The sequence below is a fragment of the Pseudomonas graminis genome, from assembly GCF_001705435.1.
Classification (GTDB): Bacteria; Pseudomonadota; Gammaproteobacteria; order Pseudomonadales; family Pseudomonadaceae; genus Aquipseudomonas; species Aquipseudomonas graminis_B.
The window spans coordinates 1-56320 of record NZ_MDEN01000059.1 but is presented as its reverse complement, the minus strand read 5'-3'; the positions used below and the strand labels follow the sequence as shown (position 1 = coordinate 56320).

General features: G+C 60.2%; 51 protein-coding genes and 2 pseudogenes (1 of these 53 cut by a window edge). 20 read left to right on the top strand and 33 right to left on the bottom strand.

The annotated features are described in order from the left end of the window. On the top strand, nt 1–838 hold the 3' portion of the coding sequence (locus tag BBI10_RS08450; protein ID WP_065987967.1) for a SulP family inorganic anion transporter. 692 nt of this gene lie to the left of the window's left edge; the window shows 838 of its 1530 coding nt (coding positions 693–1530); the start codon falls outside the window, past its left edge; the stop codon is at nt 836–838. A gap of 24 nt (nt 839–862) precedes the next feature. Here the strand turns inward: BBI10_RS08450 and BBI10_RS08445 are convergent, their stop codons facing one another. Beyond that, on the bottom strand, nt 863–1513 hold the full coding sequence (locus tag BBI10_RS08445) for a hypothetical protein (RefSeq protein WP_065987966.1): 651 nt from the start codon (nt 1511–1513) through the stop codon (nt 863–865). A 150-nt stretch (nt 1514–1663) separates the two neighbouring features. On the opposite strand from BBI10_RS08445, the gene BBI10_RS08440 reads away from it, so the two are divergent. Further along, entirely contained in the window at nt 1664–2296 is a 633-nt protein-coding gene (locus tag BBI10_RS08440) for an SCO family protein (RefSeq protein ID WP_065987964.1), read from the top strand. Nucleotides 2297–2339: 43 nt separating this feature from the next. Here BBI10_RS08440 and BBI10_RS08435 read toward each other — a convergent pair whose 3' ends face one another. The 3 genes from BBI10_RS08435 to BBI10_RS08425 all read right to left on the bottom strand — a co-directional run bounded on the left by BBI10_RS08435 (nt 2340) and on the right by BBI10_RS08425 (nt 4860). Then, nucleotides 2340–3113: a MetQ/NlpA family ABC transporter substrate-binding protein gene (locus BBI10_RS08435; RefSeq protein ID WP_065987962.1), complete on the bottom strand. Its 774-nt coding sequence runs from the start codon at nt 3111–3113 to the stop codon at nt 2340–2342. Between the two features lie 65 nt (nt 3114–3178). Beyond that, nucleotides 3179–3853 (bottom strand): methionine ABC transporter permease, encoded by a 675-nt coding sequence (locus tag BBI10_RS08430; RefSeq protein WP_065987960.1) that lies wholly within the window; start codon nt 3851–3853, stop codon nt 3179–3181. Beyond that, a complete protein-coding gene (locus tag BBI10_RS08425) occupies nt 3853–4860 on the bottom strand; it encodes a methionine ABC transporter ATP-binding protein (protein WP_065987959.1) in 1008 nt (335 codons plus the stop codon). Before BBI10_RS08425 ends, BBI10_RS08430 begins: the two co-directional genes overlap by 1 nt. A 382-nt stretch (nt 4861–5242) precedes the next feature. Between BBI10_RS08425 and katE the strand changes: the two genes are divergently transcribed. Further along, nucleotides 5243–7402: a catalase HPII gene (gene katE, locus BBI10_RS08420; RefSeq protein ID WP_065987958.1), complete on the top strand. Its 2160-nt coding sequence runs from the start codon at nt 5243–5245 to the stop codon at nt 7400–7402. Nucleotides 7403–7474: 72 nt separating this feature from the next. On the opposite strand, the gene BBI10_RS08415 is transcribed toward katE, so the two are convergent. From BBI10_RS08415 to BBI10_RS08400, 4 genes are all read right to left on the bottom strand, one after another. Beyond that, nucleotides 7475–8188, bottom strand: a complete 714-nt coding sequence (locus BBI10_RS08415) for a PA5502 family lipoprotein (protein WP_065987956.1) — start codon at nt 8186–8188, stop codon at nt 7475–7477. 157 nt (nt 8189–8345) lie between these two features. Then, complete coding sequence (gene znuB / locus BBI10_RS08410; RefSeq protein WP_065987954.1) at nt 8346–9128, bottom strand: zinc ABC transporter permease subunit ZnuB; 783 nt, start codon at nt 9126–9128, stop codon at nt 8346–8348. Next, nucleotides 9121–9915: a zinc ABC transporter ATP-binding protein ZnuC gene (gene znuC, locus BBI10_RS08405; protein ID WP_065987952.1), complete on the bottom strand. Its 795-nt coding sequence runs from the start codon at nt 9913–9915 to the stop codon at nt 9121–9123. The genes znuB and znuC overlap by 8 nt, the downstream gene beginning before the upstream one ends. Beyond that, nucleotides 9915–10397, bottom strand: a complete 483-nt coding sequence (locus BBI10_RS08400; protein ID WP_065987950.1) for a Fur family transcriptional regulator — start codon at nt 10395–10397, stop codon at nt 9915–9917. Before BBI10_RS08400 ends, znuC begins: the two co-directional genes overlap by 1 nt. Nucleotides 10398–10454: 57 nt before the next feature. Here BBI10_RS08400 and znuA point away from each other — a divergent pair, with 57 nt between their 5' ends. After that, nucleotides 10455–11384: a zinc ABC transporter substrate-binding protein ZnuA gene (gene znuA, locus BBI10_RS08395; protein ID WP_065987948.1), complete on the top strand. Its 930-nt coding sequence runs from the start codon at nt 10455–10457 to the stop codon at nt 11382–11384. Between the two features lie 93 nt (nt 11385–11477). On the opposite strand, the gene BBI10_RS08390 is transcribed toward znuA, so the two are convergent. Further along, nucleotides 11478–12428, bottom strand: coding sequence for a homoserine kinase (locus tag BBI10_RS08390; RefSeq protein ID WP_065987946.1), 951 nt, complete (start codon nt 12426–12428; stop codon nt 11478–11480). A 34-nt stretch (nt 12429–12462) separates the two neighbouring features. After that, nucleotides 12463–12753 carry a DUF2782 domain-containing protein gene (locus BBI10_RS08385; RefSeq protein WP_065987944.1) on the bottom strand — a complete coding sequence of 97 codons (291 nt, stop codon included), beginning with the start codon at nt 12751–12753 and terminating at the stop codon, nt 12463–12465. Nucleotides 12754–12827: 74 nt separating this feature from the next. On the opposite strand from BBI10_RS08385, the gene polA reads away from it, so the two are divergent. Further along, entirely contained in the window at nt 12828–15593 is a 2766-nt protein-coding gene (gene polA, locus BBI10_RS08380) for a DNA polymerase I (protein WP_065987942.1), read from the top strand. Between the two features lie 239 nt (nt 15594–15832). Here polA and yihA read toward each other — a convergent pair whose 3' ends face one another. After that, nucleotides 15833–16468: a ribosome biogenesis GTP-binding protein YihA/YsxC gene (gene yihA / locus BBI10_RS08375; protein WP_065987940.1), complete on the bottom strand. Its 636-nt coding sequence runs from the start codon at nt 16466–16468 to the stop codon at nt 15833–15835. Nucleotides 16469–16696: 228 nt separating this feature from the next. Between yihA and BBI10_RS08370 the strand changes: the two genes are divergently transcribed. From BBI10_RS08370 to BBI10_RS08345, 6 genes are all read left to right on the top strand, one after another. Continuing rightward, on the top strand, nt 16697–17314 hold the full coding sequence (locus BBI10_RS08370) for a c-type cytochrome (protein ID WP_065987939.1): 618 nt from the start codon (nt 16697–16699) through the stop codon (nt 17312–17314). Between the two features lie 191 nt (nt 17315–17505). Then, nucleotides 17506–18147 carry a thiol:disulfide interchange protein DsbA/DsbL gene (locus tag BBI10_RS08365; protein ID WP_037017094.1) on the top strand — a complete coding sequence of 214 codons (642 nt, stop codon included), beginning with the start codon at nt 17506–17508 and terminating at the stop codon, nt 18145–18147. A 9-nt stretch (nt 18148–18156) separates the two neighbouring features. Next, nucleotides 18157–19038: an endonuclease/exonuclease/phosphatase family protein gene (locus BBI10_RS08360; protein ID WP_065987938.1), complete on the top strand. Its 882-nt coding sequence runs from the start codon at nt 18157–18159 to the stop codon at nt 19036–19038. After that, nucleotides 19035–21125 (top strand): GGDEF domain-containing protein, encoded by a 2091-nt coding sequence (locus tag BBI10_RS08355; RefSeq protein ID WP_065987937.1) that lies wholly within the window; start codon nt 19035–19037, stop codon nt 21123–21125. Before BBI10_RS08360 ends, BBI10_RS08355 begins: the two co-directional genes overlap by 4 nt. Nucleotides 21126–21225: 100 nt before the next feature. After that, the gene (locus BBI10_RS08350) at nt 21226–22002 is read left to right on the top strand and encodes an N-acetylmuramoyl-L-alanine amidase (protein ID WP_065987935.1); all 777 of its coding nucleotides are present in this window, start codon (nt 21226–21228) and stop codon (nt 22000–22002) included. Between the two features lie 91 nt (nt 22003–22093). After that, entirely contained in the window at nt 22094–23713 is a 1620-nt protein-coding gene (locus BBI10_RS08345) for an EAL domain-containing protein (protein ID WP_065987933.1), read from the top strand. Nucleotides 23714–23728: 15 nt separating this feature from the next. On the opposite strand, the pseudogene BBI10_RS28545 reads toward BBI10_RS08345, so the two are convergent. The 3 genes and pseudogenes from BBI10_RS28545 to algB all read right to left on the bottom strand — a co-directional run. After that, nucleotides 23729–24037, bottom strand: a pseudogene (locus BBI10_RS28545) (sensor histidine kinase); the annotation flags it as partial. 77 nt (nt 24038–24114) lie between these two features. Continuing rightward, a pseudogene (locus BBI10_RS08340) lies at nt 24115–25516 on the bottom strand (KinB sensor domain-containing domain); the annotation flags it as partial. Nucleotides 25517–25526: 10 nt separating this feature from the next. After that, on the bottom strand, nt 25527–26873 hold the full coding sequence (gene algB / locus BBI10_RS08335) for a sigma-54-dependent response regulator transcription factor AlgB (RefSeq protein ID WP_065987926.1): 1347 nt from the start codon (nt 26871–26873) through the stop codon (nt 25527–25529). Between the two features lie 255 nt (nt 26874–27128). On the opposite strand from algB, the gene BBI10_RS08330 reads away from it, so the two are divergent. The 6 genes from BBI10_RS08330 to BBI10_RS08305 all read left to right on the top strand — a co-directional run bounded on the left by BBI10_RS08330 (nt 27129) and on the right by BBI10_RS08305 (nt 32629). Then, nucleotides 27129–27983 carry a BON domain-containing protein gene (locus BBI10_RS08330; RefSeq protein ID WP_065987925.1) on the top strand — a complete coding sequence of 285 codons (855 nt, stop codon included), beginning with the start codon at nt 27129–27131 and terminating at the stop codon, nt 27981–27983. A gap of 272 nt (nt 27984–28255) precedes the next feature. After that, the gene (locus BBI10_RS08325) at nt 28256–28540 is read left to right on the top strand and encodes a hypothetical protein (RefSeq protein ID WP_065987923.1); all 285 of its coding nucleotides are present in this window, start codon (nt 28256–28258) and stop codon (nt 28538–28540) included. An 88-nt stretch (nt 28541–28628) separates the two neighbouring features. Then, entirely contained in the window at nt 28629–28793 is a 165-nt protein-coding gene (locus BBI10_RS08320; RefSeq protein ID WP_002555679.1) for a DUF1328 domain-containing protein, read from the top strand. Between the two features lie 2 nt (nt 28794–28795). Continuing rightward, the gene (locus tag BBI10_RS08315) at nt 28796–29263 is read left to right on the top strand and encodes an inhibitor of vertebrate lysozyme family protein (RefSeq protein WP_065987921.1); all 468 of its coding nucleotides are present in this window, start codon (nt 28796–28798) and stop codon (nt 29261–29263) included. A gap of 698 nt (nt 29264–29961) precedes the next feature. Continuing rightward, nucleotides 29962–31293, top strand: a complete 1332-nt coding sequence (gene gltP, locus BBI10_RS08310) for a glutamate/aspartate:proton symporter GltP (RefSeq protein WP_065987919.1) — start codon at nt 29962–29964, stop codon at nt 31291–31293. A 97-nt stretch (nt 31294–31390) separates the two neighbouring features. Next, the gene (locus BBI10_RS08305; RefSeq protein WP_065987917.1) at nt 31391–32629 is read left to right on the top strand and encodes a nucleoside recognition domain-containing protein; all 1239 of its coding nucleotides are present in this window, start codon (nt 31391–31393) and stop codon (nt 32627–32629) included. Here the strand turns inward: BBI10_RS08305 and BBI10_RS08300 are convergent. The 9 genes from BBI10_RS08300 to BBI10_RS08260 form a co-directional block, all read right to left on the bottom strand. Continuing rightward, on the bottom strand, nt 32602–33240 hold the full coding sequence (locus BBI10_RS08300; RefSeq protein WP_065987915.1) for an ABC-type transport auxiliary lipoprotein family protein: 639 nt from the start codon (nt 33238–33240) through the stop codon (nt 32602–32604). The genes BBI10_RS08305 and BBI10_RS08300 overlap by 28 nt on opposite strands. Next, nucleotides 33237–34175, bottom strand: a complete 939-nt coding sequence (locus tag BBI10_RS08295; protein ID WP_065987913.1) for an MlaD family protein — start codon at nt 34173–34175, stop codon at nt 33237–33239. The genes BBI10_RS08300 and BBI10_RS08295 overlap by 4 nt, the downstream gene beginning before the upstream one ends. Next, nucleotides 34175–34981, bottom strand: coding sequence for an ABC transporter ATP-binding protein (locus tag BBI10_RS08290; RefSeq protein ID WP_065987911.1), 807 nt, complete (start codon nt 34979–34981; stop codon nt 34175–34177). The genes BBI10_RS08295 and BBI10_RS08290 overlap by 1 nt, the downstream gene beginning before the upstream one ends. Then, complete coding sequence (locus BBI10_RS08285) at nt 34978–36147, bottom strand: ABC transporter permease (protein WP_410929779.1); 1170 nt, start codon at nt 36145–36147, stop codon at nt 34978–34980. Before BBI10_RS08285 ends, BBI10_RS08290 begins: the two co-directional genes overlap by 4 nt. A 10-nt stretch (nt 36148–36157) precedes the next feature. Beyond that, complete coding sequence (locus BBI10_RS08280) at nt 36158–37333, bottom strand: DUF5924 family protein (RefSeq protein ID WP_065987909.1); 1176 nt, start codon at nt 37331–37333, stop codon at nt 36158–36160. A 104-nt stretch (nt 37334–37437) separates the two neighbouring features. Beyond that, a complete protein-coding gene (locus BBI10_RS08275; RefSeq protein ID WP_065987907.1) occupies nt 37438–38820 on the bottom strand; it encodes a M16 family metallopeptidase in 1383 nt (460 codons plus the stop codon). A gap of 67 nt (nt 38821–38887) precedes the next feature. Next, a complete protein-coding gene (locus BBI10_RS08270) occupies nt 38888–40531 on the bottom strand; it encodes a Na/Pi cotransporter family protein (protein WP_065987902.1) in 1644 nt (547 codons plus the stop codon). A gap of 260 nt (nt 40532–40791) precedes the next feature. Beyond that, complete coding sequence (locus BBI10_RS08265; RefSeq protein ID WP_065987900.1) at nt 40792–41559, bottom strand: TerC family protein; 768 nt, start codon at nt 41557–41559, stop codon at nt 40792–40794. A 66-nt stretch (nt 41560–41625) separates the two neighbouring features. After that, nucleotides 41626–42933, bottom strand: coding sequence for a CitMHS family transporter (locus BBI10_RS08260; protein ID WP_065987898.1), 1308 nt, complete (start codon nt 42931–42933; stop codon nt 41626–41628). 321 nt (nt 42934–43254) lie between these two features. On the opposite strand from BBI10_RS08260, the gene BBI10_RS08255 reads away from it, so the two are divergent. Then, complete coding sequence (locus BBI10_RS08255; protein ID WP_065987897.1) at nt 43255–43656, top strand: GFA family protein; 402 nt, start codon at nt 43255–43257, stop codon at nt 43654–43656. A 30-nt stretch (nt 43657–43686) separates the two neighbouring features. Here BBI10_RS08255 and BBI10_RS08250 read toward each other — a convergent pair whose 3' ends face one another. From BBI10_RS08250 to BBI10_RS08205, 10 genes are all read right to left on the bottom strand, one after another. Next, a complete protein-coding gene (locus BBI10_RS08250) occupies nt 43687–45648 on the bottom strand; it encodes a DUF4105 domain-containing protein (RefSeq protein ID WP_065987896.1) in 1962 nt (653 codons plus the stop codon). After that, nucleotides 45645–45965, bottom strand: coding sequence for a DUF2388 domain-containing protein (locus BBI10_RS08245; protein WP_065987895.1), 321 nt, complete (start codon nt 45963–45965; stop codon nt 45645–45647). Before BBI10_RS08245 ends, BBI10_RS08250 begins: the two co-directional genes overlap by 4 nt. 37 nt (nt 45966–46002) lie before the next feature. Then, entirely contained in the window at nt 46003–46308 is a 306-nt protein-coding gene (locus tag BBI10_RS08240; protein ID WP_065987894.1) for a DUF2388 domain-containing protein, read from the bottom strand. A gap of 116 nt (nt 46309–46424) precedes the next feature. Then, on the bottom strand, nt 46425–46742 hold the full coding sequence (locus tag BBI10_RS08235; RefSeq protein ID WP_065988269.1) for a DUF2388 domain-containing protein: 318 nt from the start codon (nt 46740–46742) through the stop codon (nt 46425–46427). 364 nt (nt 46743–47106) lie between these two features. Further along, entirely contained in the window at nt 47107–47322 is a 216-nt protein-coding gene (locus BBI10_RS08230) for a DUF1127 domain-containing protein (protein WP_065987893.1), read from the bottom strand. 319 nt (nt 47323–47641) lie between these two features. Then, nucleotides 47642–49135, bottom strand: coding sequence for an acetyl-CoA hydrolase/transferase family protein (locus BBI10_RS08225; protein ID WP_065987892.1), 1494 nt, complete (start codon nt 49133–49135; stop codon nt 47642–47644). Between the two features lie 186 nt (nt 49136–49321). After that, nucleotides 49322–50767, bottom strand: coding sequence for an NAD(P)(+) transhydrogenase (Re/Si-specific) subunit beta (locus BBI10_RS08220; RefSeq protein ID WP_065987891.1), 1446 nt, complete (start codon nt 50765–50767; stop codon nt 49322–49324). After that, nucleotides 50767–51087 carry an NAD(P) transhydrogenase subunit alpha gene (locus tag BBI10_RS08215; RefSeq protein WP_065987890.1) on the bottom strand — a complete coding sequence of 107 codons (321 nt, stop codon included), beginning with the start codon at nt 51085–51087 and terminating at the stop codon, nt 50767–50769. The genes BBI10_RS08220 and BBI10_RS08215 overlap by 1 nt, the downstream gene beginning before the upstream one ends. A gap of 11 nt (nt 51088–51098) precedes the next feature. Then, nucleotides 51099–52220, bottom strand: a complete 1122-nt coding sequence (locus BBI10_RS08210) for a Re/Si-specific NAD(P)(+) transhydrogenase subunit alpha (protein ID WP_065987889.1) — start codon at nt 52218–52220, stop codon at nt 51099–51101. A gap of 425 nt (nt 52221–52645) precedes the next feature. Further along, nucleotides 52646–53542, bottom strand: a complete 897-nt coding sequence (locus tag BBI10_RS08205) for a LysR family transcriptional regulator (protein ID WP_065987888.1) — start codon at nt 53540–53542, stop codon at nt 52646–52648. A 173-nt stretch (nt 53543–53715) separates the two neighbouring features. Here BBI10_RS08205 and BBI10_RS08200 point away from each other — a divergent pair, with 173 nt between their 5' ends. Together BBI10_RS08200 and BBI10_RS08195 are read left to right on the top strand one after the other, a co-directional pair. After that, nucleotides 53716–54897 (top strand): acyl-CoA dehydrogenase, encoded by a 1182-nt coding sequence (locus BBI10_RS08200; protein ID WP_065987887.1) that lies wholly within the window; start codon nt 53716–53718, stop codon nt 54895–54897. A gap of 10 nt (nt 54898–54907) precedes the next feature. After that, nucleotides 54908–56128 (top strand): CaiB/BaiF CoA transferase family protein, encoded by a 1221-nt coding sequence (locus BBI10_RS08195; protein ID WP_065987886.1) that lies wholly within the window; start codon nt 54908–54910, stop codon nt 56126–56128. Nucleotides 56129–56320: the final 192 nt, after the last annotated feature.

The following is a 56320-nucleotide window of genomic DNA, read 5'->3' as shown; positions in this document are numbered from 1 at the left end:
CCCCGCAGACCTGCTGAACCTGGCTGACCCTGCCATCCTGATCGCGGCGATTGCCGTGGCTTTCATTGCCAGCGCTGAAACCCTGTTGTCGGCAGCGGCGGTGGATCGGATGCATGACGGCCAGCGGTCGGACTTCGACAAAGAGCTCAGCGCCCAGGGTGTGGGTAACATGTTGTGCGGTCTGGTCGGTGCGCTGCCGATGACGGGCGTGATCGTGCGCAGTTCGGCCAACGTCCAGGCCGGTGCCAAGACGCGGCTGTCGGCAATGTTCCACGGTTTGTGGCTGCTGGCGTTCGTGCTGTTGCTGTCCAGTGTGCTGCAAAGCATTCCTGTGGCGAGCCTGGCAGGCGTGCTGGTCTACACCGGCGTGAAGCTGGTGAATGTTCAAGCACTCAAAGGGCTGGGGCGCTATGGCCGCATGCCAATGTTCATCTATGGCGCGACCGCCAGCGCGATTGTCCTGACCGACCTGCTGACGGGTGTGTTGATCGGCTTTGGCCTGACCCTGGTGAAGCTGGCGCTGAATGCATCGCGCTTGAAAATCAACCTCGTCGATCTGCCAGCCGAGGGGGAGATGGAGCTGCGCCTGAATGGTTCGGCCACGTTCCTCAAGGTGCCGGCCCTGACCCAGACGCTGGAAACCGTGCCCCCTGGCACCACGTTGCATGTGCCGCTGGGCAACCTGACCTACATCGACCATTCCTGCCTGGAGCTGCTGGAAGAGTGGGGCCGCGCCAACGCGGCGCAGGGTTCGCGTTTACTGCTGGAGCAACGGCTGCTCAAGCGTCGCGTGGAGGGAAGGATCCGCACGTCGATTGGAGGAACAGCGCTGCATTAAGGTCCGCGTGAGGGGCGTGCGGGATCAGTCTTTCCCGCACTCCATCTCCAGCCCCACGCCCAACTGGCGTGACAGGCTGGGCCAGCGTTTCCATGCTGCTTCGGTGTCCGGGCTGGCGAGGCGCTCGCGGTAGGCTTCCACCGACTCCAGGGAGAAGCTGTCGTCGTCGAGCATCTCGTCGATGGCGTGATGCACCACTTCGTCCAGCTGATTGGCGAAGGCCTCGCCGATCAGCTGGTGGGCGATGACGCTGGCCACGGTGGTATTCATGGGTATCAGCGGCTGGCCGAAGTGCTTGATGTACAGATCGTTCACTTCTTCCACCAGCCGGTGGGCCAGGTAAGCTTCGTCCAGCAACCCATCCAGCCCTTCGTGGCCCGCCATGATGGCCGGCGGCGCCGTGAAGAATTGCTCGGCGATTTTCAGGACCGGTCTGATCTGGCTTTCGATTCCGGCCTGCAACGCGACGTCATGGGCAGCGTCCAGCAAGTCCGGAACCTGACCAATGTAGGCAATGACAAAGCGCGTCAGTACGCCTCGCGCGTCTACGTCAGGCAGGTGAATGGACGGGTGGAGATGAGGAAGTTGCGACTCCAACTGGCGCGAAAGCTGACCGGATTGGGCTTCGTGTTCCTGAGCTCGGGTGATCTGCTCGCGCAATGCGGCGGTGTTCATGGATGCTCCATAGGCAGTGAAACCAGGCGGTCATTATAGGGAAGTCCATACCTTAGCTTGCCCACAAATGGTCCTAAGACGTAATTGTCATAACAGGTTCATGGTTATGTGCATAATCGCGCGCTCGTGGACTATCAATGTGCTGAACTCATGACCCGAACCCAACAAACCGTTTTCATCCTTGCCGCCATCGTGGCGCTGGTGCTGGGTCTGACCGTCTTCCGGGTGTTGTCCGGCACGGATCAGGGCGATCAGACCGCGCTTAACGACGCGGGCATCATCCTTCTCCCGCAGAGCCGCACTGTGCCTGATTTCTCGTTTACCGATCAGGACGGTCAACCCTTTCCATTGAGCCAGTTGAAGGGTCAATGGACGGTGCTGTTCTTCGGCTACACCTTCTGCCCGGACATCTGCCCGACCACCCTCGCCCAGCTTCGTCAGATCAAAAGCGAGCTGCCCCCTGAGACCGTCGACAAGCTGCGCATCGTGCTGGTCAGCGTTGATCCTGATCGCGACACGCCGCAACAGCTCAAGCAATACCTGGGTTATTTCGACAAGGGGTTCGTCGGCTTGAGGGCGCCGGTCGATACGCTGAAGAACCTGGCGGATGCGGTGAGCATCCCGTACATCCCGGCGGACACCAGTAAGCCGGGCTATACGGTCGACCACAGCGGCAACCTCGCCCTCCTTGGCCCTGACGGCACCCAGCGCGGGTTTATCCGCGCGCCGCTGAACAGCCAGAAGCTGGTAGCGCAGTTGCCGGGGCTGGTTGAGAGGAAGTAAGGACTGATCTCGGCGTTGCGCCGAGATCATGGGCGTGTGGCGATCAGAACGCCGGAACCACGGCGCCTTTGTACTTCTCAACGATGAACGCTTTGGTTTCTGGGCTGTGCAGCGCGGCGACCAGTTTCTGGATGGCCGGGGCATCCTTGTTGTCCTCGCGGGTCACCAGGATGTTCGCGTAAGGCGACTCCGCCCCTTCGATGATCAGCGCATCCTTGGTCGGATCAAGCTTGGCCGTCAGGGCGTAGTTGGTGTTGATCAGCGCCAGGTCCACCTGCGTCAGTACGCGTGGCAGGGTCGCCGCTTCCAGCTCGCGGAACTTCAGGTTCTTCGGGTTCTGCTGCACGTCGCTTGGCTTGGCGGTGATGCTGGTCGGATCCTTCAGGGTGATCAGACCGGCCTTGACCAGCAGCAACAGGGCACGGCCCTCGTTTGTGGCGTCATTCGGGATGGCCACGTTGGCGCCATCCGGCAGCTCGGCCAGACTCTTGAGCTTGTCCGAGTAAGCGCCAAACGGCTCGATGTGAACCTTGGCCACACTCACCAGATGAGTGCCCTTGCCCTTGTTGAACTCATCCAGATACGGCTGGTGCTGGAAGAAGTTGGCGTCCATGCGGTTCTGGTCGACCTGCACGTTTGGCTGAATGTAATCGTTGAAGACCTTCACGTTCAGCGTCACGCCCTCTTTCGCCAGCATCGGCTTCACGAACTCGAGAATCTCGGCATGGGGCACGGCGGAGGCCGCAACGGTCAAGGTCTCATCGGCATGGGCAGACAGCGCCGCCACGGCAGCGAATACAGCCAACAACTTCTTCATTTCTACTACTCCTGAAATGCACGCGCAGTCGCATGCATCTGCCGGTCAGTGACCGGCGAATTCGGTTAACGGTGTGAAAAATGCGCGACCAGTCTGTCGCCGACGGTTTGCAGGATCTGCACCAGCACCAGCAGCAATACGACCGTTACAAACATCACATCGTTCTGGAAGCGTTGGTAACCATAGCGAATCGCCAGATCGCCCAGGCCGCCGGCACCGACCGCACCGGCCATGGCCGTGAACGACACCAGCGCAATTGCGGTCACGGTGATTGCCGCGAGAATGCCAGGGCGTGCTTCAGGCAACAGTGCCTTGATCACGATCTGCCGGGTCGTCGCGCCCATGGCCTGAGTGGCCTCGATGATCCCGCGGTCCACTTCCCGCAGCGCGGTTTCCACCAGGCGCGCGAAGAATGGCGTGGCGCCTGCGATCAACGGTGGCAGCGTGCCAAGAATGCCCAGCGAAGTGCCGGTGATGATTTCCGTCAGCGGCATCATCACGATCAGCAGGATGATGAACGGCAACGCCCGCAGCATGTTCACGATCAAGCCGACGGTGGTGTAGACCGGCTTGTTCTCAAGCAACTGACGCGGCGAGGTCAGGAACATCAGCACGCCCAGCGGCAAGCCCAGCAGAACAGTGAAGGCGAGCGAGACGCCGAGCATGATCAGGGTGTCGCCGGTCGCCAGCCAGATTTCGTACCAGTCGACGTTGGAAAACAGGTTGAGAAAAGTGTCCATCAGCGCAGGACCTCCATATGAACGTCGGCTGCGGTGAAGCGGGCAAACGCGGCGTCCATGTCACCACCGGTGATGGCCAGCGTCAGTTGCCCGTAAGGCGTATCTTTGATGCGGTCGATACGACCGGCCAGAATGCTGTAGTCCACGCCGGTTTCCCGCGCGACCGTGCCCAGCAATGGCGCGTAGGTCGCTTCGCCCTGAAACGTCAGGCGCACGATGCGGCCCTGAACATGGGCGAAATCACTGTTCACCTGGTTTTCGTCGACCTCTTCGTCTTCCTGCACAAAGCGGCGAGTGGTCGGGTGCTTGGGGTGCAGAAACACATCGGCCACGGCGCCCTGTTCGACGATCACGCCCGCATCCATGACCGCCACCTGATCGCAGACGCGACGGATCACGTCCATTTCGTGGGTGATCAGCACGATGGTCAGCTTCAGTTCGCGATTGATCTCGGCCAACAGCTGCAACACCGAGGCCGTGGTTTGCGGGTCGAGGGCGCTGGTGGCCTCGTCGCACAGCAGAATCTTCGGCTTGGTCGCCAGCGCGCGTGCGATGCCAACGCGTTGCTTCTGACCGCCGGACAATTGTGCCGGGTATTTCCTGGCGTGATCGGAAAGACCCACGCGAGCGAGCAGCTCGGCCACGCGCTGATCGATCTGCGCGCGGGACATGTCCCCGGCCAGCGTCAGTGGCATGGCGACGTTGTCGGCCACTGTCTTGGACGACAGCAGATTGAAGTGCTGAAAAATCATGCCGACCTGACGGCGGAAGCCGCGCAGACCCTCGGCGTCCAGCGCGGTGACATCGACGTCATCGACCAGGATCTGGCCGCCACTCGGCGCTTCAAGGCGGTTGATCAGGCGCAGCATGGTGCTTTTGCCGGCGCCGGAGTGGCCAATCAGGCCAAACACCTGGCCATTTTCGATGCGCAGGCTGGTGGGGTGCAGCGCGGGAATTTCCCGGTCGGCGACCCGATAGGTTTTGTGGACGTTCTGGAACTCGATCACGGAGCGAACCTTGTGGGGCGCGTTGAAAAATCAGCGTGGAGACTTATGCCTTCATCACGCTGCTGAGCGATGCCATTTCGGCTTCGGCTGGGTAAACCGGGCGCGCATTTTAGCCTGTCGAATCCGGATTGGGCCCAGCCTTCTTATCATTTATTTCACACTGCACCTGCCGAACGGTCATATGCACAGCCGACTGTCGGGCTGACGAAGGAAATCGATGAATCCGAAAAACAAACGGAACGGCTGATTTCATCGTCAGTCACTTACTTAGCGCCTGAATAATGCCTGACCTCGTGTCAGGCGTTGCCGCCTGCGAGCTCCTGCTGCCTCCACACCATGGAACGCCGAACAGGGAGCCGTCCGAACCGAGGAGTTTTGTCTGATGAGTAAGAACACCAATCCACCTGTTAGCGCCACCGCCAACAGTGAACTGGCTGGCACTGATACGCTGGATCGTGGCAATACCAACGCCAAGATCGAAAGCCTTGAAACCTTCCGCTCCGACGCCACCGGCGAGGCTTTGCGTACCAATCAGGGCGTAAAGATCTCCGACAACCAAAACACGCTGAAAGTCGGCTCGCGCGGCCCGTCGCTGCTTGAAGACTTCATCATGCGCGAGAAGATTACCCACTTCGACCACGAACGCATCCCGGAGCGTATCGTCCACGCACGCGGCACGGCGGCTCACGGTTACTTCCAGACCTACGAGAACCATTCGGCGCTGTCCAAGGCCGAATTCCTTCGTGACCCGGGCAAGAAAACCCCGGTCTTCACGCGCTTTTCCACGGTCCAGGGCCCACGCGGCTCTGGTGACACGGTCCGTGACGTACGCGGCTTCGCGGTCAAGTTCTACACCGGCGAAGGTAACTACGACCTGGTCGGTAACAACATGCCGGTGTTCTTCATTCAAGACGCCATCAAGTTCCCCGATTTCGTACACGCGGTGAAGCCAGAGCCTCACAACGAAATCCCTACGGGCGGCTCGGCCCACGACACCTTCTGGGACTTCGTTTCCCTGGTGCCGGAATCCGCGCACATGGTGCTGTGGACCATGTCCGACCGTGCGATTCCGAAAAGCCTGCGCTCCATGCAGGGTTTCGGCATTCACACGTTCCGCATGATCAACACCGAGGGCAAATCCTCGTTCGTCAAATTCCACTGGAAGCCTAAGTACGGTACGTGCTCTCTGGTGTGGGACGAAGCGCAGAAGCTTGCGGGCAAGGACACCGATTTCCACCGCCGCGACCTGTGGGAGTCCATCGAGATGGGCGACTACCCGGAATGGGAACTGGGCGTTCAGATCGTTGCCGAGGAAGACGAGCACAAGTTCGACTTTGACATTCTGGACCCGACCAAAATCATTCCGGAAGAGCTGGTGCCGGTAACACCGCTGGGCAAGATGGTGCTCGACCGCAACCCGGACAACTACTTCGCCGAGACCGAGCAGGTTGCGTTCTGCCCAGGCCACGTCGTGCCGGGTATCGACTTCTCCAATGATCCGCTGCTGCAAGGTCGGCTGTTTTCCTACACCGATACGCAGATCAGCCGACTGGGTGGGCCGAACTTCCACGAGATCCCGATCAACCGTCCGGTCTCGCCGAACCACAACAACCAGCGTGATGCTCAGCATCGCACTACCATCGACAAGGGTCGCGCTTCCTACGAGCCGAACTCGATCGACGGCGGCTGGCCGAAAGAAACCCCTGCAGGTCCGGAGGATGGCGGTTTCGAGACGTATCCAGAACGCATCGAAGCGCACAAAGTGCGTGAGCGCAGCCCGTCGTTTGGCGATCACTTCACCCAAGCCACGCTGTTCTTCAACAGCATGAGCGAGCACGAGAAAGAGCACATCATCGCGGCGTACAGCTTCGAGTTGGGCAAGGTGGAGCGTGAGCACATTCGCGCCCGTCAGGTGAACGAGATTCTCGCGAATATCGACCTCACACTGGCTGCGCGTGTGGCTGAAAATCTTGGCTTGCCGGCGCCGAAAGCCGCTACCGTCAAGGCGCAAGGCAACGGCAAGTTGAGCGTCGACAGCTCGCCTCTGCTGAGCCAGGCGAACCTGCTGCCTGCTGACATTGCTTCGCGCAAAGTCGCTATCCTCGTCGCGAACGGTGTTGACGACAAAGCTGTAGCGACGATGAAATCGGCGCTGGAAGCCAAAGGCGCACACGCCAAGGTGCTGGGTCCTACCTCCGCGCCGGTCAAAACCGCGAGTGGCGCGTCCCTGGCAGTGGATGCTTCGATGGAAGGTTTGCCATCGGTCGCGTTCGACGCTGTGTTCATCCCGGGCGGCGAAGCTTCGATCAAGGCCCTGAGCGGCGACGGCGTGGCACTGCACTACGTGCTTGAGGCGTACAAGCACCTCAAAGCCATCGCCTACGCGGGCGACGCGCAGAAATTGATCGACCTGCTGCGACTGGAAGCCGATGCCGGCTTGCTGACCGTTTCGGACGAAGCCTCCTTCAAGGCGTTCTTCGATGCGATCCAGCAGCACCGCGTCTGGGCTCGTGAGCCGAAAGCGAAAGCGATTCCTGCGTAATCTGCAGGGCTGGCAGTAACAAAAAAGGCGTTGCCCGCGAGGGCAACGCCTTTTCTTTTGATCAAAAATCGATCAGAGCTGAGCAGGCTTCAACACGATCTTCGCAGGTTCGGTCCGCTCGATTTCACGCTGCATCTGCAACTCGAAATCCGGGTTGATCTTCGTCACTCGCTTGGTCAGCAACGTTGCCAGCCAAGGGTAGTCGTCCGTGCGCGGCACCTGCACCGTGACGTCGCAGTTGAAGGCAGTCACGTCCTCAGCGATGTCACTCAACTGACGGCGCAGTTGCTTCATGTCCCCCAGCTTCAACTCGATGGTCGTGCTCTCGGCGCTCGGATCAATCACTTTCGCCTTGCGCCTGGCCTCCGCAGCCCGCAGATCAGCCTCGGCCTTTTCCAGCTCGGCCTTACGCGCGTGGGCGATGGCACCGTTGACGCCACTGGTCAGCGCCGGGGCCTTGGGCATCAGCGCGCGAGCTCGGCTAAGCGCGGTCGCGGCGGCATTCATGTCGCCTTTTTGCAGCACGATCTGACTGCGGCTCAAATAGGCCTCAGCCAATTGACGCTGGTACTGCTCGAGTCGGGGATCGTCCGGAGATTTGCTTTGCAGCGCCGCCAATTGATCTTCGGCGGTTGCCAACTCGCTGCTGGCGATGTTCTGTTCCAGCTGCTGATAGGCATCGGGCGCAGCCACAGATGCGGGCTGCTCGACGGGCTTGCTCTGGCAAGCACCCAACAGGATGGAAAATGCAGCAAGCAGCAGATAACGGGATGCGAACGGCTTCATTCCTGCGATTCTCTATTTGCGCAAAAAACGAGCAAGTCTACACACAACTGACTTGCACCGAAAATAACTGATCACTATCGGTGGCCGCGCAAGGAGTCATTGCACATTGCCGCCATTGGATTATTGCGGAGTATGACTCTGCCTGCTACCCAAGGTTCTACCGCTTGGGCAAAAGGAAGCTGAGCAGAAACAGCGCCGCCGCCGAGACCACGATAGACGGGCCTGCCGGGGTGTCCTTGAACCAGGACAGCGCCAGACCCGCGCACACCGCAATCACGCCAATGATGCTCGCACCCACAGCCATTTGCTCCGGCGAACGGGCGTGACGTTGTGCCGCAGCGGCGGGGATGATCAGCAGTGAGGTAATCAGCAAAACGCCGACGATCTTCATGGCCACCGCAATGACCACGGCGATCAGCAGCATCAACGTCATGCGCAGGGCCGCCACCGGCAGCCCTTCGACCGTCGCCAGCTCTTCATGCACGGTGATGGCCAGAAGCGGCCGCCACAGCGCACAGATCAGCACCAGCACCAACGCACTGCCCGCGAGAATCCACGCCAGATCGTTCGGACTGATAGCCAGCAGGTCGCCGAACAGATAGCCCATCAGGTCGATACGCACGTCACGCATGAAGCTCAGCACCACCAGACCCAGCGACAAAGTGCTTGGTGCGAGAATCCCCAGCAGTGTGTCGGACGCCAGCGGTTGGCGCTGCTGCAGGGTCACCAGCAACACCGCCAGCAGCAGGCAGCCTACGGTCACGGCGATCGTCGGGCTGATGTCCAGCAGAAAGCCCAAGGCCACGCCGAGCAACGCGGCATGGGAGAGCGTGTCGCCAAAATAGGCCATGCGCCGCCAGACCACGAAAGACCCCAGAGGACCTGCCACTACCGCTAACGCGAGGCCTGCGAGCAAGGCGTAAAGAAGAAAATCAGCCATGCTTGCAGCTGTCCCCGTGGTCGTGATTGTGGGTGTGGACGTGAGCCGGCGCGGGTTGGCAGACTTCGCCATGCAGGTCGTGGGCGTGATCGTGGTGATGGTGATAGATCGCCAGATTCGGGGCGTTCAGGCCGAACAGCTCCACGAAGGCGGGATCGTTGCTGACCTGCTCAGGGTGGCCGGAGCAGCACACGTGGCGATTGAGGCAGACCACCTGATCGGTGGTGCTCATGACCAGATGCAGGTCATGGGAAACCATCAGCACGCCGCATTGATGCCGATTGCGCAGCTGAGTGATCAGCGCGTACAGCTCGGCCTGCCCGGCGACATCAACGCCTTGCACCGGCTCGTCGAGCACCAGCAGCTCTGGCTTGCGCAGCAGCGCTCGCGCCAGCAACACGCGCTGCATCTCGCCGCCGGAAATCCCTTGCAGCGGGCTGTCGATGACCTTCTCTGCGCCGACCTCGATCAGCGCTGACCGCGCGGTGTCCCGATCAACGCCGGGGACCAGACGCAGGAAACGCAGGACCGACAGCGGCAGCGTGGCGTCGATGTGCAGCTTCTGCGGCATGTAACCGACGCGCAGTTTCGGTTTGCGCCAAATTTCGCCCGAGTCAGCTTTGAGCAGCCCCAGAACGGCGCGCACCAGAGTGGTCTTGCCCGCGCCGTTGGGGCCGATCAGGGTGACGATTTCGCCTGAACTGACGCTCAGCTGGATATGTTCCAGCACGCTCTGGCCGGCGCGCGTCACGCTGACGTCCTTCAGGCGAATCAGTGCATCGCTCATCAGGCGGCCTTGCACCCGGCACAGACGCCGACGACTTCGACGGTCTGGGCTTCGACGTCAAAGCCGACCTCATTGGCAGCGTCGACGATGGCCGAGCTGATGCTGCCGTGCTGCAGCTCAATGGCGGCGTTGCACTCGCGGCAGATCAGAAATTGGCCCTGATGCGCGTGGGTCGGATGGTTACAGCCGGCGAAGGCGTTCAGCGACGCAATGCGGTGCACCAGGCCGTTTTCCAACAGGAAGTCCAACGCGCGGTACACCGTAGGTGGTGCGGCGCGGCGGCCATCTTCTTCGCTGAGAACGGCGAGGATGTCGTAGGCGCCCAGCGGCTTGTGGCTCTGCCAGACCAGTTCCAGCACGCGACGACGCAGGGCCGTCAGCCGCAGGCCTTTGCCCGCGCACAGCGTGTCGGCTTCAGTGAGCGCACTGTGCACGCAGTGAGAGTGATCGTGGGGGCGACTGGCCAGGGGTGTTTTAGACATGAGCGGCGACGGCCTTTGAGAGAGACGTTATTATGTTACCCGTTCCTGCCCCCATGAGTGGTTATCGTGTCCCGACTTTTTTTACTTTTTGTCGTATTTATTACCGGTTTTTCAACCGTCACTGCCGCCGAAGCCAGCGTCCGCGTACTGACCAGCATAAAGCCGCTGCAGTTGATCGCTGCTGCCGTACAGGACGGGATTGCTGTGCCGGAAGTCCTGCTTCCGCCGGGCGCCTCACCGCATAACTATGCGCTGCGCCCGTCCGACGTACGGCGCGTGCAGGAAGCCGATCTGCTCTACTGGATCGGCCCTGATATGGAGACATTCCTGCCTCGCGTGCTGTCCGGGCGCAGCAAGGCATCGGTCCCGGTCGAGTCGTTGCCCGGTATGCACCTGCGCCATTTCACCGCCAGCGCCGAGCACCACGATGATGACGAAGACGAGCATGACCACGATCACCGCCCGGGCAGCGTTGACGCGCATTTGTGGCTGTCTTCGGTCAATGCTCGGGTGATTGCGGCAAAGATGGCCGCTGACTTGAGTCAGGCAGATCCCGCCAATGCGGCACGTTATGAGAGCAACGCGAAGGCCTTCGACGCACGCCTTGACGCATTGGACGCCAAGATCAAACAGCGTGTCGCCGGCATTTCAGGCAAGCAGTATTTCGTCTTCCACGAGGCGTTTGATTATTTCGAAGAAGCCTACGGGCTCAAGCATGCGGGCGTATTTGCCGTCAGCAGCGAGGTTCAGCCGGGCGCCCAGCACGTCGCCGCCATGCGTGCGCGGCTGACCGAATTCGGCAAGACCTGCGTGTTCAGCGAACCGCCCCTTCGCCCGCGTCTGGCCGACACGTTGAGTGCGGGCTTGCCGGTCAAACTGGCTGAACTGGACGGATTAGGCGGCTACACACCCGCCACTGCCGAGGGTTACGAGCAATTGCTGAGCAAGCTGGCGGATGACCTGGCGGGGTGTCTGGAGAGTCTTTAACTCCTGTGCCAACGCCTTCGCGAGCAAGCTCACTCCTACAGTTGAACCACGGTCCCTGTGGGAGTGAGCTTGCTCACGAAGCGTTTATGATGTCTACAACGCAAACGGCAACGGAATGTGGGTTTCCTGCCGCTGTTCCAGGCGTTTGCGGAATTCGTCCGGATCATGGATCAGCACGTCCTGACCGGCGAATGTTTCGGCGGCGATCAGGCGTGACAGCCAGAAGCGCACGCAACCCACACGCAGCATCGTCGACCACAGCTCGGCTTCGGCGGCTGTGAATGGCCTCAGAGCAGCGTAAGCACCCAGAAACGCCCGGGCGCGCGGCGCATCGATGGTGCCGTTCTCAAACGAGCACCAGTCATTCACGGCAATCGCCACGTCGTACAGCATCGGTCCGGAACAAGCATTGTAGAAATCGATCACGCCCGTCAGGTGGGTGCCTTCGAACAGCGTGTTGTCGCGGAACAGGTCGGCGTGCAGATTGGCCCGCGGCAGCGCCATGATTGCCGCCTTGCGACGCTGAATTTCCTCGATCGCCTTGGTCAGCAGCGCGCCCTGGGCCTCGTCTAGGTGAGAGATGAAATTACCGCCCTCCTCCAGCATCCAGTCCAGACCACGATCTGTTTTGCGCTCGACAGTCTCGCTGCGCGTCGCCACGTGCATGTGCGCCATGAATTCGCCGATCTGCACGCAGTGCTGGGTGTTGGGCTGGGCCGGGTGCTTGCCGGACAGACGCGGTTGCAGCAGCGCCGGTTTGCCTTTCAGCTCGCGCAGGGCCTGCCCGTCGGTGGTGCGCAGCGCGTAGGGTACGGGCAAGTTGGCGTCGTGGAGAACGTCCAGCAGTTCGATGAAGAACGGCATCTCCTGAACCGGACCGCGCTCGACCAGGGTCAGCACGAATTCGCCCTGCTCCAGGCTGATGAAGAAATTGGTGTTTTCACTTCCAGCGGCAATGCCCTGAAAATCACGCAGGGCGCCAAGCCCGTACGGGGCGAGAAAAGCTTCCAGCTCGGGCCGAGCCAGGGGAGTAAAAACGGACATAGAAGACTGCCAGCAAGAGAGTGAATGTAGGGCGTTACCAGCTGAATAGTACCCATTGGGGTATCAGCATGTCCGGTTGATCCGAACGGATGAATTGACCACTTGTGCCATCGGCGCGCACCAGATAATACGGCTTGCCGTGTTTGGGCGTGATCTTCACGGCGTACACGAATCCGTTCGCACGATACTCCTTGATGAAGCCATCGCTGTCCTGACGAATCGTCACATCAGGCTCTGCCGACGGCGCTTCATCGTCCGCCGCGACCGCCAGCCACGGACAGGCGATCAACCCGCCGAGCAGTAACAGGCGATTCAGCGCGCGCATGATAACCTTGTGCCTTTGTCGTCAACGGTCCGCGCATTCTAGCGCCGACCCCGCCGAAAAGGTTGATCTTGCACATGAGTCTTGCGCCCCTCGTCCTCGTGGACGGTTCTTCTTATCTATACCGCGCGTTCCATGCGCTGCCGCCGCTCATGACCTCCAAAGGCCTGCCCACCGGTGCAGTCAAGGGCGTACTGAACATGCTCAAAAGCCTGCGCAGGCAGTACCCCGAAAGCCCGTTTGCCGTGGTTTTCGATGCCAAGGGCGGAACGTTCCGCGACGCGCTGTACGGCGAATACAAAGCCAACCGCCCAAGCATGCCGGACGACATGCGCGTGCAGATCGACTTCCTGCACAACTGCGTGCGAGGCCTCGGCTATCCGCTGTTGTGCGTTGAGGGCGTGGAGGCCGATGACGTGATCGGCACCTTGGCGCGCAGCAGCGCGGCCGCCGACCGTCCGGTGGTCATCTCTACCGGTGACAAGGACATGGCGCAGCTGGTCGATGGCCACATCACGCTGGTCAACACCATGACCGGCAGTGTGCTGGACGTCGCCGGCGTGAAGGAGAAGTTCGGTGTTGGCCCGGAACACATCATCGATTACCTGGCGCTGATGGGCGACAAGGTCGACAACATCCCCGGCGTACCCGGTGTCGGTGAGAAAACCGCAGCGGGCCTGTTGGTGGGCATCAACGGTGGCCTGAAAGAGCTTTACGCGAACCTCGACAAAGTGGCAGCGCTGCCGCTTCGGGGCGCTAAATCCCTGCCGGCCAAGCTCGAAGAACACAAGGAAATGGCCTTCCTGTCCTACGAGCTGGCGACCATCAAGATCGACGTGCCGCTAGACATCGAGCTCGACGCCCTGCACTGCGGCGAGCCTGACCGTGAGGCGCTGATGGCGCTCTACACCGAGCTGGAATTCAAGAGCTGGATCACTGATCTGCAGCGTGACGCTCGCCAGGAAGGCGCGGAAGTCGTCCCTGCTGCCGAGCCAGCGCCTGTCATCGAGGCCAACTACGAACTCATTCTCGAGCAAACCCAACTCGACGACTGGCTGAAGAAGTTGAAAGCCGCTCAGTTGTTCGCTTTTGTGGTGCAGAGCAACGGCACCGATGCCCAACGCGCGCAAATCGTCGGCCTGTCGTTTGCGATCAAGACCCACGAAGCCTGTTACATCCCGCTCACCCATTCCTATATGGGCGTGCAGCAGCAACTGGATCGCGACGCGGTACTGAAATCGGTCAAGCCCATGCTGGAGGACGCGAGCAAAATCAAGGTCGGCCAGCACGCCAAGTTTGCGATCAACCTGCTGGCCAACTGCGCCATTGATGGTGACCAGAGCCAGGGCATCAACGTGCAGGGCGTCAAGTTCGACACGATGCTTGAATCCTACGTGCTCGACTCCACTGCGACGCGTCACGACCGTGACAGCCTGGTCGCCAAGTACCTGGATCACACACCGGTCAATTTTCAGGACATCGCGGGCAAGGGCGCAAAACAGCTGACTTTCGACCAGATCGCGCTGGAGCAGGCGGGTACGTATGCGGCTGAAGAGGCTGACCTGACGCTGCGCCTGCATGAGGTGCTGCAGGACAGATTGGCCAAAACGCCGAGTCTGGCGCCAGTGCTGAACGACATCGAGATGCCACTTATGCCTGTGCTGGCGCGTATCGAGCGTCAAGGTGCGCTGGTCGATGCCAATCTGCTGGGCAATCAGAGCGTCGAGCTGGGCAACAAAATGACCGAGCTTGAGCGCGAAGCGTTCGCCATCGCCGGTGAAGAATTCAATCTCGGCTCGCCCAAGCAGCTCGGTGTGATTCTCTACGAAAAGCTCGGCATGCCGATCATCAGCAAGACCGCCACCGGCCAGCCGTCCACGGCTGAAGCGGTGCTCGCGGAACTGGCCGAGCAGGAATATCCGCTGCCGAAAGTGCTGATGCAGTACCGCTCGATGAGCAAGCTGAAGAGCACGTACACCGACCGCCTGCCGGAGCAGATCAACCCGCGCACCGGGCGAATTCACACCTCCTACCATCAGGCGGTGGCGGTGACCGGGCGTCTGTCCTCCAGCGACCCGAACCTGCAGAACATCCCGATCCGGACCGCCGAGGGTCGTCGCATTCGTCAGGCGTTTGTTGCCCCCCAGGGCTACAAACTGCTGGCGGCGGACTACTCGCAGATCGAACTGCGGATCATGGCGCATCTGGCCAAAGACGAAGGCTTGCTGCACGCCTTCCGTAATGACTTGGACGTCCACCGTGCAACGGCGGGCGAGGTGTTCGGTGTCGAACTGACGGACGTGACCAATGACATGCGCCGTAGCGCCAAGGCGATCAACTTCGGTCTGATCTACGGCATGAGCGCATTCGGGCTGGCCAAGCAGATCGGTGTCGATCGCAAGCAATCTCAGGCGTACGTGGATCGCTATTTCGCGCGCTATCCGGGCGTGTTGGATTACATGGAGCGCACCCGTGCTCAGGCGGCGGAACAAGGGTACGTGGAGACCATCTTCGGTCGTCGCCTTTACCTGCCGGACATCAACGCGAAGAACCAGGCGCTGCGCAAAGGCGCCGAACGCATGGCGATCAACGCGCCGATGCAAGGTACGGCGGCGGACATCATCAAGCGAGCGATGGTGGCGGTGAATGGCTGGCTGGAAGCGTCAGGTCTGGATGCTCGCGTCATCCTGCAGGTTCACGATGAACTGGTGCTGGAAGTGCGTGAAGATCTGGTCGAGCAGATCAGCGAAGACATCCGCTTGCACATGAGCGGCGCAGCCGAGCTGGATGTTCCGCTGCTGGTCGAAGTGGGTGTGGGGAATAACTGGGACGAGGCGCATTAATACGGCCTTGTCGTTCCGATTCTGTTCGGAATCGGAACTGCGGCATCCATAAAATTTCCGCCGGTTTTGAACTTCGGCGGACAAACTCCGGTCTGAGTTTGCGAATGGCTGACGTAGCCATTCATGCTCCTATGTTGTGCTAAGTGTTGGCAGATATCCGGATCCCTCCCGAGAGGTCTGGACTTGGACCCCGAACTTCCCCTCCCCACATGAAGTCCGGGGTTTTTTTTGCCTGCGATTCAGGCCGCCGGTGCCTTGTCTTCCAGCTCCATCCAGTCGGCCAGCACGGTATAAGCCTCTTCCAGGCCCATGCGCTTGGGTGCCGAAAACAGCTGGATGGTAATGGCGTCACCCCAACCCCGATGGATTTCCGACTGGACCTTGAGCAGGGTGTTCTTCGCCGCGCCGAAGGTCAGCTTGTCGGCTTTGGTCAGCAAAATGTGCATCGGCATGCCGCTGGCGATGGCCCAATCCAGCATCAGCAGATCGAAGTCCGTCATCGGGTGGCGGATGTCCATCATCAGGATTAACCCCTTCAGACTTTCACGGCCGCCCAGATAGGCTTCCAGGTGGCGCTGCCAATGCAGCTTCAGCGGAATCGGCACCTTTGCATAACCGTAGCCCGGCAAGTCGACCAGGCGGCGGTCGTCATCCAGGCTGAAGAAGTTCAGCAACTGGGTACGCCCCGGGGTTTTCGAGGTGCGCGCCAGACTGGCATGGGTCAGGGTGTTCAACGCGCTGGATTTGCCGGCGTTGGAGCGGCCGGCGAAGGCGACTTCAAAGCCTTCGTCATCCGGGCATTGGTCGACTTTGGCAGCGCTGAGCATGAACTTGGCTTGTTGGCACAGGCCGAGAATTGGGTTCTTGAGTTGCATGGGATATCCGGTGAGGGCGTTGCGGCGTGCGCGGCAACGGGGTGTCGTTTTCCGTTCAATGGGCGCGAGTATATAATGCCGCAGATTTCATGTGTGCCTTGTCCGACCCCGGCGAGGGCATTGCCGAAGCGAAACCCCCATGGCGCGTAGCCTCAGACCCACAAATACAGGCCGCCCCCCAGACAGTTAGCCCTTCAGGCGACACTTTCAACCGCATCGGATCAACCCATGAACGCATTTCTCTCGAGTCTGCTGTTGACCCTGAGCCTGAATGGCTTGGCGCAGGCCGCTGACTCGCCAGTGGGCGACCCGGTCGCCGGGCAAGCAAAGACGGCTGTCTGCGGCGCTTGTCACGGACCCGATGGCAATAGCCTGGTGCCCATCTTCCCGAAGCTCGCCAGCCAGGGCGAGCGGTATCTGCTCAAGCAACTGCACGACATCAAGGACGGGAATCGGGTTGTGCTGGAAATGACCGGCCAGCTGAACCCGCTCACCGATCAGGACCTGGCCGACATCGCCGCTTATTACGCCGGTCAGAAAGGCAGCGTCGGCACTGCCGATCCCGATCTCGTCGCGCCTGGTGAAGCGCTGTTTCGCGGCGGCAAGCTCGATCAGGGCATGCCGGCCTGCATCGGCTGCCATTCACCAAACGGCGCGGGCATTGCAACGGCAGGCTTTCCGCACCTGAGCGGGCAGCACGCCGAGTACATCAAGAAACAGCTCACAGCGTTCCGCAAAGGTGACCGCATCAATGACGGCGACACCCTGGTCATGCGCACCATCGCCGCAAAGCTCAACGATAAGGATATCGAGGCGCTGGCGGCGTACATTCAAGGGCTGCATTGAGCGTCTGGCGCGCGATCCTGACGGACACGGTTGGTAAAACAAATTGCCGGCAGACCTGCCCGGACGGGCCAAAAAGGGTAGCGAACGGCTGCCCTTTTTTGTGGCCGCAGGCGTTACACTTGCGAACTCATATCACCTCGGCCGGTCGAACCGCGGCCACCGAAGTGACCTTCCATGCCCAGGAGTTAAGCATGCGTAATCTGATTCTCAGCGCCGCTCTGATTTTTACCAGCCTGTTCGGTTTGACCGCTCAAGCAGCAGAGCCCATCGAAGCCGGCAAGCAATACGTCGAGCTGAAAAGCGCTGTTCCTGTTTCCGAGCCGGGCAAGATCGAAGTCGTCGAAATGTTCTGGTACGGCTGCCCGCACTGCTACGCCTTCGAGCCCGTCATCAATCCATGGGCTGAAAAACTTCCCGCTGACGTGCACTTCATCCGCGTCCCCGCCATGTTCGGCGGCCCTTGGGACGCTCATGGCCAGCTATTCATTACCCTCGACACCATGGGCGTAGAGAAGAAAGTCCACACCGCCGTGTTCGACGCCATTCAGAAAGGCGGCAAGCGTCTGACCGACCCGAATGACATGGCCGAGTTCGTCGCCACCCAGGGCGTCGACAAGACCAAGTTCCTCGAAACCTTCAACTCGTTCGCTGTGAAGGGCAAGATCGCCCAATACAAGGAACTGGCCAAGAAGTACGAAATCACGGGCGTCCCGACCATGATCGTCAACGGCAAGTACCGCTTTGACCTCGGCACTGCCGGTGGTCCGGAGCAGGCGCTGCAAGTGGCCGATCAGCTGATCGCCAAAGAACGCGCGACGCTGACCGCCAAGTAAGGGCTGACCATGGCGCGCTGGGGAACTACTGAACGGGTCGTTGCCCGGCACACGCCGAAGGTCAACGAGCATCATCTTCACGAGACGGGCCTGCCGGCCGACGGTCGGCTTCGCCTGCTCAGCTTCAACATCCAGGTGGGCAACAGCACCGAACGCTACCGGCACTACCTGACCCGGGGGTGGCAGCATCTGCTGCCCCACAACGGTCGAGCCGGGAACCTGCAGAAAATCGGCGATCTGCTGCGTGACTATGATCTGGTCGCGTTGCAGGAAGCCGACGGTGGCAGCCTGCGCTCGGGCTACATCAATCAGGTCGAACACCTCGCCCAGCTCGGTTCGTTTCCGTACTGGCATCAGCAACTCAATCGAAACCTCGGGCGCCTTGCCCAGCACAGTAATGGCGTGCTCAGCCGTTTGCGTCCGTGGGACATCGAAGACCATCCGCTACCGGGCCCGGCCGGGCGTGGCGCCATTCTCGTTCGTTTCGGCGAAGGTCCGGATGCACTGGTCGTGGTGGTGATGCATCTGGCACTGGGCGCACGGACCCGCACACGGCAGCTGGCGTACATTCGCGAGCTGATTGGCGGCTATCGGCATCAGGTGCTGATGGGCGACATGAACACCCACGCCAATGACCTGCTGCAAACCTCGCCACTGCGCGATCTCGGCTTGCTTGCCCCGCAGGTTGAGGCGACTTTCCCCAGTTGGCGTCCCCAGCGATGCCTGGACCACATCCTCCTGAGCCCGACCCTGACCCTTGAAAAAGTGCAGGTGCTGGCCCAGCCCATTTCCGATCATCTGCCCGTCGCGGTGGAGATTCGCTTGCCGGCCTCATTAATCGGTGACTCGCTGCCGATAACAAGCACATCTCCTCGCGGACCTGTGGAATGACCGACGAAGCGCAGCGCTGGAAAGAAAAGTACCTCAAGGGCATCGAGCAGCAAGACAAACTGGAGCGGCGCTGGAATGCGCGGCTCGACTTGCTGCGTCGAGGCCTCGTGCGCAGCAGCCTGGCGGCCGAAGGTGCCGACAAGGCCGTTGATGCATGCATGAAGGAAATGCGTGAGATTGTTCGCAAGGACGACATGGACGCAGGCCTGGCCGCCTTGATTCCGCGCCTGGAAAAAGCGGTGCTGGAATCCGAGCAGCGTCGCGAGCAGCGCGTCGAGCAAATGGGCACGGCGTTGACGTCGTTGGTCGCGCAACTGCAGGCATTGCCGTTGCCGAAGGACGTCAGCAAGCCGCTCAAGCGATTCGCCAAGGGCCTGGAAGATCGCATCAATCAGGCCCGTGAGCTGCCGCTGCTGTTAAGCGAGTTGAGCGGACTTCAAGGGCAGGCGCTGTCGCAGATCGAACACCCGGATGAAGCGTCCCGTCCGGGTTTTCTGCAGCGATTGTTCGGCAGTCACCGTGAGGCTGGCAGCGAAGGTGATGATTCAGCCCCGTTGGCCCATCCAGTTAACGAACCGGCCGGGGTGCAGGTTTCTGATGATGCGCTGCAGCATTCATCCGCCATGCCGGAGGCTGCCCCAGAGAACACCGAACTGGAGGCGGAACTTCGCAGCACCGTCCCGCCGGTTCCCCAGCCTGTCGCCCAAGAGCCTGAGCGCGCCATCCCGGAGTCCCACCCGGAAGTTGCAGTCGAGCGGGTAATGTCCGAGTCCGAGCCCGAGCCGGCCCAGACAGACGAAGAGCCCGAAGTATCGCTCCGCACCCCTGACGCCGCTGACGTCACGCAGCCTCTAGCCGATGAGGCTCCAGCCGAACAACCAGCAGAGCCTGCGGCTGAAGCGCCCGCTCCGGACCCTGACGAGACTGCTGAAGTCATCGTCATTGCCGACGACATCGATATCCTCGCTGAAGACGACGAGCCTGATGAGACCGCCGCCGAAGAAGACAGCCCCTACGCGTTGCCCTCCTCGCCCGAGCCAAGTTACAGCTCGGTCGCCGCCCACATCGAAGAAACGCTACTGGGCCTGCTCGACGAACTGACGCTGCCCGAACACCATCGTGCGCAAGCCGATGCCATGCGCGCCCGGCTTGAGCATGGGCTGAACTGGTACGAACTGCTGCCGATCCTCGACGACCTTGCTGTGCTGATGCTCGCCGTCACTGACAGCGGCCAGCATGAATTCGAGGCCTATCTCAAACAGCTCAATGAGCGGCTTGAGTCGTTCCAGAGTGGCTTGCTGGCAGCCAGCGAAAACCATGCCGATCAGCAATCGGCGTCACGGCAACTGGACCATCAACTGCGCGAGCACGTCGATGACCTGCAAATCAGCGTGCAGCAGGCGGCCGATCTCGACAGCTTGAAGCAGGTGCTGGAGAGGCGCCTCGAAGGGCTGATTGGCACCATGGATCACCATCAGCAGCAACGCGATCAACGCGAGCAGGAAGTCGCTACCCGCCTGCAAGCCCTCTCCAGTCGCGTGGCCACCATGGAGCAGGAGGCGCTGGGCTTCCGGGTTCATCTGGAAGAGCAACGGCAAAAGGCCCTGATCGATACGTTGACAGGCCTGCCAAACCGCGCGGCATGGAACGAGCGGCTGGAGCAAGAGATCGACCAGCTGCAGCGTAAGCAATCAAGCCTGCTGCTCGGCATCCTCGACCTGGATCACTTCAAGCGTATCAACGACGGCTACGGGCATCTGGCGGGTGACAAGGTGCTGAAGATCATCGCCGGTCAGCTGCGAAAGCGATTGCGGGCTTCGGACTTCATTGCGCGATTTGGCGGGGAAGAGTTCGTGCTCCTGCTGCCGACCACGCCGATGGATGAGGGGTTGGCGCTGCTGGAGCGTCTGCGCGAAGGCATCGAACAGTGCCCGTTTCACTTCAAGGGCGAGCGGGTGACGGTCACGGTGTCCATGGGCATCACGGCGTTCTCCCAGGGTGAGCGCAGTGATGTTGTGCTCAAGCGTGCTGACCAGGCGCTGTACCGCGCCAAGGACGAGGGGCGAAACCGCATCGAGCAGGGCTGAGACGGTTCGTCTGGTTGGCTGCGTGGGGATGATGCATTTTTGAATGCGTCACCGACGTTACGTTACACTGTTGCATTATTTGCCTACACGTCGTGCCCCCATGAAGTCTATTTCTGCCCTGTTTCTGTTGTTGCTGCTGAGCGCTTGCAGCAGCGGTCCGAAGATCGATACCAGCCATCCTTCCGTCAATTTCGACAGTCGCGTGCAGTTTGTTGTGGTCCATTACACCTCTGCCTCCCTCGATCGGTCGTTGGCATTGCTGACCCACGGTGAGGTCAGCGCGCATTACCTGATCGGCGACGGTCCAGCCACCACCTACAAGCTGGTCGACGAATCCCAGCGCGCGTGGCATGCCGGCGAAAGCGAATGGGACGGGCGCACCTGGCTCAACTCAAGCAGCATCGGCATCGAGATCGTCAACCCGGGCTACCGCGACACGCCCACCGGCCGGCTTTGGTATCACTACAGCGAGGCGCAGATTCAAGCGCTGATCGTGCTGCTCAAAGACATCGTCAAACGCAATCACATCGAACCGCGCCACGTCATTGGCCACAGTGACATCGCGCCCCTGCGCAAGCTCGATCCGGGCCCGTTGTTCCCTTGGAAGCGGCTGGCCCAGGAAGGTCTGGGAATCTGGCCGGATGAACAGCAAGTCGCACAGCGTCAGACGCAACTGATGGGCGTCGTGCCAAATATCGTGTGGTTTCAGCAGCAATTGGCGCTGCTGGGTTACCCGACGCCGCAGACCGGAGAGCTGGACATTGCGACACGTCACACGCTGGCTGCGTTCCAGATGCACTACCGACCACAGAAATTTGACGGTGAGCCGGATCTGCAAAGTGCGGCTATTCTGCAAGTACTTAACTTCAAGCACTAAATTCCGCTAATGTCGCTTTTTTCCGGGCTATTGCTGCGCTTGTTGCTATACCTCAGTGGTTATGGAAATCCCACCCTCTGGATGACTGTCGATGCTCACGGCGACGCCGCGACTGCGCTCTTTCCTTTATCGTCCCTGGCTTCTGGCATTAATGGCCGCGCTGTTAAGCGCGGCCATCCTGCTGGCGGGCAGCTTCGGGCTGGCGATGCATCAGGCCCGGCAGGACGAACGTGCGCAGATGAATGCTCAGGGCGAGCGCTTTCTGGTGCGGCTGGAGCAGTTATTTGGCCAGTTGAGGGCCGGGCTCGATCAGCTTGAAGCGCAATCGTTGCGCGGATGCAGCCCTGAGATGATCGGGCAGTTGCGTCAGGTGAACTCGCGCTACCGTTTTATCTACGAAGCGGCGTACGTCAACGAAAGCCAGTTCTGCTCCAGCTGGACGCGGCAGAGCCTGATTGGCAAGCCCAGGCCACCGGACATTCGGGGCCCTACCTACGACTACTGGCTCAACACCTCCACCCAGCCTGACGACAACCTGGCTTCATTGATGCTTGGGCGCGGGGAGTTTCGTGTGTCCACCTCCCGCGGCCATTTGACTGACGTCGTCGACCTGCCGGCGGGCGGCAGTCTGGTCGTGGTGCTCGATCGCGGGTCCAAAGCAGTCCCGGTCCTGGGCCCCGCTCAGGCATGGCCGCCCACACCGGAATGGTCGCCGACCTCCACCGAAACGCTGATGACCACTCAGGACAAACTCGTCTACCGGATGCCGACCCAGAGCCCGGAGTATCAACTGGTCTTGATAACGCCGCGCAGTGCCTTGCAACAGAAGATCACCGGTGCGTGGTGGCTGCTGGTCCCGGCCAGTCTGTTGATTTCATTGTTCATCGGCATTCTCGTTCTGCAACTGGTGCGTCAGCGTCAGTCGCTGGGCGGTGAGCTGCATGGAGCACTGCGCCGCGGCGAGCTGAAGGTTTTGTATCAGCCCATTTTCGACCTCAATACCCGGCTGTGCGTGGGCGCTGAGGCCCTGGTGCGCTGGCGTCGACCGGACGGCACGCTGACCAGCCCTGACCTCTTTATCCCGCTGGCGGAAAACACCGGGCAGATCCGCCAGATCACCGACTTCGTGCTTCAGCAGTTGCTTGAACAGCTGGGCCATCTGTTACGCGCCAATCCGCACCTGTACGTATCGGTCAATCTGGCAGCGTGCGACGTCATGGCCCCACGCATCGGTCGGGTGACGGCGAAGCTGCTGGCGTTGCACCGGGTAGCGCCTCGGCAGATCGCGTTTGAAGTCACCGAGCGCGGTTTGGTGGACGTGGTGGTCGCCCGCAACCATCTTCAGGCGCTGCGCGATCGGGGCCATCAGGTGCTGATCGATGATTTCGGCACCGGCTATTGCAGCCTGGCCTATCTGCAGACGTTGCCGGTGGATTGCCTGAAAATCGACAAAGCGTTCATTGACGCCCTAGGTCACGATGCCGCCAGCAGTGGCGTGGCGCCGCACATCATTCGCATGGCCCATGCGCTGCAACTGCGGGTGATCGCCGAAGGCATCGAGTTTGAGTCCCAAGCAATGCTGCTGAAAAGCGAAGGGGTGATTTACGGCCAGGGCTGGCTGTTCGCACGGCCGCTGAGCGCGACCAAGTTCACCGAACTGGTTACCGGGGGCAGGCGCAGCGCCGGGCGTCGTGCGGATGATGTGGCGTAGTCCAGCGAGACCGTATTACAGCGGCAGCGCCATGTAAAACTGCGTGCCCTGCCCCGGTCGGGAGTAAACGCCCATGCGTCCGCCGTGCAACTGAACGATTTCCTTGCACAACGCCAGCCCCAGGCCTGCGCCGCCTTTCTTGCGTCCAACCTGAACGAACGGCTCGAAGATCCGGGCCTGCTGGCCGTAGGCAATGCCCTCGCCGTTGTCTTCCACGCTGATGATCAAGCGCTCGCCATGACGCCTTGCCTGCAGGCGGATCAGGCCGGATTTCGGGGTATGGCGCAGGGCGTTATCAAGCAGATTATCGAGCACCCGGTCGAGCTGCGCTTTGTCCGCCTGTACCCGTGGCAGCGGCTCTTGGGTTTCCAATAGCACCATGACGTCCTGGTCATGGGCGGTGTCGGCGAAGCGCTGACGCGCCGACTCGAGCAATTCACTGATATCACAGGGCTCGAGTGCCAGCTTTTGCAGACCGTTCTGATAGCGCGAGAAGTTGAGCAGGTCGTTGATCAGCTGCATCAGCCGCTGCATTTCTTCGTTAACGGTGTCGAGCAGGTCCTTCTCGCGCGAGTCCGGCGGGAAATGCACGCGTTCCTGAAGCAGTCCGAAGGCCATGTGCATGCCGGTGACGGGCGTGCGCAACTCGTGGGAGGCCCGTAGCACGAACTCACTGCGCACGCGCTCGAACGCCCGCTGTTCGGTGACGTCGTGCAGCACCATCACGGCGCCGACGATGTGCCCTTTGGTGTGGCTGACCGGCGTGAGGCTATAGGTGAGCAGACGAACTTCGCCGTCGATCTCGATGGATAGGTCATCGGGCGCCCGTTCCAGCGTGCCACCGCGCAATACCAGGTAAAGCTGTTCGTCCAGTTCCGGACGTTGCAGCGCTTCGCCGAGCCCTTGGCCCAGGCGACTTTCTTCCCAGCCCAACTGCCGTTGCGCGACGGGGTTCAGGTGTTCAAGCCGCCCCTGGCGGTCGATCATCAGCAAGCCGTCGTCGATGCTGTCCAGCACCGCCTGCAGACGCTGCTGACCGGCGAGCAACTCATCGACGTTGGTTTTCTGATGTTGGCGCAGGGCGTCGGCCATCATGCCGAAACGGTGAGTGAGCAGATTCATTTCGTCAGATGAGGACGTGGGCAGCGTGACGTCGAAATCACCTTGGGCAATCCGGTCCGCCGCCTTGGCCAACTGCTCGATCGGACCACCGAAGCGCCGGGCGATGCCGTGGGCGGTGACGAAACCGATAACCAGCACTGCCAGCCCCACCAATCCCAGCAACGCCGAGACCCAGAGCGCTCGCGATCTTGAGGCGCTTTCTGCCTGGCTGATGTTCTCAAGCGCCTGGCGGTGGGCGTCGAGCAGACCATTGCGCAACGTGTTGAACGCCTCGGTCACGGCCTCATCGTCGCGGATCGCGTCACCATGTGCGCTGGACTGCTCGATGGTTTTGACGAAGCGGGCATAGTTCACCCGGGCCGTTTCGAACCCGCTGGGAACGCCGGTTTGCTGATCATGTTCGATGCCCTGATCAAGCAGGTTCTGGAACTGTTCCTGGTTGCGCTTGATATCCGCCTGATCAGGGCTTTCCTGAAGCAGCAGGACCAACTGATCGCCCAGGTTCTGTCGCAGCTTCAGGCCGATATCGAGTGTGGTGAAGTTGTGCCGAATCGACGATTCCTGAGATTTGGCCATCTGCATAACGCTGACGAGCCCCAGCACCAACCCTAAGAGGGCGACGGTGATGAGGGCCGAAATACTCAGAAAGAGTCGGGTGCGCAACTTCATCGCAAACATCATCGGCGCCCTGTCACAGGTTGTACTGCTTACGTTTTCGGTACAGCGTCGATGCGTCGATGCCCAGTGTGCGTGCGGCTTGATCCAACGTATCGCTGGTGGCCAGTACCGCGCCGATGTGGGCTTTCTCCAGCTCATCAAGGCTCAACGCTGCGCCGACGCGCGGGGCATTGTTGGCTGGCTGTTCGGCCATGCCGAGGTGGGTGATTTCGACTTTTTCCTGCGGGCAGATAATGCTCGCCCGCTCGATCACGTTGCGCAGCTCGCGGATGTTGCCGGGCCAGCGGTAGTTGAGCAGCGCGCTGCGGGCCTGCTCGCTGAAGCCGCGCGCCGGGCGGCTGTATTCCTTGACGAAGCGCGCCAGGAAGCGGTCTGCCAGCGTCAGGATGTCTTCGCTTCGCTCGCGCAAAGGGGGCAGATTCAGGGTAATCACGTTCAGGCGATACAACAGATCCTCGCGGAAGCGCCCTTCGCGGACCATGTCTTCGAGGTTCAGGTTAGTCGCCGCCAAAATGCGCACGTCAGCGCGACGGGTCACCGGGTCACCGACGCGTTCATATTCCTTGTCCTGAATGAAACGCAGCAATTTTGGCTGCAGCGTGAGCGGGAAGTCGCCGATTTCATCAAGGAACAATGTGCCGCCGTCTGCCTGATTCACCCGACCGAGTGTGCTCTCGCTGGCACCGGTGAAGGCGCCGCGGCTATGGCCGAACAGCTCGCTTTCCATCAACTCGGCGGTGAGGGATGGGCAGTTGATGGTCACGCAGGCCTTTTTGGCGCGCTTGCTCCAGCCGTGAATCGCCCGGGCCAATTCGCCCTTACCCGTACCGGATTCACCGAGAATAAGGATGTTGGCGTCGGTGTTGGCGACCTGGCGGGCGGTTTCGAGGATCGCCATCATCGACGGGCTGTGGGAATCCAGGCCGTCTTTAGGTTTGCGAACTTCGCCTTCAAGGGCTTCAAGTCGCGCGGACAACTGGCGGACTTCGAGCTGCTTGGCGGTGGCGAGGCGCAGTTGATCCGGACTGCAGGGCTTGACCAGATAATCGGCAGCGCCGGCCTGGATCGCATCCACGGCAGTGTCGACGGCCGAGTGCGCGGTGACAATCACCACGCGCATCCAGGGCGCCTGCACGCGCATTTGCGCCAGAACATCCAGCCCGTTGTCCTCACCCAGACGCAGGTCGAGGAAACATACGTCGAATACCTGACGCTGCAACAGCGATTCCGCCTGCGCCGCGCTGTTGGCGGTGGCTACGCTGTAGCCTTCATCTTCCAGGCAATAACGGAAGGTGCGAAGGATGGCGGACTCATCATCCACGAGCAGAATACGGCCCTGATTCTCAGCGGCTGCTTCCATGTTTCCTACGCTCCTCAATGAATAGTCTGTGTTAGTCCCGGAAACATCGGGCAAGTTGCATGGTTCATTCTGATTGATTCTTTGCGCTGCATGGTAGCGATCTTCTGAAAAAGCCGTCATGCGCTGATCCATGACAGCTCATGTCCCCAGTGGTCAGCACGGATCCTTGTCCAGGCAAAATCAGGCCGCGCCGAACATCTGGGCGAAAGACCAGTCTGTCCAGGGGTAACTTTTTGCAATTGTCTGGAGATTCCCATGCCCACGTTGAAGAAGATCGCCCTGGCCATTACCACTGCCAGCCTGCTCGGACTGACGCCCGTCATCGCCCACGCGGCAGCCGCCGATCTGCAGACCCAGCTGGCCGAGGCGCGCCAGGAGGGTTCGATCTGGACCGCCTTTGCCCTTAACCGGCATTTGAGCCCGTTCAAGATCAGCGTGGACGTGGAACAAGGCACTGCGACCCTCAAGGGAAAGGTCGAGAACCAAGTCGACAAGGATCTGGCGGCGCAGATAGCGGGCGACATTCAGGGAATCAACAAGGTCGATAACCAGCTTGAGATCGACCCGCAGGTCGCTGCCGATCCGGGCACCAAAGCCACCATGGCTCAGCGCTTCAACGACGCGACGCTGACTGCAACCATCAAATCCAAGCTGCTGTGGAACAGCGTGACAGAGGCGTTGAATATCGACGTCAGCGCCGCCCAGGGGGTCGTCACCCTCAAGGGCCAGGCGAAAGACGCGGAGGCCAAGCTGTTGGCCGGAAGCCTGGCCACCAACACGGACGGCGTGACGGAGGTGAACAACCTCATCAGCGTCAGCGCGCGGGATACTCAGGCGATCAAGGAGCAAAGCGAGCAGCAGGCCAACAGTGTTCGCGAAGAGTTCAGCGACGCATGGATCACCAGCAAGGTGAAATCCAGTCTTATATATAGCCGCACCCTCGACGGTTTGAACATCAAGGTCGAGACCAAAAACGGTGTAGTGACGCTGGACGGGGTGGTGGCTAACTACGCCGAGAAGGAATTGGCGGTCGAGATCGCGCGCAACATCCGCGGGGTCAAAGGTGTAGACGCCGACACCCTGCGTGTGACAGCGCGCAGTGCGGGTTAGAGCCTTGCACGGCGGCCGAACGACGGATGTCAGAACATAATTCGCATCCGGAATGAATTCGGTCGCACACGTGGTGTCGGGACATTCGTGCATTCCGCACGATGGCAAATGTTCAATCGTGCAGCTTGCGTGTACGACACTTCTGAGTAGGCAATTTAACTCTTTGATTTATAAGGATTTATTGGTTATCTGAAAGCTGGCACACAGCGTGCAATATCCCTGATAACAAAGGCCCGGACAGACGGCCGACAAGATTGCCAGGAGTCAGCTGAATGAACGCTCAACATCTCGCCAACAAACTGCGTATCTCCCCTCTGCAGTTGCAGCAAGGTCTGTTTGCCAGTCTGGCGTTGATGATCACGCTTATTGTTGTGCAGCAGTTCAATCACTGGAATCAGAATCATGAAGTGACTCAGGCGCACTATTCCCACGCTTACACCGTACCCTTTGCCAAGGCAAGTGCGTTGAAAGCCTCGGATGTGGCCCTGAGCATGCAAGTTGATGACGCGGCCGCTACTACTGATGAAGCGCCACGTCAGCAAAGCTGGGTTTTCTGATCCTCCGGGTCGAAGACGCGATCTACCCCGAGGGTCATCCCGACGCCTCGACGTAGCAAAAAATCAATAAACAGTAAGGAGATTCACCATGTTGAGTTGGGCAATCACATTTCTGATCATCGCTATCGTTGCAGCCGTCCTTGGTTTTGGTGGTATCGCAGGTACTGCTACCGGTATTGCCAAGATCCTGTTCGTGGTCTTCCTGGTTATGTTCGTGGTGTCGTTCTTCTTTGGCCGTCGCGGCCGAGGCTGAATATGGGCTTCAAGCATTTCCATGCACTAATACTGGCGCTCCTTGGGAGCGCCAGCGTTACAGCTATGGCGGCCAACGACGGTCAATCTCGGGTGAACGAGCTTTTGAGCTCGGATTCCGAGTACCGCGAAACGTGGTCGAGCGTAGTGAAGAAGGAAGAGCGACTGCCCGATTGGGTGATCAATCTCTCCGGCGCCGCTGAGCAGATGAATGCCGTGACCGAAGACGGCGACAAGTACTTGGTAGGGCCGCTCTGCGAAACCCAGGACACTTGCCGCACCAAGCGACTCATTGTGGCGTTCAGCCTGAACAAGTCCCATGCGTACGCGATGTTGGTCGAAGTGCCTGCGGGACTTCCCGCAGACAAATCACCCACGCGCCATGCGGATTACCGGTTTTTGGGCAAGCCGGATGAAGGCATGCAAGGCCTTCTGAAAGAACAGCTCAAGAAAGATCCGAACTGGTATTGATTCGAATGACGGGAGACCTGTCCCTGACAGACCTTCCTGATAGACGCGCAGCCCGAAGACGGTGCGCGTATGACCAAGGGGCCGGGGCGTTACGATCAACGGAGTGATTGAAGCGTCCTAGGTGTACAAGGAGTACTCCCACGCGTGGGCCGGGTCAGGCAAGCCGCAACACAAGTCCATCGTCCGATACGGTCTTAGCCTCTATCGACCGTGGACTTGTGAGGCGCAAACGATCGCTATTCCCTCCAAAGTCGCCCGCCCTCAAGCGTCCTACATAGCCTCTTCCACGTTTCCTACGACCGTATATCGCCCGGAAATCCCTCTTTTGAACGGCTGTCTGCCGTCCTTGCGCCATCCTTCGCCTCGGCGCAAAACCGTAAGCAAATCCGCTGCAGGCGACGTATTAGCCACTTCTCAGCATTCCTGTGTCAGGCAAATCCGCCCTCTTTTGGCGCAAAGCAGCGTAAGTGATTGATTTTCATCATGCCGATTCGGCATGGGGTAGTCGTTTACGGCATTAGACGATGACGGTCACCGTGGGAATAGTTGCGCCTTTTTCGCCTGCTCAGAGCTCGGATGCTCGCCTGCGGCCACTCACGAGACAGTCCTGACGGCGACCGCGGCGTCGCGCTTGCTGGCAAGCGCAATGATGAACGTGTGGTTGGGGGATGTCCCGGCATCGACAACAAGGTAATGACATGAAGAAGGCAAAACTGAGCCTCGCCTGGCAGATCCTCATCGGCCTGGTACTCGGCATCGCCATTGGCGCCGTTCTGAACCATTTCAGCACCGAGAAAGCCTGGTGGATCAGCAATGTGCTGCAGCCAGCGGGCGACATCTTTATCCGCCTGATCAAGATGATCGTTATCCCGATTGTGATCTCATCCCTGGTCGTCGGTATCGCAGGCGTTGGCGACGCCAAGAAGCTCGGCCGTATCGGTCTGAAGACCATTCTCTATTTTGAAATCGTCACCACGATTGCCATTGTCGTCGGTCTGCTGCTGGCCAACGTCTTCCATCCCGGCACTGGCATCGACATGAGCACCCTGGGCACGGTGGACATCTCGCAGTACCAGAAGACCACCGCTGAAGTGCAGCATGACCATGCCTTCGTTGCGACGATCCTCAACCTCATTCCGTCGAACATTTTCGCGGCGGTTGCCCGTGGCGACATGCTGCCGATCATCTTCTTCTCGGTGTTCTTCGGGCTGGGTCTGTCGAGCCTGAATGCCGAAGTGCGTGATCCGCTGGTGAAGGTCTTCCAGGGCGTTTCGGAGACCATGTTCAAGGTCACCCACATGATCATGAACTACGCGCCAATCGGCGTATTCGCACTGATCGCCGTGACCGTCGCCAACTTTGGCTTCGCCTCGCTGCTGCCGTTGGCCAAGCTGGTGATTCTGGTGTACGTCGCCATCGCCTTCTTTGCCTTCGTGGTGCTGGGCCTGATTGCGCGCCTGTTCGGCTTCTCGGTGCTCAAGCTGATGCGCATCTTCAAAGACGAACTGGTGCTGGCCTACTCCACCGCCAGCTCCGAAACCGTGCTGCCGCGCGTGATCGAGAAGATGGAGGCGTACGGCGCGCCCAAAGCCATCAGCAGCTTCGTGGTGCCCACCGGCTACTCGTTCAACCTCGACGGTTCGACGCTGTATCAAAGCATCGCAGCGCTGTTCATCGCGCAGCTGTACGGCATTGATCTGTCGATCGGCCAGCAGTTGATGCTCGTCCTGACCCTGATGGTGACCTCCAAAGGCATCGCCGGTGTGCCGGGCGTATCGTTTGTGGTGCTCCTGGCAACCCTGGGTAGCGTGGGCATTCCGCTGGAAGGCCTGGCGTTCATTGCCGGCGTCGACCGCATCATGGACATGGCGCGCACAGCGCTGAACGTGATCGGCAACGCACTGGCTGTGTTAGTGATCTCGCGCTGGGAAGGCATGTACGACGACGCCAAAGGCGAGCGCTACTGGAACTCCCTGCCGCACTGGCGTGGCAAGGACCCTCTGCCGGCGGGTCAATCGACGGTCGAGTAATCACTGTCTGGCGTGAATCATCAAACCCTGGCCCCGGCCGGGGTTTGTTGTTTCTGCCCCCGCCGTTATCATCGCCGCATCTTGCGAGGGGATTTGTATGCTGAACGGCCTATGGCTTGGGTTTTTCGTGGTCGCGGCGATATCTGCGCTGGCGCAATGGCTGGTCGGGGGCAATGCCGGCGTTTTTGCCGCCATGGTCGAGAGCATCTTCGCCATGGCCAAGTTGTCGGTGGAAGTCATGGTGCTGTTGTTCGGCACCCTGACCCTGTGGCTGGGCTTTCTCAACATCGCCGAAAAGGCCGGGATCGTCGACTGGCTGGGCAAGGTCCTGGCGCCGCTGTTTCATCGCCTGATGCCCGAAGTGCCGCGCGGCCACCCGGCGCTGGGCCTTATCACCCTCAACTTCGCCGCCAACGCGCTGGGTCTGGACAACGCCGCCACGCCCATCGGCCTCAAGGCCATGCGCTCGCTGCAAGAGCTCAATCCCAGCAAGACCATCGCCAGCAATGCGCAGATCCTCTTTCTGGTGCTCAACGCCTCTTCGCTGACGCTGCTGCCCGTGACCATCTTCATGTACCGCGCTCAGCAAGGCGCGGCTGACCCCACCATGGTGTTCTTGCCCATCCTGCTCGCCACCAGCGCCTCGACGCTGGTCGGCCTGCTGTCAGTGGCGTTCATGCAGCGCCTCAAGTTGTGGGACCCGGTGGTGCTCGCTTACCTGATTCCCGGCGCCTTGCTGCTGGGCGGGTTCATGGCGGTACTGGCCGGGTTGTCCGCTGCTGCGCTGTCGAGCCTGTCATCGGTACTGGGCAATGTGACGCTGTTCGGCATCATCATGCTGTTCCTGGTGGTTGGCGCGCTTCGCAAGGTGAAGGTGTACGAAACCTTCGTTGAGGGCGCGAAGGAAGGCTTCGACGTCGCCAAGAACCTGCTGCCCTATCTGGTCGCGATGCTCTGCGCCGTCGGCGTGCTGCGCGCATCGGGCGCCCTGGATTTGATTCTTGAGGGGATTCGTCACGGGATTCAATGGATGGGCATGGACACCCGATTCGTCGATGCGCTGCCAACTGCTCTGGTCAAGCCGTTCTCCGGCAGTGCGGCACGGGCGATGTTGATTGAGACCATGAAAACCCAAGGTGTCGATAGCTTCCCGGCCCTCGTCGCGGCGACCATTCAAGGCAGCACGGAAACCACGTTCTATGTGCTGGCGGTGTATTTCGGCGCGGTGGGCATCCAGCGCGCGCGACACGCAGTGGGCTGCGCGCTGCTGGCCGAATTCGCCGGTGTGGTCGCTGCGATTGCCGTCTGCTATTGGTTCTTCGGCTCGGCGGTGTAACGTCTCTCGCCCTGCTCGACGGTCCACTGCAACACTTGGGCGGCCAGGGTATCGCTGGCCTGGCCGAACGCCGAGACCACCGCCGACACCTGCTTGTCAGCCACCGGCTGATGCACTTCAAAGCGCCGACTCGCCACAATCCGCTGGCGATCGTCGACCAGCCGCGCATCAAGGCGGATCACCACTTCAATGGCGGTTCCCCGATACTCGCTCTGGAACGCCTGCAACTCCCCGCCCAATTCATAATCAGCCTGCAGATTGCTGTCGTCAGTGCTGATCGACTGCACTCGCCCATCGCGATAGAAAGCATCGGTCAGTCGGTTGCGCAACAGGACCGGCGCCGGATCACTCCAGCGCGCGCCCTTGTAGCTGCTGATCACATTGCCCTGGGGGATGACGGCGATGCGCGGGCTGTCCAGTGTCTCGCTGGACTTGGGCCGTACCACCCGCAAGGACCACGCCACGGGGGAGGTCCCTTTGCTGGCAGGCAATGCCGTTGGCAACCGGTAGACGTCGGAAGGCGCTTGCTCGGGGAGGATCGAGCAGGCGCCGAGCGACAACAGCGTTGCCGCCAACAACAGCCGAGTAATGGATTGACCGACACGCCTCATGGCTCGAACTCCTTATTCTTCTCGTTGCCCAGCAAGTAGCCGCTCGGGTTGGCATTCAGGCTGCGGGAAATGGTTTTCAACGAGCTGAGGGTTTCACGCAGCTCGCGAATCGCCGGGCCCAGTTCGCCCAAGCCTTGCAGGCCATCATTCACCGAATTCTGATTGTTCTTGAGCAGCGTATTGATGGTCTGGCTGCTCTGTTCGAGGGACTTCATCGCCTGCTGCGCACTGGCGATGGTTTGCCTGCCATCGCTGGTCAGCAGCTGGTTGGCGTTGCGCATCAGCGTAGAGGTTTGCTCCAGGGTCGCGCCGGCCTGCTTGCTCAGGAGCGTCATCTGCTTTAAGGCCTGACGAATGTCGTCGCGCTGATCGGAGATCGCTCCAGTGGTTTGCTCCAGATGCTGCAACGTGCGCGACAGCGTCTCCACGTTATTCGAAGAAAACATCGCGTTGGCGTTATGCAGCAATGTGTTGGTGCCGCTGAGCAAGTCGTCGCTGTCGTTCAACAGGCGGGAGATGGGCGACGGCGAGGCGATGATCACTGGCAGGTTGCCGCCCTCGCCTTTCAGCGCCTCGCTTTGCGGTGTGCCGCCGCTGAGCTGGATAAGCGATGTACCGGTGATGCCGGCCAGTGCCAGTTTTGCGTAGGTGTCACGCTTGATCGGGGTTTCCCCGGCAACACGGATCTGCGCCAGCACCCGGCGCGGGTCCTGGGGATCGAGGCGCAACTGCACAACGTCACCGACCTTGATACCGCTGTACTGCACCGGACTGCCCCGAGACAAACCGGTCACCGCCTCGTTGAAGACAACCTGATAGTCCTTGAAGGCCGAGTCGACGCTGGATTTCGCCAGCCACAGACCGAACAGCAGTGCGGCGGCGACCACGATGACCGTGAACAGACCGATCAGAACGTGATGGGCGCGGGTTTCCATCATGAGACCTCGTGTGGGTAAGTGGCCGCTGAATAGGCCGAGCGGCCGCGCGGGCCATGGAAGTATTCGTGAATCCACGGGTCTTTGGTCGCAGACACCCTGTCGATGCTGTCCGCGACCAGTACACGCTTCTGCGCCAGCACGGCGACGCGGTCGGTGATTGTATAAAGCGTGTCGAGGTCGTGGGTGACCATGAACACGCTCAGTCCCAAGGCGTCGCGCAGCGTCAGGATCAACTGGTCAAACGCGCCGGCGCCGATCGGATCGAGCCCGGCAGTGGGTTCGTCCAGAAACAGAATGTCCGGATCCAGCGCCAGTGCTCGCGCCAGCGCCGCGCGCTTGATCATGCCCCCGGAGAGCGACGCGGGGTATTTATGAGCCGCTGACAGCGGCAGTCCGGCCAGCGCCATTTTGATCCCGGCCAGATGCTCGGCTTCCTCCCGGCTCAGCCCGGCGTGTTCGATGAGCGGCAGCGCGACGTTCTCCGTAATGGTCAGCGAAGAGAACAGCGCGCCTTTCTGGAACAGGACACCGAAACGTCGTTCAACCTGTGAGCGCGCGTTGTCGGGCAGATTCAGCAAATCCTGACCCAGCACACGGACGCTTCCTGCGGCAGGCCTTTGCAGCCCGACAATGCTGCGCAGTAACACCGACTTGCCGGCGCCGGAGCCGCCCACCACGCCAAGGATCTCTCCGCGATACAGATCCAGATCGAGGTTCTCGTGCACCACTTGCGGGCCGAAGCGATTGCTCAGGCCGCGAACCTCAATCACCGTCTCGACGGGTTGTACGCAGCGGCGGGTCACCAGCCAATCTCCATGCAGAACATCGCGACCAAGGCGTCCAGCACGATGACCACGAAAATGGACTGCACCACGCTCGATGTCGTGTGAGCCCCGACCGATTCGGCGCTGCCCTCGACCTTGAAGCCTTCCAGGCACCCAATGGCGGCGATGAAGAACGCAAATATCGGCGCTTTGGCGATACCCACGAGAAAGTGCTGCACGCCGATGTCGGCCTGCATCAACGACAGAAACATCGCCGGCGAGATGCCTAGCGACAGCGCGCAGACCACGCCGCCACCGACAATGCCGCAGATCATCGCGAGGAAGGTCAGCATGGGCAGTGAGATCAGCAGCGCGAGCACGCGGGGCAGCACCAGCAGCTCTGTAGGACTCAGCCCCAGGGTTTGCAGCGCATCCAGCTCTTCGTTGGCTTTCATCGAGCCGATCTGCGCGGTGAAGGCGCTGGCCGTACGACCGGCGAGCAGGATGGCGGTCAGCAACACGGCGAATTCCCGCAGGAATGAGAAGCCGATCAGGTCAACGGTGAAAATCGTCGCGCCAAAAGCCTTTAGCACTGTGGCACCGAGAAAGGCCACCACGGCGCCAACCATGAACGTCAGCAGCGCCACAATGGGCGCTGCGTCCAGACCGATTTGCTCGATGTGGGCGATAACGGATGTGGTGCGCCAGCGCCGAGGGCGAAACAGCGTAGAAGCGAAGGTCTGCAGGATGAGCCCGATAAAGCCGAGCAGTTGCAGCGTGTCCTTCCAGATCACCTCCACCGCCGCGCCAATTCGCGCCAGCAGCTGCATGCCCACGGCCGCCTCTGGCTCTCGGACGGGCTGGCAGTAGTCAGCCAGTGCGCTCTGGATGGTCTGCATAAGCGCGCGGCTGGACTCCGGCAGATTGGGCGCTTGCACGGCCAGCAAACGCAGGCGCTGCACGCCGAGCAGCTCTACCAGCAACGACGCGCCAGCGGTGTCTAGCGCGCCGAGCTCATCCATGTCCACGAGGGTGGTTGGGCCGAATCCGGCGCTTAATGCGTCGGTCTGGCGCTTGAGTTCGCGGTAATGCGCGAGCGTCCAGTCTCCGGCGATCCGCAACTGAGCCGGATTGCTCGAAGTGTCCATCAACACGCGCCCTGGATCCTTGGGCGCGGAGGAAGCCTGCGTGGTCAGTGGGGTCATAGCGACGAGCTTAGTTGGTGTTGGCCGGGGCAGACGGGCTCTCGGCTGGCGCGCTGTCCGCGGGTTTTTTCGCGTCCGAGTCATCCGGAGCCGCAGCGTCGGTGCCTGGCTTCAGGCCTGCGGGCTTGATCTTGTTGCGAGTGACGGCCGGCTGGTCGCGCTCAGTGACGTCAAAGCGCAGCACACCGATCATCTGCCCGTCCTCAGTGAGCACCCTCACCTGCCATTTGCCGAGCACGTCCGGCGGGAAATTCTGCTTGTGCGTCCAGGCCCGATAACCTTCCTCACGGCCGCCCTTGATGTCTAGAGCAATACGCTCCACTTCCTCGCCGTTGTGGCGCCACACGTGATAAATCCGCTCGTTCAGGCCGCGCGGGGCGTTGATCGATGTGTAGGCGTAGAGACCGGCACTGCGCAGCTGGTTGACGCCGATTTCCTGAATACTCTCGCCGGGGGTCCGATTCTGGTTATCGAAGCGCGTGCTGATCGCCGCCTCGGTCAGCCAGAGCGTCGCCGGCGGTACCCAGAATCGTGCCATCCAGCCTACCCCTCCGATCGCCAGCGTCATCGCCACCAGGCCAACGCCGCGTTTCCAGCTGTTGATCGGATAACCCGACGCCAGGCTCGGGAACGACAGCAGCATCGCAATGCCCAGCGCCAGTTTGTAGCTCTCGGCGGTGGTCAGGTGAACGATGATCGGCAGCGCCGTGAGCAATGCGGCAAACAGCGTCAGGGTATGCAGCGCCATGAACGCCCAGCGGCGCGGGGCCAGCCATTTGTAGTACAGCGGGTCGATGATCGAAATCAGTCCTGCAGCCCCGAGCAGCCCCGTGAACGCCAGCTGTCCGCTGTACCACGTGGTCGTCACGAAAAAGAACGGCAGCACGAAAAACAGGCTTTCCTGGTGGATCATCTGGGTGGCGTAGCGCAACAGCGGCTGCGGTATCTCTCGCTTGAACATCTTCGCGAACAGGGCGACGGCGCTGTTTTCCACCATCAGCCAGATCCAGCTCACCAGCAGAATGACCGCAATCCATGTGGCCAGCTTCGCCTGTCGATCCACCAGAATGAAGCTGCCAATGCCTGAACAGAACCCGAAGAACGCAATCAGCCCGGGGTAGCGCTTGATGAACTCCAGCACGCGCTGGACCTGCGAGTGGTGAATGATTGCGTTAATGTCCGGCATCGTGGCGCGTCGCTCTTAGGTATGGGTCTGGATCTGGGTGAATAAAAATAACCAAAATTGGACGGCGCCCACCGCGACGAAATTTTTAACGCCACGCGCCTCGCTTATAAAGGCCGCTTCTTGTAAACCCGCCACCGCCAAAGAATCAGCAGCGCCACCAGCGCTGTCAGCAGGCATCCGACAGCGTACAGCTCATCGTAGCTGAGCAGTGGCTCTTCAACGCGAAGATACCCGGGTTGCGCCAGCAGTTGACGCATCGCCTGATTGGCCAGATCCAGGCTTACACCACGGGTCCGCCTGGCCGGGTCCTGGAAACGACCATCGTCGTAATCATTCAACGCACCCCAGTAGTAGTCGGCCAGCGCGCTATTGCCCTGAACCGCCCAGGCCTGCCTGGCAATGGATGCCTGCTGCAGCCGCGCAAAGGTCGCCGGGTCCATGCCTTCCTTGCGCAGCCGCTGGAGCATCGAACGCACGGCGGCGGTGGCCGAATCGACGTCTTCGCGGTTCAGGTCGGCGTTGAGGCTGAGAAAACCGGTGTCCCCGAACGCTTCGCGATCAGCCCATGGACCGTAGGAATAACCCTTGTCCAGACGCAGTTCGCTGTACAGCGCCCAGTCCAGATAAGCCTTCACCAGGTCCCAGGTTTCATCGTGCTGCTCGCCCATGTCCGGCTCGGGGAACAGCAGATGCAGCTTCGCGCCATCGCCCAACGCGCCGCGGATCAGCGTGCGCTCAGGATCGGCCTTTTCGGTCATCGAGCGGAGCGGCGGATGTTCGGTTGGATCGACCGCATTAAGCTGGCCGAAGGTGCGCTCCAGATAAGCCGGCAGCAACTTGTCGAGTTCGCCCACGATGATCAGCGTCATGTTGTTTGAGGCGTACCAGTTGTCGTGGATATGCTCGACTTGCTCCAGCGTGAGGTGATCAACCTCGGCCCGCTCCGGGCATTTGAGGCCGAGCTCCACGGCAAGCTGGCTGCTGGCGCCGTGGCCCAGATCGCGTTTGTCCAGCCAGCGTTGCAAATGCGAATAATGGCCACCGTCTTCACGGGCGACGATGCGCTTGGCAGTGTCCAGATTGGCCTGATTGATTTGCGTGTGGGTCAGCAGATTGAGCAGAAGATCGAGCACCTTGCGCTGGTTTTGCGCCGGCGCCTCGATGACAAAGGTGGTGTCGGTGTTGCTGGTGAACGCGTTCCACTCGCCGCCCAGTGCCTGCATCTGCTGCTCAAGGCCGCCCTCACCGCTGTTGTCGATCCCGCTGAAAAGCAGATGCTCAAGCAAGTGCGGCAACTCTTTGTCTTCGCATTTGAAGTCATCGAAGCCAATGCCCACAACGAGACGAATAGAGACGTGACCTTTGTCCGCAGGCTTTAGCAACAACTGCAAACCGTTGGGCAGCACGTAGCCCTCGACCTGAAACCGGTCAAGGGCCATGGAAGAAAGGGATGTCAGAACCAGACAAACGAACAGCAGGCAACGCATAAAAACGGGCTTCCTTGCGGGCCGGTATGTGTAACAGACTTCGCAGCGGCCCCTGCGTTCACCACGATTAATCCGCGTTGCCCTCGCTGGACAAGGCGCCTGTGTCAGTGGTTTCAAGGACCGCGTAGGCGCTGCTGCAGAACAGCGAATTCAAGCGTTTCATGTCGGAAATCAGCTCCAGGTGCAGGGAACTGGTCTCGATGCTCTGCACGATCTTGCGTTGCAGCCTGCTGACATGGGCGTGGGCCAGGCGCCGCTCCTGTGCCCTGAAACGACGTTTCTCGCGCAACAACTGGCGCGCGCTTTCCGGGTCGCCGCTGAGGAAGACCGACAGGCCAAGACGCAGATTTGCCATCAGTTGCTCGTGCAGCCCGGACAGTTCTTCCAGGCCGACATCGGAAAACGACCGGCGCTGCGACGTCTTCTGCTGCTGGACCTTGCGCAGCATGCGCTCGATCAGCCCGCTGGCCAGCTCCAGGTTGATCGCCAACTCGATAATCTCGGCCCAGCGGCGATTGTCCTGATCGCTGAGGTCATCGCGTGGCATCTGCGCCAGGTACAACTTGATGGCGTTGTAGAGCACCTCGACATCATCGTTGAGCCGACGCACTTCCTGAGTGACCGCCGTCTGGTTGCCACGCAGCACCTCTTGCATGGCATTGAGCATGCTGTCGATCAGATCGCCCATGCGCAGGGTTTCGCGCACGGCATTGGCCAGCGCCAGGCTCGGCGTGGCGAGTGCGGTCAGGTCCAGATGGCGAGGCTTGGTCTGACCGTTGATCTCGGCCTGCTGCGGCAGAATCGACGCGCACAGGCGCCCCATCGGTCCCACCGTCGGCAGCATGATCAGGCAACGCAGCGAGTTGTAAATCACGTGGAAGCTGATGACCAGGCTCGACGGGCTGACGTTCAGCGTGTCCATCCAGGCCACCAGCGGGGTCAACACCGGAGTGATCAGCAACAGGCCGATCAGCTTGTACAACAGGCTGCCCAGCGCCACTTGCCGGCCGGCCACGTTTTGCATGCTGGTGCTGAGAAATGCCAACAGGCCGCTGCCGATGTTGGCGCCGATCACCAGGCCGATTGCCACCGGCAGGCTGATGATCTCCGCGCCTGCAAGCGTCGCGGTCAGCAGCACCGCCGCAAGGCTTGAATACGAGATCAGCGCGAACATGGCCCCGACCAGTGCGTCCAGCAGAAGGTCGCCCGTCAGTGACGCGAAAAGCACTTTCACCCCGGCGGCCTGGGTAATCGGCGCGGCGGCAGTAACGATCAACTGCAAGGCGAGAATGATCAGGCCCAGCCCGATGCCGACACGGCCCAGTTGGCCCACACGGGTTTGTTTGCGCGACAGAAAGAAGACCACGCCCAGAAAAATGAGCAGTGGCGACAGCCACGACAGGTCGAATGTCAGGATTCGCGACATCACCGCAGTACCGACGTCGGCACCGAGCATAATGGCCAGCGCTGGCGTCAGGCCCATCAAGCCCTGGCCAACAAAGGACGTCACCAGCATCGCCGTGGCGTTACTGCTTTGCACCACGGCGGTGACCAAAATCCCCGCGACAAAGGCCAGCGGGCGTTTGGACATGTTCTGGCCAATGACCCGGCGCAGCTGCGAGCCATAGACGCGCAGAATGCCGGTCCGAACGATGTGTGTGCCCCAGATCAATAGCGCGACGGCGGAAAGCAAATCGAGCAGGGTCAGCATATGGAGAGCCCCCTGTAGGTTGCCCATCGGGCAAAGTTAAAAGGTCCAGCGTGTAGCGAGCGTAAGCGCTTGAGGTGCATCGACAGCGCGCTCAACTAAGCTTTAGTCGGCCTGTGGCCTTAATGCCAGCATGGCACAGCGGATTATCTCTTGAAACAAATCTGTCATAAATCAGGTGTTTGGACGCAGCACCTTCACGCCTTGCCAATAAAAAACGGGGCATTCACAGCCCCGTTGCTTTGACGTGTGTGCGGCGGACGTTATTGACCCGGCACGTCTTTGTGAAGTTTCACCGGGTCCTGCATCTTGCGCTTCTTCGCCATCGACGTGCGCATCTTGATGTTGATCGCTTCGACCGCCAGCGAGAACGCCATGGCGAAGTAGACGTAGCCCTTGGGCACATGCACATCGAACGACTCGGCAATCAGCACGGTACCCACGACGATCAGGAACGACAGCGCCAGCATCTTCAGCGATGGGTGCTTCTCGATGAAGTCGCTGATGACGCCCGCGCACAGCATCATGATCAATACCGCCACGATGATCGCCGCGACCATCACCGGTACATGGGAAACCATGCCGACAGCGGTGATGACCGAATCCAGCGAGAATACGATGTCGATGATTGCAATCTGAAGGATGGTGTACAGGAACATGCCGCCCTTGCCTTTCGGCTCGTCCAGCGACTCTTCCTCGCCTTCCATGCCGTGATAGATCTCCTGCGAGCTCTTCCACAACAGAAACAGACCACCGAAGAACAGGATCAGGTCGCGTCCGGAAATGCCCTGCCCCCATACCACGAACAGGTCGTCGGTGAGGCGCATGACCCAGGTGATCGACAGCAGCAGCAGAATCCGCGTCACCATCGCCAGCGCCAGACCGAAGATACGGGTGCGCGGCTGCATCGCTTTGGGCATGCGGCTGACCAGGATCGAGATCATGATGATGTTGTCGATGCCCAGCACGATTTCCAGGGCAGTCAGCGTGAAGAAAGCAACCCAGATCTCAGGGTTGGTCAGCCATTCCATTACGTATTCCTTTAAGCGTTCGTATTCCCGCTGGCGCGGCGGCGCCAGAGGGAGCGTTGAGTTGCGTTATAGACTGCTGAAGAACGGGAAAATCCCCATCAGCAGCGCAGCGATCAGAATGCACACGCACACCAGCACGGCCCATTTGAGGGTAAAGCGCTGGTGATCACCGAACTCGATGCCCGCCAGTGCCACCAGCAGATACGTCGACGGCACCAGCGGACTCAACAGGTGGACGGGCTGGCCGACGATCGAGGCACGTGCCATTTCCACCGGGCTGATGCCGTAATGCGAAGCAGCTTCGGCGAGGACCGGCAGCACGCCGTAGTAGAACGCATCATTGGACATGAAGAAGGTGAACGGCATGCTGACAACGGCAGTGATCACGGCCAGGTAAGGGCCCATCGCGTCCGGGATCACTGCCAGCAGGCTCTTCGACATCGCGTCGACCATTCCGGTGCCGGACAGGATACCGGTAAAGATCCCCGCAGCAAAAATCAGTCCGACCACCGCCAGCACGCTGCCGGCGTGGGCCGCTACACGATCTTTCTGCGCTTGCAGGCACGGGTAGTTGACGATCATGGCGATACTGAATGCGATCATGAACAGCACCGGCAGTGGCAGCAGCCCCATGATCAGCGCCACCATCAGCACCAGCGTCAGAGCAGCGTTGAACCAGATCAGCTTGGGACGACGCGCTTCGGGAAACTGCGAAACGCTGATGTCGCTGTGGTCGACTTCGTCACCGGGCAGGTGCAGTTCACCCAGGCGCGCACGCTCGCGTTTGCCGTAGAAGTAGGCGATCACCAGGATTGCCACGACGCCCGCCAGCATTGCCGGAATCATTGGCACGAAGATGTCGGATGGATCGACATGCAGGGCGCTCGCCGCACGCGCGGTCGGGCCGCCCCATGGCGTCATGTTCATCACGCCGCCGGCCAGAATGATCAAGCCGGCCATGATGCGCGGGCTCATGCCCAGACGGCTGTACAGCGGCAACATGGCGGCCACGCAGATCATGTACGTCGTGGCGCCGTCACCGTCCAGCGAGACAACCAGCGCCAGCACCGCCGTACCGACCGACACTTTTACCGGGTCGCCCTTCACCAGCTTGAGGATCTTGCGCACGGCCGGGTCGAACAGCCCGGAGTCGATCATCAGTGCGAAATAAAGGATGGCGAACATCAGCATCACGCCCGTTGGCGCAAGCTTGGTGATGCCCGCAAGCATCATTGGGCCGATTTCCGAGGCGAAGCCTCCGAACAGGGCAAATACGATAGGAACGATGATCAAGGCAATCAGCGCTGACAGGCGCTTGCTCATGATCAGGTACATGAAGGCGACGACCATGGCGAAGCCGAGGAAGGTCAACATAGCAATACTCCAGCGTTACGCGGCGGGGAACAGACGAGACGAATCGATCAGCTCAAAACGAGCGGCGCGTGGAGTCGGGGATTACGGAGGGGGTACTGCAGGGCACATGCAAGCATCGGGAATCACCTAATTGTTGTTGTAGATGGGCCGGAGAACGTCAAGCGCGTTCGTCCTGGCCGACCGGTCTGTCGCCGGCGGTGAGGTGATGCTAAACGGGGAAGCTTTCAGCCAGCTTTCGCTGCACTCCGCGAGTTGACGATCGGGAATTTGAGTTATCGACCTCGGATGCGGTCAGACCCCTACATAACCTGGAGAATGCTCATGAGTGAATTGCATACCGGTGGATGCCATTGCGGCAATCTGCGTTACCAGCTCGATGGCCCCGTGGATGACGTTGCCCACTGCCACTGTTCGATTTGTCGGCGCACGTCAGGCGGCATCGTGATGACGTGGACCAGCGTGCCGGTCGAAGCCTTCAAATGGCTGGCGGGCAGTCCCACTACTTATGATTCAGGTGCGACGTGTGTGAGGTATTTCTGCAATAACTGTGGGGCGCAGATCGCACTGTTCAGCCGCAACAGTCCGGAGACCATGGACGTGACCATCGCGACTCTTGATCATCCGGAGCTGACGCCTGCCGATCGACACATCTGGACCGACAGCCGCCTGCCCTGGCTGCACCTGGACGAGCATTTGCCGGGTGAGCCCGGGGAAACTGCCTGAATCATTGCCGGCCGTGCCGCTGCGCAACGATCAAGGCAGCTCCAGCCCGCCCGCTGCCTTGTGCAATGCCCGCAGGTGCTCGCCGACCTGCTTGAGGTTGTCTTCGGTCGCTGCAATCTCGGCGGCGCGGTCGGGATCAAGCAGCGCCCTCACCTCTGTGTCCAGATCGCCGCTGAGCCGTTGCAGCTGTTTCTGCCGCTGGCTGCTCTCGTTTTCCAGACGCTCCCACTCGCCTTCCTGCGGCAGACCGTAGCCGCCGCTGCCGAGCAATTCTGCGGGGCGACTCAAAAATCCGCTGTTGGCCAGAATGTCCTGCAGCGTGCCGGTCGCTTTGGACACGCCGTTGTCCTTCTGCTCCACGGCACTGAGGTATCGCTGCTTGACCTCATCCTGCGCCAGCAATAATTGACGACGCAGCCCGGCCTGCTCCAACAGCAACATTGCAGCGCTGGTGCGCAAATCGGCCTGGGCAAAGTAAGGGCGTCGCTCTTGCGGTGTCAGAGCCAGCCAGTCTTCCACTGTGGTTTGCTTGACGCGGGTGGTCTTGCGCAGCACATCGAACATCGCCTGATAACGGTCGCGGTACGAGTCGAAGCGGTAGCCCATGCGCAGCGCTTTCTTGGGATCGTCCAGCACGCTGGTGTCCGCCAGCCCCCTGCCCTTCAGCACTTCCAGAAGTCCGTTGGGCATGATGCTGTCCAGCCCGACAAGCCGCGGATCGTTAGTGCCACTGCGCAGCAACTTCAGGTTTTCCACCGCGCAGTTATTGGACAGGAACCAGTAATCCCCGTCATAGGCCCAGTGCATCTCCGCAGCGTGCTGAACCAGACCGTTGATCTCTTCACGGGACAGTTTCAGCGGGACCGAGGCCAGGCCGCGCAGTTCGGTCTTGGTGTACTCATCGATCACCTGACCCAGCGGCAGGACAAACAGGCGCGACGGATACTTGCCGGTCAGGCCGCTCCAGCTGGACAGTTGCAGGTCGTTGACAAAAGCGCGATACGACAGCACCAAATGCTGATCAAGGTCGAGTCGGCAGTCGGGGCCACGCGGGCGACCGGGCTTGCAGATCACCAGCCGCAACATGCTATGGCCCCAACGGCTCGCCAGATTCTGGTTGGCCTCGGCCAGCAGGTAATCGACTTCGTACACCCGCTCGGGGTCGAGCTTGCCCAACGGCTGTCGGGCGAAGTCGTTTCCGGCGTTGAGGTAAGGATAGGACGTCGGACACTGATCCTTCGTCGCGGGCGCCCAGTCGAAACGAGCCTTGTAATAGTCGTACAGCGCCGGACGGCGACAGGCGTAGGCGGGATCGAGGAGGAAATACTCCATGTTCACCGCAACGAATTCCAGCGGGCTGCTGATTTCGTAGATGTCGGGGCTGCGCGCGACCTGGCCATTGCGCTCTTCCCTGTCACCGCGGCGGCCGACGTATTGCGGCCATCCCGCCAGATCCAGAAGGCGCGGATCATCACTCAACGTGAAGCGTCGGTCGGTCTGTCCCCGGCAACTGTCACGCAGGCCGACTTTGCCCACGCTCTTGCCCTGCCGGGTACACGCGACAATCAGCTTGCGGTCTTCAGCGGACCAGAGCTGCGCGTGATCATAAATGTGGGTCAGCTCATGCAGCACCGTGGCGAGCATTTCTTCGCGCACGGTGCCATGAGGACGGTTGGTTCGGGTCGTTGCAGCGCTGCCGTCGGTCAGGCCTGCGAGCAGGTGCTGATTCAGGTCCAGACGGTAAGGGCCGTCTGCACGACCGTAGGCATTGGACGGCATGTCGTCGGTCCAATGCACTTCGACCTTTCTATCAAGCTTGCTGACAAACAGTGGCGGCAGGTGCGCCATGGCTTCGTCGAGCAATGTCTGGCTGGCCTTTTGTTGAGCAGGACTGAGCCCGTCGGTATGCAGCGACAGGCTGAGGTCGGCGAAGGCGCTCGTGCAGATCAGCGAGAGCGCCGACTTCAGCAGCCAGACAGCGAGGTGTTTCACAGTGCGAGGATGGCCTCGGCGAGGTCCTGATCGCTGGCGTTGCGCGCTTCAGGCAAACGATCGCGCAATGTCATGAAGGCTGCGTCGAGCAGTGCGCCATGGATATCACCGTTGCTGGCGACGTAGCTGGCGGCGTCGTCACGGGCTTCAAGCACGAGTTTCCAGTTGCGCACGGATGAGGTGGTGTCGGAGGTGAAATCGATGCTGCGGCCGAGGGCGCGAACGACGATGTTACTGGTGGCCTTCAGGGTTTGCGCCTGTGCCATGTCAGTCAGCAAGAGCAGGCCGAGGGCGGCAGCGATCAACGGGGTACGCATGGAACGTCTCCAAAATACGGAAGTTACAAAAAAGTGACTATTGGACGAGGATTGCCTGCGCCAGTTCAAGGTCGCTTGCATGAAGTTTTGGATGGGATTGACGCAGGTACGCCAGCGCCGATTCCAGTCGTGCTCCTCGCAGTTGGCCGTCACTGGCGACAAACACTGCAGCATCATCCTGGGCGGCAATTATCAACTTGCTATCGAACGGCCCTGTCGTCAGTTGGCTGGTGGCGTATCCGGTTTTGACCAGGCTTTGTGTGGTGACATCGAACGCCTGAACCTGAGTGGAAATACTCAAGGTGGCGATGACAGCAAGCACTGGGCGAGACAACGGATGCATGGCTATTCAGGGCTGTTCGGGGTCTGCGGTATGGGTTGCAAGGCTAGCGCAACACCCGGGCCAGAGCTAGTGCAAAGGCCCGGGCGTGGGCTGGATAAATCTGTCGCGGTACTGAATCAGATGGCAAGAATCGCCTGCGCCAGTTGCGCATCCGACGCTTGCAGGCCCGGTGCAACCTCGCGGATGTGTTGCAAGGCGCCCTGAAGCTTCACGCCACGGAGCTCGCCTTCGCTGGCAACGAAGCTTGCAGCGTCGTCGCGGGCGGCCAGGACGATCTTGTCGTCATGAAAGGAGGAGGAAATTTTTGACGTGGCATTGGACGAAGCATCGAGCGCACGGACAATGGTGTCGGTGGTGACCACGAAACTGGAAGCCTGGGCTCCAGTGGCGGCAACGATCAGGAAAGCGGCACTTAACAGACGAACGCGGGACATCATGTAGGCACTCCAAGATAACGGGATTCGAAAACCACTGACGCTTAAATCGGAAGCTCAGCGATAGCTGTCTCGCGAGTGCGTGCTCAAGGTGGCGCAAGATTAGCTTATAAGCGGGCGCGCGAACCATCCCGGCCTTATGCCAGTTGCCGCGATACAGCCCATACCCGCTTAAATCGCACGTAATTATTAGGCTGTATGGGTGTGTTGAAAAGGTTATGGAAACTGTACGGGTTGGGGTTGCCTTGCTATTTCTCCCGCCTGAAGCGACAAAACCCGTCAGCAGTAACCTGCTGACGGGTTTTGTTTGAACAATTCGGGTTGCTGGTGAGAGGCACGTGGCCTGGGACCAGCAGACGCTAGATTAGCGCCAGAACGGCTTGCTCAGCTCTTCGTAACGCTGGGATTCGCTGATACCGGCGTCAGCCAGCAAGCGTGCATCCAGATGAGCCAGCTGATGACGGCTGGACAGGCGACGCTGCCAGAGCATCAGGTTGGCGAACATGCGCAGCGGCAACGAGGCTTGTGCGGTTTTTGCGGTGTCTTCGTAGAACAGTTCGGAACTGACGGTGCGTTCCATGATGCTTCTTCCTTCCGCTTGTGGCGGGATTAGAGAGTGACTTGATTGGTGACAATATTCCTCTCATTGCCCTTCTCTCTCTAGACACAGTTCATTTGTATTGTGCTGCTCCAGTTAACTGTTAAAGACCACTGTTTTGTTCGGAAGTGGGGCAACTGTACGGGTCTGCACCAGAAGTGTGCTTTTTGGATACTTGCACGGATGATTTGCGGTTTTACATCAGCCAAATCACCCGTACAGCAGTACAGTTTTTGCCGGATTTGCGTTCAGTTCGCGAACTGTGACGACGAAAGGTCTCCTCCACGTTGAAACTGTGTGTTCAGATCGCCAACATGCGGCCGGTTTCTTCCAGGTTCAGGTGCCAACTGAGTGCATCCCGCAGAACGTGCGGAGTGTGACCGCCAATTGCGCAGGCGCGGCGGAAGTAGTCATTCAGCGCCTCGCGATAGGCCGGGTGCACACAGTTGTCGATGATGACCCGGGCGCGTTCGCGGGGCGCCAGGCCGCGCAGGTCTGCCAGTCCGATCTCTGTCACCAGAATGTCCACGTCGTGCTCGGTGTGGTCTACATGGCTGACCATAGGCACCACACTTGAGATCGCCCCGGCTTTGGCGATGGACTTGGTCACGAAAATGGCGAGATGGGCGTTACGCGCGAAATCCCCCGAACCCCCGATCCCGTTCATCATCCGCGTGCCACCCACGTGTGTGGAGTTGACGTTGCCGTACAGATCGAACTCCAGGGCGGTGTTGATACCAATAATGCCCAAGCGGCGGACAACCTCTGGATGGTTCGAGATTTCCTGAGGACGCAATAACAGTCTGGATCTGTACTGCTCGAGGTTTTCATAGACCGCAGCATGCTTACGCTCCGACAGCGTCATGGAGCAGCCCGAAGCAAAATCCAGCTTGCCCGCCTCGAACAGGTCGAACGTTGAGTCCTGCAGCACTTCCGAATACATGGTCATGCCATGAAAGGGCGAATCGATCAGCCCTGTCATGACGGCATTGGCGATCGTGCCTACCCCGGCCTGCAGCGGCATCAGCTGATTGGTCAGGCGGTTCAGCCGCACTTCGTTCTTGAAAAACTCGACCAAGTGGCCCGCGATAGCCTGAGTGTCGGTGTCTGCCGGCAATACCGTCGACGGCGAGTCCGGTTGATCGCTGATCACGATCCCCACGATCTTGGCCGGATCGATCTTCACGGCCTGGCTGCCGATTCGGGTGTCCGTCTTCAGCACCGGGATCGGCAGGCGTGTTGGTCGGTAAGTGGGTATATAGATGTCATGCAGTCCCTCGAGCTCCAGAGGCTGGGCGAGGTTGATCTCGATGATCACGTGTTCGGCAAGGATGGCGAAGCTCGCCGAGTTGCCAACGGACGTGCTGAGCACCAGGTGCCCTTCCTCGGTGATCGCCACACATTCAATCACGGCGATATCCACGGCCTTGATCTGGCGATTGCGCAACTGCTCGACGGTGTCCGACAGATGCTGGTCGATGAACATCACGGTGCCGTCGTTGATGGCCTTGCGCAGGGTACTGTCGACCTGAAACGGCATGCGCCGGGAGAGCACGCCGGCTTCGGTGAGTTGCTTGTCCAGATCGTTGCCCAGGCTGGCGCCCGTCATCAGGCTGATCTTCAGCGGAACTGTCTTGGCGCGTTCAGCCAGCGCCTGGGGCACGGCCTTGGCTTCGCCGGCGCGGGTGAAGCCGCTCATGCCGACGGTCATGCCGTCCTTGATCAGGGAAGCGGCGTCGGCCGCGCTCATTATCTTGCTCATCAGCGAGGGCAGACGGATTCGTTCACGGTGCATGTTGTTTGATCTCATGACAAAGATGCGTGAGCGAAGTCTAGAGAGTTGAAGCTTGTTCGTCCCGCTACCAAGGTCGCAATAGAGGCTCTAATTGGCACCTCTGCGCGAGAAACACTTTTACCCAGGCTGTAAAAAACCCTCGACCACTGCCTGCGCCGAGGGTTGTTTTATTGCGGTTTGCAGCGGTTATTCGATCGCTTTGACCATGTCCTCAATAACCTTTTTGGCGTCACCAAAAACCATCATGGTTTTGTCCAGATAGAACAGTTCGTTATCCAGGCCTGCATAGCCGCTGGCCATGGAGCGCTTGTTGACGATGATGGTCTTGGCCTTGTACGCCTCAAGGATCGGCATGCCGGCAATCGGCGACTTTGGATCGTTCTTGGCCGCCGGATTGACCACATCGTTGGCGCCAAGCACCAGGACGACATCCGCCTGACCGAATTCGGAGTTGATGTCCTCCATCTCGAACACCTGATCGTAAGGCACCTCGGCCTCCGCCAGCAGTACGTTCATGTGCCCCGGCATCCGACCGGCCACCGGATGGATCGCGTACTTCACCGTGACGCCCGCGTGGGTCAACTTTTCGGTCAACTCTTTAAGCGCGTGTTGGGCTCGAGCGACTGCCAGCCCGTAGCCCGGCACGATGATCACGGTATCAGCGTTGGTCAGCAGGAAGGTCGCGTCGTCAGCCGATCCCGATTTGACCGGGCGGGCTTCCTTGGTGCCGCTCGCGGCACCGGCATCTGCTGCGCCACCAAAGCCGCCACCGATCACGTTGAAGAACGAGCGGTTCATCGCCTTGCACATGATGTACGACAGAATCGCACCGGAGGAGCCAACCAGCGAGCCGGCGATGATCAGCATCGAGTTGTTCAGCGAGAAGCCAATACCCGCTGCTGCCCAGCCTGAGTAACTGTTGAGCATCGACACCACGACGGGCATGTCTGCGCCACCAATCGGAATGATCAGCAGCACGCCGATCACGAACGCGAGGATCAGCATGATGCTGAACGCGAACAGGCTGCCCGTCAGCATGAACGTGATGCCGAACAGCAGTGTTGCCAAGCCCAGAATCAGATTGAGTTTGTGCTGACCGGCAAACTGCACCGGCGCGCCCTGAAACAAGCGGAACTTGTACTTGCCCGACAACTTGCCAAAGGCGATAACCGAACCCGAGAAAGTGATCGCGCCGATTGCCGCGCCAAGAAACAGCTCCAGGCGGTTGCCCGCAGGAATCGGATCGCCCAGGTGGTGAACGATGCCCAGCGACTGTGGCTCGACCACGGCAGCGATGGCGATAAACACGGCTGCCAGACCAATCATGCTGTGCATGAAGGCGACCAGCTCCGGCATCTTGGTCATCTCGACGCGCTTGGCCATGATCGAACCGGCAGTGCCACCGACCAGCAGACCGATAAGGATGTAGCCGATGCCTGCGCTGGCACCGTCGGTGGACAACGCGGCCAGTTTGAACACGAGTCCGATCGTGGTGAGAACAGCCAGCCCCATACCGAGCATGCCGAACAGGTTGCCTCGACGCGATGTGGTCGGGTGAGACAAGCCCTTCAGCGCCTGGATGAAGCAAATGGCCGAGACCAGGTACAGCAATGTGACGAGGTTCATGCTCATTACTTGGCTACCTCGTCTTTTGCCTTGGGCGCTTTCTTTTTGAACATCTCCAGCATCCGCCGGGTGACCAGAAAACCGCCGAAGACGTTAACGGCGGCCAGCGCGACGGCCAGCGTGCCCATGGTTTTGCCCAGTGGCGTTACTGTCAGCGCTGCGGCCAGCATGGCGCCGACGATGACGATGGCTGAGATAGCGTTAGTAACCGCCATCAACGGGGTATGCAGCGCAGGCGTCACGTTCCAGACCACGTGGTAGCCGACATAAATGGCCAGCACGAAAATGATCAGGTTGTAGATACCGGGTGAGATGAACTCTTCCATTATTTTTATCCTCAGCCGTTCTTGCGGATGACTTGGCCATCGCGGCACATAAGGCACGCGGCAACGATGTCGTCTTCGAGGTTGATCTGGAACTGTCCTTCCTGGTTGAAGAGCAGCTTCATGAAGTCCAGCAGGTTGCGTGCATAAAGAGCAGACGCATCCGCCGCGACCATGGCAGGCAGATTCGTGTGGCCGACGATGGTTACGCCGTGCTCGACTACCACTTGGTCTGCCACTGTCAGCGGGCAGTTGCCGCCCTGCGCTGCGGCCAGATCAATCACCACCGAGCCGGGTTTCATCTGCGCGACCGTTTCAGCGCTCAACAGCACCGGCGCTTTGCGACCGGGAATCAGCGCCGTGGTGATCACGATGTCCGCCTGCCTGGCGCGCTCATGCACGGCCACTGCCTGACGCTGCATCCAACTGGCCGGCATCGGGCGGGCGTAACCGCCGACGCCCACGGCAGCCTCGCGCTCTTCGTCTGTCTCGTACGGCACGTCGACGAACTTGGCCCCTAGCGACTCGATCTGCTCCTTGACGGCCGGACGTACGTCGGAAGCCTCAATGACCGCACCCAGACGTTTGGCAGTGGCGATGGCCTGGAGCCCCGCAACGCCCGCGCCGAGAATCAGCACGCGCGCTGCTTTCACCGTACCGGCCGCTGTCATCAGCATGGGCATGAAGCGTGGGTAGTGATGCGCTGCCAACAGGACAGCCTTATAGCCGGCAATGTTGGCTTGGGAAGACAGCACGTCGAGGCTTTGCGCGCGCGAGGTGCGTGGCGCCGCTTCGAGGGCAAAGGCGGTGATCCCGCGCTCGGCCAGCCTGGTGATCATGTCGTTATTGAAAGGATTAAGCATCCCGACAACTACTGCGCCGCTTTTGATCAGCGGGAGTTCAGCGTCGCTGGGAGCGCAGACCTTGAGAATGAGTTCGGCACCGAATGCATCGGCGGCGCTGCCCACCAAGGCGCCTGCTGCCTCATAGGCACTGTCGGTCACGCTCGCCGCAATGCCCGCGCCGTTCTGAACAGTTACTGTGTGGCCTTGGGCGATGAGCTTTTTGATGGTCTCGGGAGTGGCGGCGACCCGGGTTTCACCAAGCTGGGTTTCGAGGGGGACTCCAATGTGCACGTCAAATCTCCTGCGTGATCTTATTGTCTTTAATGAGGCCAGCGCGATACGGCCCGGGGGCTGGAATTGCGATCACTACGCCCGTTAAAGCAGCCGGGCGCGGCATTTTGCAGGGGATGTCAGAGGCCTTCAAGGGTTTCTGTAACTGAACGAAAAATGTACTACAAGTCACCCTGTGACCGATTGACGCACTAAATCGCACAAGTGCCTGATGCTAATGATCTTTTATGAATTTTTAGTCCGCAGATGGCTTCCGACGACGAAGTTATCAAATGACCTAAAAACAGGCTAGAGGGCTCTATTCGTATGACTATTGGGGCGTTAGGGTCTGAGCTGAGAAGTGTGTCGTAAATGCGACAAATCAGGATATCTGTAGGTTTTGAGGTGTGAGCACTACATGAAATCTTCAAGACGCAGATGAGTGTTTAAGGCAGCGAGTAAGTGTCGGCCTGTTGAATCAGCCAGTCGCGAAACGCTTTCAGGGACGCCGATTCCGTTTTGCGCTCCGGAATCATCAAGTAGTACGCCTTGGTGCTCGAGAGATGGTGCGGATTGGCAATCACCAGGCGCTTCTCGGCCAGTTCATGCTGAATAAGAAACGGCGGGATGAGCGCCACACCCATGTCGTGCATGGCGGCCTGCGCGAGCATTGAGAATAGCTCGTAACGGGGGCCTGTCATGTCGCGGGCCACGCCCATGTCCAGCGAGTTGAACCATTGCCTCCAGGCGTACGGCCGAGTGGTCTGCTGCAGCAGCGGCATCTCAGCCAGTTCTTGAGCGCTGATGCTGTGGCGTCCCCCAAGCAGCACGGGGCTGCAGACTGGCATCGGGTTTTCGCCCATCAGTCTGTGGGATTCGGTACCGGACCAGTCAGCATCCCCAAAATAGATAGCCGCGTCGAATTCGGTGTCCGCGAACAAAAAGGGGCGCGTGCGGTTGGTCAGGTTGATAGTGACGTCAGGGTGTTTCTTCTGAAAATCTTTCAGGCGCGGCAGTAGCCATTGCGTGCCGAATGTAGGCACCACCGCGAGTTCGATCGCATTGACGCCCTGATGACCCATCACTGACAAGGTGTCGCGTTCAACGGCATCGAGTTGCGTCGCAATGCGTCGGCTGTAGGAAAGGCCCGCCTCTGTGAGCTTTACGCCCCGTCGCGAGCGTCGGAACAGGCCGACATTCAAGAACTCTTCCAGGCTGGCGATCTGTCGGCAGATCGCGCTCTGGGTCAGCGAAAGCTCTTCGGCCGCCTTGGTGAAGCTTTCGTGCCGCGCCGCTGCCTCGAAGCTTACCAACGCAGCGGTGCTAGGGATTTTACGGCGCATGTACCTTTGCCTCACACGGAAGGGCGGACAGACTGCTGATTGGTGTGCTTCGGAGTGAGAAATTAGCACAAGATGATGCGAAATCGTCGTTTGCTCCTTTGAAGGGTTCAGGCCTAGGCTCGCTCCATTACTTTTCCGGCAGGTCCGGAAGCGCATTGGGTGAGGAGAGAATCATGAGCGGCAAGGCAAGTTTCAGTTGGATCGATCCCCTGTTGCTGGACCAGCAACTCAACGAAGAAGAGCGCATGGTCCGCGACAGCGCCGAGCAGTTCGCCAGCGACAAACTGGCGCCGCGTGTGCTTGAGGCCTTCCGGCATGAAAAGACAGATCCAGCGATCTTCCGCGAGATGGGTGAGATAGGCCTTCTCGGAGCCACGATCCCGGAGCAGTACGGCGGTAGCGGTCTGAACTACGTGTGTTACGGCTTGATCGCTCGCGAGGTCGAGCGCGTTGATTCCGGCTACCGCTCGATGATGAGCGTGCAGTCCTCCCTGGTCATGGTGCCTATCAACGAATTCGGCACTGAAGCGCAAAAACAGAAGTACCTGCCAAAACTCGCCTCCGGTGAATGGATCGGTTGCTTCGGCCTCACCGAACCCAATCATGGTTCGGATCCGGGCGCGATGATCACCCGCGCGCGGACCGTCGAAGGCGGCTATCGACTGACCGGTAGCAAAATGTGGATCACCAATAGCCCGATCGCCGACGTGTTCGTTGTCTGGGGCAAAGATGACGCTGGGGACATCCGCGGCTTCGTATTGGAAAAAGGCTGGCAAGGCCTGACTGCTCCAGCGATTCACGGCAAAGTCGGCCTTCGCGCTTCGATCACCGGCGAGATCGTGATGGACAACGTGTTCGTGCCGGAAGAGAACATCTTCCCGGACGTCCGTGGTCTAAAAGGGCCTTTCACGTGCCTGAACTCCGCCCGCTACGGCATCTCTTGGGGCGCCTTGGGGGCTGCCGAGTTTTGCTGGCACACCGCGCGTCAATACACGCTGGACCGTCAACAGTTCGGCCGTCCGCTTGCGGCCAATCAACTCATCCAGAAAAAGCTCGCAGACATGCAGACCGAGATCACGCTGGCGCTTCAAGGCTGCCTGCGTCTTGGCCGGATGAAGGACGAGGGCACCGCAGCCGTGGAAATCACCTCCATCATGAAACGCAACTCCTGCGGCAAGTCGCTGGACATCGCGCGTATGGCCCGTGACATGCTGGGCGGCAACGGCATTTCTGATGAGTTCGGTATCGCCAGGCATCTGGTCAACCTGGAAGTGGTCAATACCTACGAAGGTACTCATGATGTCCATGCGCTGATCCTGGGGCGCGCGCAGACCGGCATCCAGGCCTTCTATTAAGGAGCCTGCAATGGGCGCTTTATCGCATTTGCGTGTGCTGGACTTGTCTAGGGTGCTCGCCGGCCCGTGGGCAGGACAGATTCTGGCTGACCTGGGTGCGGAGGTGATCAAGGTCGAGCGCCCGGGCAATGGCGACGACACGCGCGCCTGGGGACCGCCCTTTCTGAAGGATCCGCGCGGAGAAAACACGTCCGAAGCTGCCTACTACCTGTCTGCCAACCGTAACAAACAGTCCGTCACCATAGACTTCACTCAGCCTGAAGGGCAGAGGCTGGTTCGGGAGCTGGCGGCGAAGTCCGATATCGTCATCGAGAACTTCAAGGTTGGCGGATTGAAGGCTTACGGTCTGGACTACGATTCGCTGCAGTTGGAAAATCCCAGGCTTATCTATTGCTCGATTACCGGGTTCGGTCAGACGGGGCCCTACGCCAAGCGGGCAGGTTACGACTTCATGATCCAGGGGCTCGGTGGGCTAATGAGCCTTACCGGCCGGGCCGAGGGTGAAGATGGCGGGGGGCCGGTCAAGGTCGGCGTGGCGCTGACGGATATTCTGACAGGGCTGTATTCGACCTCCGCGATTCTTGCTGCTCTGGCGCATCGGGATCAGGGAGGGGTTGGTCAGCACATCGATATGGCATTGCTGGATGTGCAGGTCGCCTGCCTCGCGAATCAGGCGATGAATTACCTGACGACAGGCGTCTCCCCAAGGCGACTGGGTAATGCTCATCCGAACATCGTGCCCTACCAGGATTTTCCCACTGCCGACGGCGATTTCATTCTCACGGTTGGGAACGACAGCCAGTTCCGCAAATTCGCAGAAGTGGCCGGGCAACCGCAGTGGGCCGTCGATCCGCGATTTGCGACCAATAAGCAGCGCGTGGCGCATCGTGCCGAACTGATCCCGCTGATTCGGCAGGCCACCGTCTTCAAGACCACGGCCGAATGGGTCATGGCGTTGGAGGGGGCTGGCGTACCGTGTGGGCCTATTAATGATGTCGCCCAGGTATTCGCAGATCCGCAGGTGCAGTTCCGCGGTTTGCAGGTGCACTTGCCGCATGCGTTGGGCGGGACGGTTCCTCAAGTCGCCAGCCCTATCCGTTTATCAGCGACGCCTGTTGAATATCGGCGTGCGCCGCCGTTGTTGGGAGAGCATACGTGGGAGGTTCTCACCGGCGTACTGGGCTTATTAGACGCTGATGTGATGAAGCTGCGCGAAGCGGGTGTTGTTTAAGAGCTAATGCTCTGGCGGGTCTGATTGGCTGGTCTCTATATAAACAGAAGGAAGTACAGGATTTCATTGGAGTTTTAGCTTTTTCAGTAAAAGTTCAAATTAGGTGTTGACGCCCCTCTGGATCTGTCTATAATTCGCCCCACTTCCGGCGCAGACGAAACGGAAAACTCCTTGATAATCAAAGAGTTGGAC

What these genes read in the sequence shown, in the direction of transcription:
- BBI10_RS08445 (WP_065987966.1), bottom strand. Translation starts at nt 1,513, where the DNA reads ATGAACACCGCCGCATTGCGCGAGCAGATCACCCGAGCTCAGGAACAC.
- BBI10_RS08440 (WP_065987964.1), top strand. Translation starts at nt 1,664, where the DNA reads ATGACCCGAACCCAACAAACCGTTTTCATCCTTGCCGCCATCGTGGCG.
- BBI10_RS08435 (WP_065987962.1), bottom strand. Translation starts at nt 3,113, where the DNA reads ATGAAGAAGTTGTTGGCTGTATTCGCTGCCGTGGCGGCGCTGTCTGCC.
- BBI10_RS08430 (WP_065987960.1), bottom strand. Translation starts at nt 3,853, where the DNA reads ATGGACACTTTTCTCAACCTGTTTTCCAACGTCGACTGGTACGAAATC.
- katE (WP_065987958.1), top strand. Translation starts at nt 5,243, where the DNA reads ATGAGTAAGAACACCAATCCACCTGTTAGCGCCACCGCCAACAGTGAA.
- BBI10_RS08415 (WP_065987956.1), bottom strand. Translation starts at nt 8,188, where the DNA reads ATGAAGCCGTTCGCATCCCGTTATCTGCTGCTTGCTGCATTTTCCATC.
- znuB (WP_065987954.1), bottom strand. Translation starts at nt 9,128, where the DNA reads ATGGCTGATTTTCTTCTTTACGCCTTGCTCGCAGGCCTCGCGTTAGCG.
- znuC (WP_065987952.1), bottom strand. Translation starts at nt 9,915, where the DNA reads ATGAGCGATGCACTGATTCGCCTGAAGGACGTCAGCGTGACGCGCGCC.
- BBI10_RS08400 (WP_065987950.1), bottom strand. Translation starts at nt 10,397, where the DNA reads ATGTCTAAAACACCCCTGGCCAGTCGCCCCCACGATCACTCTCACTGC.
- BBI10_RS08390 (WP_065987946.1), bottom strand. Translation starts at nt 12,428, where the DNA reads ATGTCCGTTTTTACTCCCCTGGCTCGGCCCGAGCTGGAAGCTTTTCTC.
- BBI10_RS08385 (WP_065987944.1), bottom strand. Translation starts at nt 12,753, where the DNA reads ATGCGCGCGCTGAATCGCCTGTTACTGCTCGGCGGGTTGATCGCCTGT.
- polA (WP_065987942.1), top strand. Translation starts at nt 12,828, where the DNA reads ATGAGTCTTGCGCCCCTCGTCCTCGTGGACGGTTCTTCTTATCTATAC.
- yihA (WP_065987940.1), bottom strand. Translation starts at nt 16,468, where the DNA reads ATGCAACTCAAGAACCCAATTCTCGGCCTGTGCCAACAAGCCAAGTTC.
- BBI10_RS08370 (WP_065987939.1), top strand. Translation starts at nt 16,697, where the DNA reads ATGAACGCATTTCTCTCGAGTCTGCTGTTGACCCTGAGCCTGAATGGC.
- BBI10_RS08365 (WP_037017094.1), top strand. Translation starts at nt 17,506, where the DNA reads ATGCGTAATCTGATTCTCAGCGCCGCTCTGATTTTTACCAGCCTGTTC.
- BBI10_RS08360 (WP_065987938.1), top strand. Translation starts at nt 18,157, where the DNA reads ATGGCGCGCTGGGGAACTACTGAACGGGTCGTTGCCCGGCACACGCCG.
- BBI10_RS08355 (WP_065987937.1), top strand. Translation starts at nt 19,035, where the DNA reads ATGACCGACGAAGCGCAGCGCTGGAAAGAAAAGTACCTCAAGGGCATC.
- BBI10_RS08350 (WP_065987935.1), top strand. Translation starts at nt 21,226, where the DNA reads ATGAAGTCTATTTCTGCCCTGTTTCTGTTGTTGCTGCTGAGCGCTTGC.
- BBI10_RS08345 (WP_065987933.1), top strand. Translation starts at nt 22,094, where the DNA reads ATGCTCACGGCGACGCCGCGACTGCGCTCTTTCCTTTATCGTCCCTGG.
- algB (WP_065987926.1), bottom strand. Translation starts at nt 26,873, where the DNA reads ATGGAAGCAGCCGCTGAGAATCAGGGCCGTATTCTGCTCGTGGATGAT.
- BBI10_RS08330 (WP_065987925.1), top strand. Translation starts at nt 27,129, where the DNA reads ATGCCCACGTTGAAGAAGATCGCCCTGGCCATTACCACTGCCAGCCTG.
- BBI10_RS08325 (WP_065987923.1), top strand. Translation starts at nt 28,256, where the DNA reads ATGAACGCTCAACATCTCGCCAACAAACTGCGTATCTCCCCTCTGCAG.
- BBI10_RS08320 (WP_002555679.1), top strand. Translation starts at nt 28,629, where the DNA reads ATGTTGAGTTGGGCAATCACATTTCTGATCATCGCTATCGTTGCAGCC.
- BBI10_RS08315 (WP_065987921.1), top strand. Translation starts at nt 28,796, where the DNA reads ATGGGCTTCAAGCATTTCCATGCACTAATACTGGCGCTCCTTGGGAGC.
- gltP (WP_065987919.1), top strand. Translation starts at nt 29,962, where the DNA reads ATGAAGAAGGCAAAACTGAGCCTCGCCTGGCAGATCCTCATCGGCCTG.
- BBI10_RS08305 (WP_065987917.1), top strand. Translation starts at nt 31,391, where the DNA reads ATGCTGAACGGCCTATGGCTTGGGTTTTTCGTGGTCGCGGCGATATCT.
- BBI10_RS08300 (WP_065987915.1), bottom strand. Translation starts at nt 33,240, where the DNA reads ATGAGGCGTGTCGGTCAATCCATTACTCGGCTGTTGTTGGCGGCAACG.
- BBI10_RS08295 (WP_065987913.1), bottom strand. Translation starts at nt 34,175, where the DNA reads ATGGAAACCCGCGCCCATCACGTTCTGATCGGTCTGTTCACGGTCATC.
- BBI10_RS08285 (WP_410929779.1), bottom strand. Translation starts at nt 36,147, where the DNA reads ATGACCCCACTGACCACGCAGGCTTCCTCCGCGCCCAAGGATCCAGGG.
- BBI10_RS08280 (WP_065987909.1), bottom strand. Translation starts at nt 37,333, where the DNA reads ATGCCGGACATTAACGCAATCATTCACCACTCGCAGGTCCAGCGCGTG.
- BBI10_RS08275 (WP_065987907.1), bottom strand. Translation starts at nt 38,820, where the DNA reads ATGCGTTGCCTGCTGTTCGTTTGTCTGGTTCTGACATCCCTTTCTTCC.
- BBI10_RS08270 (WP_065987902.1), bottom strand. Translation starts at nt 40,531, where the DNA reads ATGCTGACCCTGCTCGATTTGCTTTCCGCCGTCGCGCTATTGATCTGG.
- BBI10_RS08265 (WP_065987900.1), bottom strand. Translation starts at nt 41,559, where the DNA reads ATGGAATGGCTGACCAACCCTGAGATCTGGGTTGCTTTCTTCACGCTG.
- BBI10_RS08260 (WP_065987898.1), bottom strand. Translation starts at nt 42,933, where the DNA reads ATGTTGACCTTCCTCGGCTTCGCCATGGTCGTCGCCTTCATGTACCTG.
- BBI10_RS08255 (WP_065987897.1), top strand. Translation starts at nt 43,255, where the DNA reads ATGAGTGAATTGCATACCGGTGGATGCCATTGCGGCAATCTGCGTTAC.
- BBI10_RS08245 (WP_065987895.1), bottom strand. Translation starts at nt 45,965, where the DNA reads ATGCGTACCCCGTTGATCGCTGCCGCCCTCGGCCTGCTCTTGCTGACT.
- BBI10_RS08240 (WP_065987894.1), bottom strand. Translation starts at nt 46,308, where the DNA reads ATGCATCCGTTGTCTCGCCCAGTGCTTGCTGTCATCGCCACCTTGAGT.
- BBI10_RS08235 (WP_065988269.1), bottom strand. Translation starts at nt 46,742, where the DNA reads ATGTCCCGCGTTCGTCTGTTAAGTGCCGCTTTCCTGATCGTTGCCGCC.
- BBI10_RS08230 (WP_065987893.1), bottom strand. Translation starts at nt 47,322, where the DNA reads ATGGAACGCACCGTCAGTTCCGAACTGTTCTACGAAGACACCGCAAAA.
- BBI10_RS08225 (WP_065987892.1), bottom strand. Translation starts at nt 49,135, where the DNA reads ATGCACCGTGAACGAATCCGTCTGCCCTCGCTGATGAGCAAGATAATG.
- BBI10_RS08220 (WP_065987891.1), bottom strand. Translation starts at nt 50,767, where the DNA reads ATGAGCATGAACCTCGTCACATTGCTGTACCTGGTCTCGGCCATTTGC.
- BBI10_RS08215 (WP_065987890.1), bottom strand. Translation starts at nt 51,087, where the DNA reads ATGGAAGAGTTCATCTCACCCGGTATCTACAACCTGATCATTTTCGTG.
- BBI10_RS08205 (WP_065987888.1), bottom strand. Translation starts at nt 53,542, where the DNA reads ATGCGCCGTAAAATCCCTAGCACCGCTGCGTTGGTAAGCTTCGAGGCA.
- BBI10_RS08200 (WP_065987887.1), top strand. Translation starts at nt 53,716, where the DNA reads ATGAGCGGCAAGGCAAGTTTCAGTTGGATCGATCCCCTGTTGCTGGAC.
- BBI10_RS08195 (WP_065987886.1), top strand. Translation starts at nt 54,908, where the DNA reads ATGGGCGCTTTATCGCATTTGCGTGTGCTGGACTTGTCTAGGGTGCTC.